49 protein-coding genes and 1 pseudogene (1 of these 50 running past the window's edge) are annotated in these 56303 nt (G+C 69.5%); 25 read left to right on the forward strand and 25 right to left on the reverse strand.

The window, feature by feature from the left end; genetic code table 11:
- Positions 1-28 precede the first annotated feature (28 nt).
- Both SPR02S_RS04730 and SPR02S_RS04735 read right to left on the reverse strand, forming a co-directional pair.
- Positions 29-853 (reverse strand): purine-nucleoside phosphorylase, encoded by an 825-nt coding sequence (locus tag SPR02S_RS04730; protein WP_019055781.1) that lies wholly within the window; start codon positions 851-853, stop codon positions 29-31.
- A gap of 139 nt (positions 854-992) precedes the next feature.
- On the reverse strand, positions 993-1430 hold the full coding sequence (locus tag SPR02S_RS04735) for a gamma-glutamylcyclotransferase family protein (RefSeq protein ID WP_019055782.1): 438 nt from the start codon (positions 1428-1430) through the stop codon (positions 993-995).
- Positions 1431-1638: 208 nt separating this feature from the next.
- On the opposite strand from SPR02S_RS04735, the gene SPR02S_RS04740 reads away from it, so the two are divergent.
- Both SPR02S_RS04740 and SPR02S_RS04745 read left to right on the forward strand, forming a co-directional pair.
- Positions 1639-3087 carry an NAD(P)H-quinone dehydrogenase gene (locus SPR02S_RS04740; RefSeq protein WP_019055783.1) on the forward strand — a complete coding sequence of 483 codons (1449 nt, stop codon included), beginning with the start codon at positions 1639-1641 and terminating at the stop codon, positions 3085-3087.
- A 165-nt stretch (positions 3088-3252) separates the two neighbouring features.
- Complete coding sequence (locus SPR02S_RS04745) at positions 3253-4218, forward strand: DeoR/GlpR family DNA-binding transcription regulator (protein WP_078622815.1); 966 nt, start codon at positions 3253-3255, stop codon at positions 4216-4218.
- A gap of 205 nt (positions 4219-4423) precedes the next feature.
- Here the strand turns inward: SPR02S_RS04745 and SPR02S_RS04750 are convergent, their stop codons facing one another.
- Positions 4424-4999 (reverse strand): TetR/AcrR family transcriptional regulator, encoded by a 576-nt coding sequence (locus SPR02S_RS04750; protein ID WP_019055785.1) that lies wholly within the window; start codon positions 4997-4999, stop codon positions 4424-4426.
- A gap of 101 nt (positions 5000-5100) precedes the next feature.
- Entirely contained in the window at positions 5101-6873 is a 1773-nt protein-coding gene (locus SPR02S_RS04755) for an acetyl/propionyl/methylcrotonyl-CoA carboxylase subunit alpha (RefSeq protein ID WP_019055786.1), read from the reverse strand.
- A gap of 390 nt (positions 6874-7263) precedes the next feature.
- Between SPR02S_RS04755 and SPR02S_RS04760 the strand changes: the two genes are divergently transcribed.
- A complete protein-coding gene (locus tag SPR02S_RS04760) occupies positions 7264-7725 on the forward strand; it encodes a hypothetical protein (protein ID WP_019055787.1) in 462 nt (153 codons plus the stop codon).
- 27 nt (positions 7726-7752) lie between these two features.
- Here the strand turns inward: SPR02S_RS04760 and SPR02S_RS04765 are convergent, their stop codons facing one another.
- The 4 genes from SPR02S_RS04765 to SPR02S_RS04775 form a co-directional block, all read right to left on the reverse strand.
- Positions 7753-8373, reverse strand: coding sequence for a Maf family protein (locus tag SPR02S_RS04765; protein WP_026150219.1), 621 nt, complete (start codon positions 8371-8373; stop codon positions 7753-7755).
- 41 nt (positions 8374-8414) lie between these two features.
- Entirely contained in the window at positions 8415-8546 is a 132-nt protein-coding gene (gene mmpB / locus SPR02S_RS65640) for a morphogenic membrane protein MmpB (RefSeq protein WP_019055789.1), read from the reverse strand.
- 135 nt (positions 8547-8681) lie between these two features.
- A complete protein-coding gene (locus SPR02S_RS59885; RefSeq protein ID WP_078622816.1) occupies positions 8682-8891 on the reverse strand; it encodes an acyl-CoA carboxylase subunit epsilon in 210 nt (69 codons plus the stop codon).
- 13 nt (positions 8892-8904) lie between these two features.
- Entirely contained in the window at positions 8905-10506 is a 1602-nt protein-coding gene (locus tag SPR02S_RS04775; RefSeq protein WP_019055790.1) for an acyl-CoA carboxylase subunit beta, read from the reverse strand.
- A 136-nt stretch (positions 10507-10642) separates the two neighbouring features.
- On the opposite strand from SPR02S_RS04775, the gene SPR02S_RS04780 reads away from it, so the two are divergent.
- Both SPR02S_RS04780 and SPR02S_RS04785 read left to right on the forward strand, forming a co-directional pair.
- Positions 10643-11506 (forward strand): biotin--[acetyl-CoA-carboxylase] ligase, encoded by an 864-nt coding sequence (locus SPR02S_RS04780; RefSeq protein ID WP_019055791.1) that lies wholly within the window; start codon positions 10643-10645, stop codon positions 11504-11506.
- A 118-nt stretch (positions 11507-11624) separates the two neighbouring features.
- Positions 11625-12791 carry an adenylate/guanylate cyclase domain-containing protein gene (locus tag SPR02S_RS04785; protein WP_019055792.1) on the forward strand — a complete coding sequence of 389 codons (1167 nt, stop codon included), beginning with the start codon at positions 11625-11627 and terminating at the stop codon, positions 12789-12791.
- Between the two features lie 31 nt (positions 12792-12822).
- Here the strand turns inward: SPR02S_RS04785 and SPR02S_RS55125 are convergent, their stop codons facing one another.
- Positions 12823-13446: a hypothetical protein gene (locus SPR02S_RS55125; protein ID WP_245607496.1), complete on the reverse strand. Its 624-nt coding sequence runs from the start codon at positions 13444-13446 to the stop codon at positions 12823-12825.
- Positions 13447-13592: 146 nt separating this feature from the next.
- Here SPR02S_RS55125 and SPR02S_RS04795 point away from each other — a divergent pair, with 146 nt between their 5' ends.
- The 3 genes from SPR02S_RS04795 (at position 13593) to hutH (ending at position 17667) form a co-directional block, all read left to right on the forward strand.
- Positions 13593-14399, forward strand: a complete 807-nt coding sequence (locus tag SPR02S_RS04795) for an enoyl-CoA hydratase/isomerase family protein (protein ID WP_019055793.1) — start codon at positions 13593-13595, stop codon at positions 14397-14399.
- Positions 14400-14669: 270 nt separating this feature from the next.
- The gene (locus SPR02S_RS04800; RefSeq protein ID WP_019055794.1) at positions 14670-15815 is read left to right on the forward strand and encodes a GGDEF domain-containing protein; all 1146 of its coding nucleotides are present in this window, start codon (positions 14670-14672) and stop codon (positions 15813-15815) included.
- 313 nt (positions 15816-16128) lie between these two features.
- Complete coding sequence (hutH, locus tag SPR02S_RS04805) at positions 16129-17667, forward strand: histidine ammonia-lyase (RefSeq protein ID WP_019055795.1); 1539 nt, start codon at positions 16129-16131, stop codon at positions 17665-17667.
- Positions 17668-17738: 71 nt separating this feature from the next.
- Here the strand turns inward: hutH and SPR02S_RS04810 are convergent, their stop codons facing one another.
- Both SPR02S_RS04810 and SPR02S_RS04815 read right to left on the reverse strand, forming a co-directional pair.
- Positions 17739-18551 (reverse strand): hypothetical protein, encoded by an 813-nt coding sequence (locus SPR02S_RS04810; RefSeq protein WP_019055796.1) that lies wholly within the window; start codon positions 18549-18551, stop codon positions 17739-17741.
- Positions 18552-18592: 41 nt separating this feature from the next.
- Positions 18593-18886 carry an LAETG motif-containing sortase-dependent surface protein gene (locus SPR02S_RS04815; RefSeq protein WP_019055797.1) on the reverse strand — a complete coding sequence of 98 codons (294 nt, stop codon included), beginning with the start codon at positions 18884-18886 and terminating at the stop codon, positions 18593-18595.
- A 130-nt stretch (positions 18887-19016) separates the two neighbouring features.
- Between SPR02S_RS04815 and SPR02S_RS04820 the strand changes: the two genes are divergently transcribed.
- Both SPR02S_RS04820 and SPR02S_RS04825 read left to right on the forward strand, forming a co-directional pair.
- Positions 19017-19370 carry a hypothetical protein gene (locus tag SPR02S_RS04820; RefSeq protein WP_026150221.1) on the forward strand — a complete coding sequence of 118 codons (354 nt, stop codon included), beginning with the start codon at positions 19017-19019 and terminating at the stop codon, positions 19368-19370.
- A 211-nt stretch (positions 19371-19581) separates the two neighbouring features.
- Complete coding sequence (locus SPR02S_RS04825) at positions 19582-20832, forward strand: L,D-transpeptidase (protein ID WP_019055799.1); 1251 nt, start codon at positions 19582-19584, stop codon at positions 20830-20832.
- 677 nt (positions 20833-21509) lie between these two features.
- Here the strand turns inward: SPR02S_RS04825 and SPR02S_RS59890 are convergent.
- Together SPR02S_RS59890 and SPR02S_RS04830 are read right to left on the reverse strand one after the other, a co-directional pair.
- Positions 21510-21680 carry a DUF397 domain-containing protein gene (locus SPR02S_RS59890; RefSeq protein ID WP_078622817.1) on the reverse strand — a complete coding sequence of 57 codons (171 nt, stop codon included), beginning with the start codon at positions 21678-21680 and terminating at the stop codon, positions 21510-21512.
- On the reverse strand, positions 21652-22518 hold the full coding sequence (locus SPR02S_RS04830) for a helix-turn-helix domain-containing protein (RefSeq protein WP_019055800.1): 867 nt from the start codon (positions 22516-22518) through the stop codon (positions 21652-21654). Before SPR02S_RS04830 ends, SPR02S_RS59890 begins: the two co-directional genes overlap by 29 nt.
- Before the next feature lie 107 nt (positions 22519-22625).
- Between SPR02S_RS04830 and SPR02S_RS04835 the strand changes: the two genes are divergently transcribed.
- Both SPR02S_RS04835 and SPR02S_RS04840 read left to right on the forward strand, forming a co-directional pair.
- On the forward strand, positions 22626-22835 hold the full coding sequence (locus SPR02S_RS04835; RefSeq protein ID WP_019055801.1) for a hypothetical protein: 210 nt from the start codon (positions 22626-22628) through the stop codon (positions 22833-22835).
- Complete coding sequence (locus SPR02S_RS04840) at positions 22832-23209, forward strand: ATP-binding protein (protein ID WP_019055802.1); 378 nt, start codon at positions 22832-22834, stop codon at positions 23207-23209. Before SPR02S_RS04835 ends, SPR02S_RS04840 begins: the two co-directional genes overlap by 4 nt.
- A gap of 17 nt (positions 23210-23226) precedes the next feature.
- Here SPR02S_RS04840 and SPR02S_RS04845 read toward each other — a convergent pair whose 3' ends face one another.
- Positions 23227-23793 carry a DUF6817 domain-containing protein gene (locus SPR02S_RS04845; protein ID WP_019055803.1) on the reverse strand — a complete coding sequence of 189 codons (567 nt, stop codon included), beginning with the start codon at positions 23791-23793 and terminating at the stop codon, positions 23227-23229.
- Positions 23794-23983: 190 nt separating this feature from the next.
- Positions 23984-25459, reverse strand: a complete 1476-nt coding sequence (locus tag SPR02S_RS04850; RefSeq protein WP_019055804.1) for an FAD-dependent monooxygenase — start codon at positions 25457-25459, stop codon at positions 23984-23986.
- 137 nt (positions 25460-25596) lie between these two features.
- Here SPR02S_RS04850 and SPR02S_RS04855 point away from each other — a divergent pair, with 137 nt between their 5' ends.
- On the forward strand, positions 25597-26100 hold the full coding sequence (locus SPR02S_RS04855; protein WP_026150225.1) for a 3'-5' exonuclease: 504 nt from the start codon (positions 25597-25599) through the stop codon (positions 26098-26100).
- Positions 26101-26667: 567 nt separating this feature from the next.
- On the opposite strand, the gene SPR02S_RS59895 is transcribed toward SPR02S_RS04855, so the two are convergent.
- From SPR02S_RS59895 to SPR02S_RS04885, 3 genes and pseudogenes are all read right to left on the reverse strand, one after another.
- Complete coding sequence (locus SPR02S_RS59895) at positions 26668-27087, reverse strand: contact-dependent growth inhibition system immunity protein (RefSeq protein WP_078622818.1); 420 nt, start codon at positions 27085-27087, stop codon at positions 26668-26670.
- A 46-nt stretch (positions 27088-27133) separates the two neighbouring features.
- A pseudogene (locus SPR02S_RS64305) lies at positions 27134-29278 on the reverse strand (polymorphic toxin type 28 domain-containing protein); the annotation flags it as partial.
- Positions 29279-29848: 570 nt separating this feature from the next.
- Entirely contained in the window at positions 29849-30382 is a 534-nt protein-coding gene (locus SPR02S_RS04885) for a hypothetical protein (RefSeq protein ID WP_245607497.1), read from the reverse strand.
- 210 nt (positions 30383-30592) lie between these two features.
- Here SPR02S_RS04885 and SPR02S_RS04890 point away from each other — a divergent pair, with 210 nt between their 5' ends.
- From SPR02S_RS04890 to SPR02S_RS04900, 3 genes are all read left to right on the forward strand, one after another.
- Positions 30593-32065, forward strand: coding sequence for an ABC transporter permease (locus SPR02S_RS04890; protein WP_019055811.1), 1473 nt, complete (start codon positions 30593-30595; stop codon positions 32063-32065).
- A 153-nt stretch (positions 32066-32218) separates the two neighbouring features.
- A complete protein-coding gene (locus tag SPR02S_RS04895; RefSeq protein ID WP_019055812.1) occupies positions 32219-32905 on the forward strand; it encodes an ABC transporter ATP-binding protein in 687 nt (228 codons plus the stop codon).
- Positions 32906-33193: 288 nt separating this feature from the next.
- Positions 33194-36556 (forward strand): S8 family peptidase, encoded by a 3363-nt coding sequence (locus SPR02S_RS04900; protein ID WP_019055813.1) that lies wholly within the window; start codon positions 33194-33196, stop codon positions 36554-36556.
- Between the two features lie 45 nt (positions 36557-36601).
- Here the strand turns inward: SPR02S_RS04900 and SPR02S_RS04905 are convergent, their stop codons facing one another.
- Positions 36602-37543 carry a helix-turn-helix domain-containing protein gene (locus SPR02S_RS04905; protein WP_019055814.1) on the reverse strand — a complete coding sequence of 314 codons (942 nt, stop codon included), beginning with the start codon at positions 37541-37543 and terminating at the stop codon, positions 36602-36604.
- Positions 37544-37715: 172 nt separating this feature from the next.
- Between SPR02S_RS04905 and SPR02S_RS04910 the strand changes: the two genes are divergently transcribed.
- Positions 37716-38756 (forward strand): NAD(P)-dependent alcohol dehydrogenase, encoded by a 1041-nt coding sequence (locus SPR02S_RS04910; RefSeq protein WP_019055815.1) that lies wholly within the window; start codon positions 37716-37718, stop codon positions 38754-38756.
- A 296-nt stretch (positions 38757-39052) separates the two neighbouring features.
- On the opposite strand, the gene SPR02S_RS04915 is transcribed toward SPR02S_RS04910, so the two are convergent.
- From SPR02S_RS04915 to SPR02S_RS04925, 3 genes are read right to left on the reverse strand one after another with little or no spacing between them, the layout of a single operon-like run.
- A complete protein-coding gene (locus SPR02S_RS04915; RefSeq protein ID WP_019055816.1) occupies positions 39053-40093 on the reverse strand; it encodes a FecCD family ABC transporter permease in 1041 nt (346 codons plus the stop codon).
- Positions 40090-41079 (reverse strand): FecCD family ABC transporter permease, encoded by a 990-nt coding sequence (locus SPR02S_RS04920; RefSeq protein ID WP_019055817.1) that lies wholly within the window; start codon positions 41077-41079, stop codon positions 40090-40092. Before SPR02S_RS04920 ends, SPR02S_RS04915 begins: the two co-directional genes overlap by 4 nt.
- Positions 41080-41122: 43 nt before the next feature.
- On the reverse strand, positions 41123-42163 hold the full coding sequence (locus SPR02S_RS04925) for an ABC transporter substrate-binding protein (protein ID WP_052346918.1): 1041 nt from the start codon (positions 42161-42163) through the stop codon (positions 41123-41125).
- Between the two features lie 120 nt (positions 42164-42283).
- Between SPR02S_RS04925 and SPR02S_RS04930 the strand changes: the two genes are divergently transcribed.
- The gene (locus tag SPR02S_RS04930) at positions 42284-42697 is read left to right on the forward strand and encodes a VOC family protein (RefSeq protein ID WP_019055819.1); all 414 of its coding nucleotides are present in this window, start codon (positions 42284-42286) and stop codon (positions 42695-42697) included.
- A 50-nt stretch (positions 42698-42747) separates the two neighbouring features.
- On the opposite strand, the gene SPR02S_RS04935 is transcribed toward SPR02S_RS04930, so the two are convergent.
- Positions 42748-43626: an AraC family transcriptional regulator gene (locus SPR02S_RS04935; protein ID WP_026150226.1), complete on the reverse strand. Its 879-nt coding sequence runs from the start codon at positions 43624-43626 to the stop codon at positions 42748-42750.
- Between the two features lie 183 nt (positions 43627-43809).
- Between SPR02S_RS04935 and SPR02S_RS04940 the strand changes: the two genes are divergently transcribed.
- On the forward strand, positions 43810-44901 hold the full coding sequence (locus SPR02S_RS04940; protein ID WP_019055821.1) for an aldo/keto reductase: 1092 nt from the start codon (positions 43810-43812) through the stop codon (positions 44899-44901).
- Positions 44902-44967: 66 nt separating this feature from the next.
- Here the strand turns inward: SPR02S_RS04940 and SPR02S_RS04945 are convergent, their stop codons facing one another.
- Positions 44968-45705, reverse strand: coding sequence for an SDR family oxidoreductase (locus SPR02S_RS04945; RefSeq protein ID WP_019055822.1), 738 nt, complete (start codon positions 45703-45705; stop codon positions 44968-44970).
- Positions 45706-45829: 124 nt separating this feature from the next.
- Here SPR02S_RS04945 and SPR02S_RS04950 point away from each other — a divergent pair, with 124 nt between their 5' ends.
- The gene (locus tag SPR02S_RS04950; RefSeq protein WP_019055823.1) at positions 45830-46633 is read left to right on the forward strand and encodes a helix-turn-helix transcriptional regulator; all 804 of its coding nucleotides are present in this window, start codon (positions 45830-45832) and stop codon (positions 46631-46633) included.
- A gap of 55 nt (positions 46634-46688) precedes the next feature.
- On the opposite strand, the gene SPR02S_RS04955 is transcribed toward SPR02S_RS04950, so the two are convergent.
- On the reverse strand, positions 46689-49685 hold the full coding sequence (locus tag SPR02S_RS04955; protein WP_063746236.1) for a toll/interleukin-1 receptor domain-containing protein: 2997 nt from the start codon (positions 49683-49685) through the stop codon (positions 46689-46691).
- Positions 49686-50026: 341 nt separating this feature from the next.
- Between SPR02S_RS04955 and SPR02S_RS04960 the strand changes: the two genes are divergently transcribed.
- From SPR02S_RS04960 to msrA, 5 genes are all read left to right on the forward strand, one after another.
- A complete protein-coding gene (locus SPR02S_RS04960) occupies positions 50027-52210 on the forward strand; it encodes a glycogen debranching N-terminal domain-containing protein (protein WP_019055825.1) in 2184 nt (727 codons plus the stop codon).
- Between the two features lie 148 nt (positions 52211-52358).
- Entirely contained in the window at positions 52359-53537 is a 1179-nt protein-coding gene (locus SPR02S_RS04965; protein WP_019055826.1) for a glycosyltransferase family 4 protein, read from the forward strand.
- Positions 53538-53720: 183 nt separating this feature from the next.
- Positions 53721-54287, forward strand: a complete 567-nt coding sequence (locus SPR02S_RS04970) for a dihydrofolate reductase family protein (RefSeq protein ID WP_019055827.1) — start codon at positions 53721-53723, stop codon at positions 54285-54287.
- Between the two features lie 192 nt (positions 54288-54479).
- Positions 54480-55943 (forward strand): amidase, encoded by a 1464-nt coding sequence (locus SPR02S_RS04975; protein WP_019055828.1) that lies wholly within the window; start codon positions 54480-54482, stop codon positions 55941-55943.
- Positions 55944-56110: 167 nt separating this feature from the next.
- On the forward strand, positions 56111-56303 hold the 5' portion of the coding sequence (gene msrA / locus SPR02S_RS04980) for a peptide-methionine (S)-S-oxide reductase MsrA (RefSeq protein ID WP_026150227.1). The gene runs 320 nt beyond the window's last position; 193 of the gene's 513 nt are visible here — the first part of the coding sequence; it begins with the start codon at positions 56111-56113; its stop codon lies beyond the right edge, outside the window.

A 56303-nucleotide genomic window follows, 5' to 3' on the forward strand; every position in this document is an offset into this window, starting at 1 on the left:
CGATGCCGGCCCACGCCTACAAGCGCGCCTACAACCGGTCGAGCACCTGGGCCAACAGCGACCCCATCTGCGAAGCGGAATCCCGGCCCGCCTGAAGAACCTCCTCGTGGTTCAGGGGCTCACCCGTCATACCCGCGGCGAGGTTCGTCACCAGGGAGATACCCAGCACCTCCGCACCCGCCTCGCGCGCGGCGATGGCCTCCAACACCGTCGACATGCCCACCAGGTCCGCCCCGATCACCCGAGCCATGCGGATCTCCGCCGGAGTCTCGTAGTGCGGCCCGGGGAACTGGGCGTAGACACCCTCCTCCAGCGCCGGGTCGATCTCCTTGCACAGGGCGCGCAGCCGGGGGGAGTACAGGTCGGTCAGGTCGACGAAGTTCGCGCCGACGATGGGGGACGTAGCGGTGAGGTTGATGTGGTCGCTGATCAGCACCGGCTGCCCGGGTCGCATACCCTCGCGGAGCCCCCCGCAGCCGTTGGTGAGGACGATGGTCTTGCAGCCGGCGGCGACGGCGGTACGGACGCCGTGCGCGACGGCGGCGACACCGCGGCCCTCGTAGTAGTGGGTACGGCCGAGGAAGACCAGCGCGCGCTTGTCACCGATCTTGTACGAGCGGACCCTGCCCCCGTGTCCCTCGACGGCCGGCGGCGGGAAACCGGGCAGCTCGGTGACGGGGAAGTCGGCCTCGGAAACGCCGAGCGCGTCGACGGCCGGTCCCCAGCCGGAGCCCATCACAAGGGCGACGTCGTGGGTCTCGGCGCCCGTCAGTTCGCGCAGGCGCGTGGCGGCGGCGTCAGCGGCGGCATGGGGGTCGCCCTGGATGTCGTCCGGAAGAAGAGATGCGTTCACGCGGATGAGCGTAGCTGGTCTGGGCCTACGCGCGTAGATGACAGAGCGCACGGGATGGCGATCGTTGTCTTGTCGTTTCCAACGAGACCTGTGACGGGCGTTATGTGTGGGAAACCCTCAGCGGGACTACGGGGACCCCTCAGCAGGGACGCTTCCGCAGCTCCATCACGTAGTCGTGCGGCGCGCCCGCGGACTCGGCGGCGTCGGCGAGTTCACCGAGGTACCGCGCCGACGGGAGTCCCCCTTCATAGCCGTTCAGCACGTACACCCAAGCGGGTTCCTCGCCCTCCAGGGTGTGCACCCGGACCCGCATCCGGCGGTAGACGTCGAGGCCGACGCCCTCCCACCGGTCCATGGAGTCCTCGTCGGGCGGCGCGATCTCGTACAGCGCGACGAAGACCTGGGAGCGCGGGGCCTCCACGATCGTCGCGAGCGCGCCCTCCCAGCCCATGTGCTCGCCGCCGAAGGTCAGCCGCCACCCGTTCAGCCAGCCCGTGGCGCGCAACGGCGAGTGCGGGGCGCGGCGGGTCATCAGCCGCGCGTCGAGATTGCCGGCGTACGCGGCGTAGAGCGACATGCTTCGAGAGTACGGCAGCGGAACCACCCGCCACTCCCGTAACCGGCGGTACCCGAGCCCCCGGGACTTCCGTGACCACCGGTGCCCGAGCCCACCGGACTTCCGTACTCACCGGTACCCGAGCCGACTGCCGAAATGGCCCTCCGCGGCCCCGGCGACCGCACCTCCCGCCGCCCCCGGGCGGAAGCACCTTGAAGCGTGCGGGACAATGGGGTACGTGACTCGGATCGTGATCATCGGTGGCGGACCCGGCGGCTATGAAGCGGCGCTGGTGGCAGCGCAGCTCGGCGCGGAGGTGACCGTCGTCGACTGCGACGGTCTGGGCGGGGCGTCGGTGCTGACCGACTGCGTCCCGTCGAAGACCCTTATCGCGACGGCCGAGGTGATGACCACCTTCGACTCGTCGTACGAGGAACTCGGCATCATCGTCGCCGACGACACCCCACCTCTGGAGCAGGCCGCCAGGGTCGTGGGCGTGGACCTCGGCAAGGTCAACCGGCGTGTGAAGCGCCTCGCGCTCGCCCAGTCGCACGACATCACCGCGTCCGTGACCCGGGCCGGCGCCCGTGTCATGCGCGGCCGGGGCCGGCTCGACGGCATGCAGGCCATCGACGGTTCCCGCAAGGTGATCGTGAAGGCCGCCGACGGCACCGAGGAGACGCTCGTCGCCGACGCCGTCCTCATCGCGACCGGCGGCCACCCCCGCGAGCTGGACGACGCCCGCCCGGACGGCGAGCGCATCCTGAACTGGACCCAGGTCTACGACCTCACCGAACTCCCCGAAGAGCTGATCGTGGTCGGCTCCGGTGTCACGGGCGCCGAGTTCGCCGGTGCCTACCAGGCCCTCGGCTCCAAGGTCACCCTCGTGTCGTCGCGCGACCGCGTCCTGCCCGGTGAGGACCCGGACGCCGCCGCCGTACTCGAAGACGTCTTCCGGCGCCGCGGCATGAACGTCATGGCCCGCTCCCGCGCCCAGTCCGCCAAGCGCGTCGGCGACAAGGTGGAGGTCACCCTCGCCGACGGCCGTGTCATCACCGGCTCGCACTGCCTCATGGCGGTCGGCGCCATCCCGAACTCCGCGGGCATGGGCCTGGAGGACGCGGGCGTCAGGCTGCGCGACTCGGGCCACATCTGGACCGACAAGGTCTCGCGTACGACCGCTCCGGGCGTGTACGCCGCCGGTGACGTGACCGGGATCTTCGCGCTCGCCTCGGTGGCCGCGATGCAGGGACGTATCGCCATGTACCACTTCCTGGGCGACGCGGTGGCCCCGCTCAACCTGAAGACGGTGTCGTCGAACGTCTTCACCGACCCGGAGATCGCCACGGTCGGCTACTCCCAGGCCGACGTCGACGGCGGCAAGATCGACGCCCGCGTGGTCAAGCTGCCCCTCCTCCGGAACCCGCGCGCGAAGATGCAGGGCATCCGCGACGGCTTCGTCAAGATCTTCTGCCGCCCGGGCACCGGCATCATCGTCGGCGGTGTGGTCGTGGCGCCGCGCGCCTCGGAACTGATCCACCCCATCTCGATCGCCGTCGACAACAACCTGACGGTCGAACAGATCGCGAACGCCTTCACCGTCTACCCGTCTCTTTCGGGCTCGATCGCCGAGGTGGCCCGGCAGCTCCACACGCGGAAGGCGACGGGCGAAGTCTGACCCCGAAGTGGACTCCCCGCTGGTCACGGGGAGTTGTCGACCATTCGGGCGGCATAGGCGGCGAGACTAGGCTCTATACCACTTCCGGTCCTGCTGTACGAACAACTTCCGTTATTCGGCGCAAACACCTGAAAGCAGACGGTCGTTGGGGTTACTGTCAGTTTCGTGTTCGCTGCAGAACGTCGCCAATTGATCCTCGAAATGGTGCGAGCGAATGGGGCCGTATCGCTCCGTGAGCTCGCCCGCGTCGTCCAGACCTCCGAAGTGACCGTACGGCGGGACGTGCGCGCACTGGAGGCAGAAGGACTCCTCGACCGCCGGCATGGCGGTGCGGTATTGCCGGGCGGGTTCACGCGAGAATCCGGCTTTCCGCAGAAATCGCATCTCGCGACCGCCGAGAAGACGGCCATCGCCGATCTCGCCGCGAGCTTCGTCGAAGAGGGCGAAGCGATCGTGGTGGGGGCGGGTACCACCACCCAGGAGCTGGCCCGCCGGCTCGCCCGGGTGCCCGGACTGACCGTGGTCACCAACTCCCTTCTGGTGGCCCAGGCGTTGGCCCATGCCAACCGCGTGGAGGTCGTGATGACCGGGGGCACCCTGCGTGGCTCCAACTACGCGTTGGTGGGCAGCGGGGCCGAACAGTCCCTCCAGGGGCTGCGCGTCTCCCGGGCCTTCCTCTCCGGGAGCGGGCTGACCGCCGAGCGCGGCCTGTCCACGTCCAACATGCTCTCGGCGTCCGTCGACCGGGCCCTCGTCCAGGCGGCCGCCGAGGTCGTCGTCCTGGCCGACCACACCAAGCTCGGCACGGACACCATGTTCCAGACCGTGCCGACGGACGTCATCACCCGCCTCGTCACCGACGAGCCCCCGGGCCACGACGACCGCGCGGCAACGGAGTTGCAGGCGCTGGCCGACCAGGGGGTGCAGATCGCCGTGGCCGGCGGTTCGGGAAGCCAGGGGGGTGAACAGCCCTCGACGCGGGAACAACGCCGCCGGGACGTACCCCTCCCGGCGCCGCGACGGGGTCAAGTGCCGGGCGGCGCACCGGGCTTGAGGGCAGCGGGTGTCCTCGGCGGGGAGTCCCCTGAGCGGGAGCGTGCGGCGAGGGTGGCGGATCTGCGGAGGCGTTGACCGGTTCGATTTTGGCTTGCAGGCCGGTGGGGGCTGGTCGCGCAGTTCCCCGCGCCCCTTAAAAGCAGGTCGGCTGAACGGGGCCATCTTTTAGGGGCGCGGAGAGCTGCGCCCCTAAAAAACGCGGGTCGGCCCATGTCTTTTAGGGGCGCAGGGAACTGCGCGACCAGCCACGACGGCGCCGCACCCGAAAACCGAACCAGCGCTACGGCTTCAGTCCCCGCAACGTCAACGTCAGCAAGCGGTCCGCCAGTTCAGGATCCCCAGGGTTGCCCTCAGCCGCGAGGGCGATCGCGTGGGTCAGCTGGAGAAGGTCGCCGATCTCGACATCCCCACGCACATCGCCCGCCTCCTGCGCCCGGAACAGCAACGCACCCCCCGCTTCCCGGATAGGGCCACTGCACCTGGCCAGCGCCGACGTGTCGTCGTACGTCACCGCCATCAAGGCCCGCGCCAGCCCCCGGTACTCACTCGCGTGCGTCACCATCTCCCGCAGCCAGCTCACCAGAGCCGCACACGGCTGCGGCGCGTCCCGCAACTCCCGGGAACGCGCGAGGAGTTCACCCACCGCGTCCTCGAACACCGCGCTCATCAGGGCCTGTCGATTCGGGAAGTGGCGATACAGCGTGCCGATACCGACACCCGCACGCCGCGCCACGTCCTCCAGGGACGCGTCCGTACCGTGCGCGGCGAAGCACACCCGGGCCTCGGTCAGCAGCCGCTCATAGTTGCGGCGGGCGTCGGCACGCAGCCCCGCCGGCGGCCTCGCTGTCTCGGCCATGGGTCCCACCTGCCCTCCTAGGCACTGTCCCGTCACATTACAGAGGTGCCCGGCGGACAGGCTGTTCCTGTCGGCCGGGCACCTCTGGACGTACTGCCGGATCAGTCCTTGATCTCGCAGATCGCCGCGCCGGACGTGATCGACGCACCGACCTCCGCGCCAAGTCCCTTGATCGTGCCGGACTTGTGCGCGTTCAGGGGCTGTTCCATCTTCATGGCTTCGAGTACGACGATGAGGTCGCCCTCCTTGACCTCCTGGCCCTCCTCGACCGCGACCTTGACGATCGTGCCCTGCATCGGCGAGGCGAGGGTGTCGCCGGAGGCGACCGGGCCGGACTTCTTGGCCGCGCGGCGCTTCGGCTTGGCGCCCGCCGCGAGGCCGGTGCGGGCCAGGGACATGCCGAGCGAGACCGGGAGGGAGACCTCCAGGCGCTTGCCGCCGACCTCGACGACGATCGTCTCGCGGTCCGCGTCCTCGTCCGCCTCGGCGTCCGTGGGGGCCGCGAAGGGCTTGATCTCGTTGACGAACTCGGTCTCGATCCAACGGGTGTGGATCGTGAACGGCTCGGCGGAGCCGGTGAGTTCGGGGGCGAACGCCGGGTCCTTCACCACCGCGCGGTGGAACGGGATGGCGGTGGCCATGCCCTCGACCTGGAACTCGTCCAGCGCACGGGCGGCACGCTGGAGCGCCTGCTCGCGGGTCGCGCCGGTGACGATCAGCTTGGCGAGCAGCGAGTCCCACGCCGGGCCGATGACCGAGCCCGACTCGACACCGGCGTCCAGACGGACACCCGGACCGGACGGCGCCGCGAACGTGTTGACGGTGCCGGGCGCGGGCAGGAAGCCGCGGCCCGGGTCCTCGCCGTTGATGCGGAACTCGAAGGAGTGGCCGCGCAGTTCGGGGTCGCCGTAGCCGAGTTCCTCGCCGTCGGCGATGCGGAACATCTCGCGGACGAGGTCGATGCCGGCGACCTCCTCGGTGACCGGGTGCTCCACCTGGAGGCGGGTGTTGACCTCCAGGAAGGAGATCGTGCCGTCCTGGCCGACGAGGAACTCGACGGTCCCGGCGCCGACATAGCCGGCCTCCTTGAGGATGGCCTTCGAGGAGGAGTACAGCTCGGCGACCTGGGCCTCGGAGAGGAACGGCGCGGGCGCCTCCTCGACCAGCTTCTGGTGGCGGCGCTGGAGCGAGCAGTCACGCGTCGACACGACGACCACGTTGCCGTGGGAGTCGGCCAGGCACTGGGTCTCCACGTGCCGCGGCTTGTCCAGGTAGCGCTCGACGAAGCACTCGCCGCGGCCGAAGGCGGCGACCGCCTCGCGCACCGCGGAGTCGTACAGCTCGGGAACCTCTTCGAGCGTGCGGGCCACCTTCAGGCCGCGACCGCCGCCACCGAAGGCGGCCTTGATCGCGATGGGCAGCCCGTGCTGCTCGGCGAACGCGACGACCTCGTCCGACCCCGACACCGGGTCCGGCGTACCGGCCACCAGCGGGGCACCGGCGCGCTGGGCGATGTGCCGGGCGGCGACCTTGTCACCGAGGTCCCGGATCGCCTGCGGCGGCGGGCCGATCCAGATCAGGTCCGCGTCGAGCACGGCCTGGGCGAACTCGGCGTTCTCCGACAGGAATCCGTAGCCGGGGTGGATGGCGTCGGCACCGGACTCGCGGGCCGCGCCCAGGACCTTGCCGAAGTCCAGGTAGCTGCTCGCCGGTGTGTCACCGCCCAGGGCGAACGCCTCATCCGCGGCGCGGACATGCAGAGCGTCCCGGTCCGGGTCGGCGTATACGGCCACGCTCGCGATCCCGGCGTCCCGGCAGGCCCGGGCTACGCGGACAGCGATTTCGCCACGATTGGCGATGAGCACCTTGCGCACGATTGAGGCTCCCTCCTTGAAACAAGCCGAGTTTAGGGACTGCCGACACGTCGCATCGACCCGTCCCCAGTGGTGAGCTTGCCCACACGGAGCGTGATGCGGGGCCCGCTCGACCCGCGAAATCCCTTGTCGCACCTCGGTACGCAGGACTCCTCGTGGAAACCCTAGCTCTCCGGTGTGGGCAAGGTCTCTGTGAGAGCGTGCCGCGCGCCACGCCGTTTCTTTGTGGAGTCCCTACGAATGGCCCAATGATTCTTTGCCCCCATCACAACCCTTGTCCCGCGGTTTACCCGTTAGTAGCGTTCGGGTTGTCTCGAACGTACTTGGGGTAACAAGGCTCCTGATCGAGCGGTAGTCGAAAGTGGGTGGGGGCCGGTGGTACGCAGACCGGTGGCATGGATCTTGGCGCTCGTCCTCTTCGTGGAGGCGCTCGGAGTGGCCGCGCTGAACTGGTTCCTCGGGATCGTCGTCGACCGCCAGGACATGTCCCTGGCCGGCCTCGACCCGGACGCGATGTCCATCTCCTCGAAGGCCGGCGGAATCGTCTTCGGCCTCTACTTCGCCCTGTGCGGAGTGGTCGCCCTGCTCGTCGCCCTGCGCGACCGCGCCCCGGCGGGCCTCGGCCGCATCCTGCTCATCAGCGTGGCCGTCGTGCACGGCCTGCTGGGTGCGTTCGCATGGGGCCTGGTGGGCCCGGGAGCGTTCGTGTTCATGGTGGTGGTGCTCGCACTCATCGTCCTGCTCCTGATGACGTACGACCGTCAGGAGGGGCCGTCCGAGGAGAGCCCCGAGCCACCGCCCGGCAAGGACCCGGCGCCGGCCCTCCCGCCGGCCGCCCCCAGTCCCTCCTGAGCAGGTGTCTCAGGTGTCTCGGCTGCCTCAGCTCTCCGAGGGCGTCCACAACTCCGTGATACCGACGCCCAGTTCGGCCAGCAGGCGGCGAACGAGCGGCAGGCTGATGCCGATCACGTTGCCGTGGTCGCCGTCGATGCCGTCGATGAACGGCGCCGAACGGCCGTCGAGCGTGAACGCCCCGGCGACGTAAAGGGGTTCGCCCGAGGCGACGTACGCGGCGACCTCGGCGTCGGTCGGTTCGCCGAAGCGGACGACGGTGGACGCGGTCGCCGAGACGTACCGGCCGCTCGTCGTGTCGTAGACGCAGTGGCCGGTCTGGAGCGTGCCCGCTCGCCCGCGCATCGACTTCCAGCGGGCGGTGGCCTCCTCGGCGTCGGCGGGCTTGCCGAGGGCCTCGCCGTCCAGGTCGAGCACGGAGTCGCAGCCGATCACCAACGCGCCCTTGACCTCGGGCTTCGCGGCCACGACGGAGGCCTTGGCCTCGGCGAGGGCGCGGGCGAGTTCGGCCGGGGTGGGGGCGCTGACGGCGTCCTCGTCGACCCCGCTCACGATCACCTCGGGGTCCAGCCCGGCCTGGCGCAGGAGGCCCAGCCGGGCGGGGGACTGGGAGGCGAGCACGAGTCGGCGGCGCGGCTGATCTGTCATGCGTTCAGCGTATCGGCGGGTGCGGGTGCGCTGCGCTCGGCTCAGACGGACAACCCGAGCACGATCATCGCCAGCACCATCGCCAGTGCCATGAGGATTCCTAGCCGCCGCAACATGACCTCCGTCTCCCGGAGGTCTTTGGGAGGCTTGTCATCGGGGTCGGACCACAGCATGGCACTAGCGTGCGGCTTGGGCGGGGTGGGCGCCTGAGTACGGGTACTTAGATTCTTGCCCGGAATTGTTCCTCCGTGCGCCCACGCGGCGGAGCCGCAAATCGACACAGCCCCGCGCCCCTTAAATACCTCTCCCTAGCCTGGCCAGTAAGTGCGGGTCCATGCAGTGGGCCCCGGGTTGGGGAGCCTCGCGCCCGCAATTCGTGACGGGTCGGACCACGCGTCGCGCTGCCTCGGGGTGCCCGGTGATGTGGTTGCCGCCGCTGCTGCTCGTGCCCTTACCACCGCCAATGCGGCGGCCAGCTCCTCCGGGGTCGGGTTGCCCCGTACTACTTTGATGTTCATGGTGGGCGCTCCTCTACAGGGGGATGTTGCCGTGCTTCTTCGGGGGCAAGGACTCGCGCTTGGTGCGGAGTTGGCGCAGTCCCCGGACGACGTGGCGGCGGGTGTCCGAGGGGAGGATCACCGCGTCGATGTAGCCGCGTTCGGCCGCGATGTAGGGGTTGAGGAGGGCGTCCTCGTACTCCTGGATCAGGCGGGCCCTCGTCGCCTCTACGTCGCCTGCCGCCTCGGCCTCGGCGATCGTGCGGCGGTGCAGGATGTTGACCGCGCCCTGGGCGCCCATGACGGCGATCTGGGCGGTCGGCCAGGCGAGGTTGAGGTCGGCGCCGAGGTGCTTGGAGCCCATGACGTCGTAGGCGCCGCCGAAGGCCTTGCGGGTGATCACCGTGATGAGCGGGACCGTTGCCTCCGCGTACGCGTAGATCAGCTTCGCGCCCCTGCGGATGATGCCGTAGTGCTCCTGGTCCACGCCCGGGAGGAAGCCGGGGACGTCCACGAAGGTGATGACCGGGACGTTGAACGCGTCGCAGGTGCGGACGAAGCGCGCCGCCTTCTCGGAGGCGTCGATGTCCAGGCAACCCGCGAACTGCATCGGCTGGTTGGCCACGATGCCCACCGGGCGGCCCTCGACCCGGCCGAAACCGGTGAGGATGTTCGGGGCGAAGAGGGGCTGTGTCTCGAAGAACTCCGCGTCGTCCAGGACGTGTTCGATCACCGTGTGCATGTCGTACGGCTGGTTCGCGCTGTCCGGGACCAGGGTGTCCAGCTCGCGGTCCTCGTCCGTGACGGTGAGGTCCGCCTCCTCGGGGAACGCGGGGGGTTCGCTGAGGTTGTTCGACGGCAAGTACGACAGCAACTGCTTTACGTACTCGATCGCGTCCTTCTCGTCGCCCGCCATGTGGTGGGCCACGCCCGACACCGAGTTGTGGGTCCTGGCCCCGCCCAACTCCTCGAAGCCGACGTCCTCGCCGGTGACCGTCTTGATGACGTCCGGGCCGGTGATGAACATGTGCGAGGTCTGGTCGACCATCACCGTGAAGTCGGTGATCGCGGGGGAGTACACCGCTCCGCCCGCGCACGGGCCCACGACCAGGGAGATCTGCGGGATCACACCGCTCGCGTGCGTGTTGCGGCGGAAGATCTCGCCGTACGCGCCGAGGGAGGCCACGCCCTCCTGGATGCGGGCGCCGCCGGAGTCGTTGATGCCGATGACCGGGCAGCCCGTCTTCAGCGCGAAGTCCATCACCTTGACGATCTTCTGGCCGTAGACCTCGCCCAGGGCACCGCCGAAGACCGTGAAGTCCTGGGAGAACACGGCGATGGGGCGGCCGTCGACCGTGCCGTAGCCGGAGACGACTCCGTCGCCGTAGGGGCGGTTCTTCTCCAGGCCGAAGTCCGTGGAGCGGTGCCGGGTCAACTCGTCGAACTCCACGAAGGAGTCCTCGTCGAGGAGCAGGTCGATCCGCTCACGGGCCGTCAACTTGCCCTTGGCGTGCTGCTTTTCGACCGCACGTGCCGAGCCGGCGTGCGTCGCTTCCTGGATACGGCGCTGAAGATCCGCGATCTTCCCGGCGGTCGTGTGAATGTCGATCTCTTGAGGCGCTTCCGGCTCGGACATCGGGATTGCGGCTCCCTGCCTGCTCAAAAGGGGGACGGGTTACTCATCCGTAGAGTAGTGGCGGGCCTACCGATCGGCAGTGCGGCGTACAACACACCTTGGGTGGCTTGCACGACACACACCTAGGGTGGCTTGCATGACGCCGCGAGATGCCTCAGACGACAGCAGCCGTTGGTCCGATCTGGAACGGCCGCCCCTCAACGCGGGTGCGCTGCGCCGCGGACTCGTGCGCGCGGGCGGGCTGTGGACCGGCGTGGAGGTCGTGCAGTCCACCGGTTCCACCAACTCCGACCTCGTCGCCCTGGCCGCCGCGGGCAAGGCCGCCGAGGGCACCGTACTGGTCGCCGAGGAGCAGACCTCGGGGCGCGGGCGGCTCGACCGGCAGTGGTCGGCACCGGCCCGCTCGGGTCTCTTCTTCTCCGTGCTGCTGGAGCCGGGCGACGTTCCCGTGGCCCGCTGGGGCTGGCTCCCGCTGCTCACCGGGGTCGCCGTCGCGACGGGCCTGTCCCGGTCGGCCGGCGTGGACACGGCACTCAAGTGGCCCAACGACCTGCTGGTGACTGTCGGCGAGGAAGAACGCAAGGCCGGCGGCATCCTCGCCGAGCGCGCGGGCGATGACGCGGTGATCGTCGGCGTCGGCATCAACGTCAGCCTGCGCGAGGACGAGCTGCCCGTGCCCCAGGCGGGCTCCCTGGCCCTGGCCGGGGCGGTCGCCACCGACCGCGATCCGCTCCTGCGGGCGGTGCTGCGGTCCCTGGAGCACTGGTACGACAAGTGGCGCTCGGCGGGCGGGGACCCGGTGGCGAGCGGCCTCCAGGAGACCTACGCGGCCGGCTGCGCCACGCTCGGCCGGACCGTGCGGGCCGAACTGCCCGGGGACCGGTCGATCACCGGGGAGGCCGTCGCGATCGACGGCGACGGGCGGCTCGTCCTCGCGACGGAGGACGGCGTGCAGGAGCCCGTGGGGGCGGGCGACATCGTCCACCTGCGCCCCGCGTGACCCCGACCGCTCTTGTGGCGACTCTTCCCGTGTGACTCACGGAGTGAGCTGGCCCACACCTGCCGTAGCATTGGGCCCGGTCGATACCTGACCGTGGCAGATCGGAAGGGCAGCAGGCGTGACCGTCGACGACACGGGCTCCGGCGCGGACGCGGACGGCCGGGTGGACCCTCCCCCAGTCTCGGCTCCGCTCGACCGGGGGGACCCACAAGGCGCTGCCGAGTCCGGCGAGGACCCGCTCGCGCTGCGCCTCGAAGGGCTCATCCTCGGCGCCGAGCGCCGCTACACCCCCTTCCAGGCGGCCCGCACCGCCGGCGTCTCCATGGAGCTGGCCACGCGTTTCTGGCGGGCCATGGGCTTCGCCGACGTCGGCCAGGCCAAGGCGTTCACGGAGGCGGACGTCCTCGCGCTGCGCCGCCTGGCCGGTCTCGTCGAGGCGGGGCTGCTCAGCGAGGCGATGGCGGTGCAGGTGGCCCGTTCCACCGGGCAGACCACCGCGCGGCTGGCCGGCTGGCAGATGGACTCGTTCCTGGAGGGCCTGACCGAGCCCCCGGAGCCGGGCATGTCCCGCACCGAGGTGACGTACCCGATCATCGAACTGCTCCTGCCCGAGCTGGAGGAGTTCCTCGTCTACGTCTGGCGGCGCCAGCTCGCCGCGTCGGCGGGCCGGGTCGTCCAGGCCGGTGACGACGAGGAGATGGTCGACCGGCGGCTCGCGGTGGGCTTCGCGGACCTGGTCGGCTTCACCCGCCTCACCCGCCGCATGGAGGAGGAGGAACTCGGCGAACTCGTCGAGGCCTTCGAGACCACCGCCGCCGACCTCGTGGCCGCGCGCGGCGGCCGCCTCATCAAGACCCTGGGTGACGAGGTCCTCTACTCCGCGGACGACGCCGGAGTCGCCGCGGAGATCGCCCTGCTCCTGATCGAGACCATGGCGAACGACGAGACCATGCCCGAACTCCGCGTCGGTATGGCCTTCGGCACGGTGACGACCCGTATGGGCGACGTCTTCGGTACGACGGTCAACCTCGCCTCCCGGCTCACGTCGATAGCTCCTCGCGACGCGGTCCTCGTCGACAGCGCCTTCGCCGAGGAACTCATCCGCAGCGGCGAGGCCCCCGCCTCCGAGGCGGAGGCGGCGGAAGCCGCGGCGAAGGCCGAGAAGGAGGGCGAGGAGCCCCCGACCTACCGCTTCGCCCTCCAGCCGATGTGGCAACGCCCCGTACGCGGCCTGGGAGTTGTCGAACCCTGGCTGCTCACCCGCCGGCACTCGGCACCGGCGTAACTGGCGTATAGGCCCAACTCGCTTACGTGGCTCAGTGGTTGGCGAGTCCGTCCACGCAGAGGCCGATGATCGGCACGCACAGGCTCGGTCGACTCGCTGCGGGGGCCGGGGAGTTGGGGGCCCGGCTCGGGGCGGGTGTGGGTGTGTGGGCGGGTGCGGGTGCCGTGGTCGATGACTGGTGGGGCGCCGGTTCCTGAGGTGCGGGTGGCATGGTGGCCGCCGTGGTCGTGTCGGGGATCGTCGTCGGGTTCGCGGGCCTCGGTGTCGCGGTCGCGTACGGGGTCGGTACGACCCCGGAGGTCGTCGTAGTCGTAGGGGTCGGAGTCACGCCGCCCATCACCGAGGTCGCGGACGGGATCGCGGTCGGGTCGGCGCTGATGGTCGCGGCGGCGTTGGCGGGCCGGTCGGTGCCGTCGCCGGCGCCGGTGGCCGGGTCCGGGCGGGGTTCCGCCTCCGCCGTGCCCAGCCCGCCGACTCCCGACTCGGGCGCCAGCCGTACGAGGCTCAGCACTCCGGCGGCCACGGCGAGCCCTCCGACGGCGAGCAGGACCTTGCGGGGCCGGGGGCGGCGGTGCCGGCCGCGCGGAGTCTTCGGGAGCGGCGCTGCCATCTCCTCGGTGTCCGCTGCCCGGTCCGCCTTCGTGGTCGTCGTCACGATCCCTCCCCTGTGGTGTGGCGGACGCACGTTATGCGCTTCTACGGGCGGTGCGGCGGGAGTTGGGCGGGATGTCACCCGAACGGGGAGGCCGCGTGCGATGATCGGGGCGAGGTCTGTTAACCCACGTTAACCAGGAGGCGGTCATGAGCGAGGAGCGGTCCGAGACGCGGTTCGGGGAGTTCGTGCTGGTGCGACGGCACGGGTACGTCGCGGAACTGGTCCTGGACCGGCCCAAGGCCATGAACGCCGTCTCCACGGCGATGGCGGGCTCGATCGCCGCGGCCTGCGCGGCGCTGGCGGCGGACCGGGACGTGCGGGTGTGCGTGGTGACCTCGTCGCACGAGCGGGCGTTCTGCGTGGGCGCGGACCTGAAGGAGCGCAACTCGTTGAGCGATGCGGAACTCGTGCGGCAGCGCCCGCTCGCACGCGGCGCGTACACCGGCGTCCTGGAGCTCCCCATGCCGACGATCGCCGCGGTCCACGGCTTCGCCCTCGGCGGCGGCTTCGAACTCGCCCTGTCCTGCGACCTGATCGTGGCGGACGGTACGGCCGTGGTGGGGCTGCCGGAGGTGTCGGTGGGCGTGATTCCGGGGGGCGGCGGTACGCAGTTGCTGCCGCGGCGGGTGGGGGCGGCCCGAGCGGCCGAACTGATCTTCACCGCGCGGCGGTTGGCGGCGGCGGAGGCGGCGGAACTGGGCCTGGTGGACGTCCTGGTGGAGCCGGGGCAGGACCGCGAGGAGGCCTTGGCTCTGGGCGTGCGCATCGCCGCGAATTCGCCCGTCGGGCTGCGGGCGGCGAAGCGGGCGTTGCGGCTGGGGCACGGGTTGGATCTGCGGGCCGGGCTTGAGGTCGAGGATGCGGCGTGGCGGTCGGTGGCGTTCTCGGGGGACCGGGCGGAGGGGGTGGCGGCGTTCAACGAGAAGCGGACGCCGGAGTGGCCGGGGGAGTAGGGGGGCTTGGGTTGTCTGGCGGGTGCGGGTGCGTTGTGGCTGGTCGCGCAGTTCCCCGCGCCCCTAGGGGGTCGGTGCTGGCCGGTGTTGGTCAGTGGGCCGGCGGTGGTCGCGCCCGCGCGGCGGAGCCGCAAATGTCGCAGCCCCGCGCCCCTAGGGGGTTGGCGTCGGCCGTGTTGGTGAGTAGGCCCCGCTGCCGTTCATCCGCTCACGACACCTGTTCGCCGCATCAATGTCCCGCTATGCCTGAAACCTCCCTAGCCTGGAGTGATGGGTGAGGACAGGCGGCTGGCGGCCGTGGTGGAGCTGGCGCAGGGGATGGCCGCGGCGCACACCCCGCGCGAGTCCTGGCGGGCGGCGGCATCCGGCGCGTGCCGGGCGCTGGACGGGAGTTTCGCCGCGCTGTCGGTGTGGGAGCGGGAGCTGGGCCGGCTGCGGGTCCTGGTGAACGTGGGCGAGCGGGCCCAGGGCGAGGAGGAGTTCCCGGACGGCGAGACCTACCCGGTGCACCAGTTCCCGGAGATCACCGAGTTCCTGCACGAACGGTGGGCGGGCGGCGGCGAGCCCAACGCCTGGGTCGAGACCGCCGAGGGCCCGGCCGCGGGCAGCCCCGGTTACTGCCACCAGCGCGTCGCGGCGCTACGGCGTCGTAGGCGCGGATGTTGTGTGGTCGCCCCGATCGTGCTGCACGGGCGGGCGTGGGGGGAGCTGTATGTGGCGCGGCCGGTCGGTGCGGCCGTGTTCGACCGGGGTGATGCTGATTTCGCGACCGTGCTGGCCTCCGTCGTCGCCGCCGGGATCGCACAGACCGAGCGGCTGGAGGAGGCGCGGCGGCTCGCCTTCACGGACGCGCTCACCGGGCTCGCCAACCGCCGTGCCGTCGACGTACGGCTCGACGAGGCGATCGAGCGGCATCGGCGGGACGGGGTCGTGGTCAGCCTGGTGGTGTGTGACCTCAATGGGCTGAAGCGCGTCAACGACACCCGGGGGCATGCCGTGGGGGACCGGCTGCTCGAACGCTTCGGCTCGGTGCTGTCGTTGTGCGGGGCGATGCTGCCGGGTGCGCTCGCGGCGCGGCTCGGCGGGGACGAGTTCTGTCTGCTCGCGGTCGGGCCGCCCGCCGACGAGGTGGTCGACGCGGCGATCGAACTGTGCCGCCGGGCCGCCGAGTTGGAGCTGGGGGAAGGTGTCGCGTGCGGGGTCGCGTCGACCGAGGATCCGATCGGGGCGGTGCGTTCCGGTCGGCGGTTGTTCCGGCTGGCGGACGCGGCTCAGTACCGGGCGAAGGCGCTCCGCGCGGACAGGCCGGTCGTTGCCGGGCGGGATGGGCCGGATGATCCTGTGGTGCGGCTTGCTGACTCTCCTACGCCGGAGATGCCGGCGGAGCGGCGGCGGTTCCGGGGGCGGCGGGCGTGACGTGGGGTGCGGCTTTGTGGGTGGGTGCGGGTGCGTTGTGGTTCGCCTGGGGTGCGTTGTGGGGCGGCGCCGCGCCGGGGGGTGTCCGTCCTCGGATTGGCGCGGGGGCCGTCGTTCACCGGCTTGCCCGTGTTGACGCGCCAACCGCTGCGGGCGGACACCCCCCGACACGTCACCTTGCCGTCGTACGCGGCCGACGGTCCGATTGGCTCAGCTCGCCGACTGCGGCGCCCGGTGACCTGTCTGTAAGGGGCTAACCCGGTCTCCGATAGTGACATCGTCGCATTCAATGCGTACGCTCCTGAATATGGATATGCACACTGTGGTGGTGGGGACGTCCGGGGTCACCGCGTCCGACGTTCTCGCCGTGGCGCGTGGGGGCGCCCGGATCGAGCTTTCGGGCGAGGCCGTCGCGGCGCTTGCCGCGGCGCGGGAGATCGTGGACGCGCTGGCCGCGAAGCCGGAGCCCGTGTACGGGGTGAGCACCGGGTTCGGGGCGTTGGCGTCGCGGCACATCAGCCCGGAACTGCGGGCCCAGTTGCAGCGCAACATCGTCCGCTCGCATGCCGCCGGGATGGGGCCGCGGGTGGAGCGGGAGGTCGTGCGCGCGCTGATGTTCCTGCGGCTCAAGACCGTCTGCTCGGGGCACACCGGGGTGCGGCCCGAGGTCGCGCAGACCATGGCCGACGTGCTCAACGCCGGGATCACGCCCGTCGTCCACGAGTACGGCTCCCTCGGCTGCTCCGGCGACCTCGCGCCGCTCTCCCACTGCGCGTTGACGCTCATGGGCGAGGGTGACGCCGAGGGTCCGGACGGGGTCGTGAAGCCTGCTGGTGAGCTGCTCGCCGACGCCGGGATCGCGCCTGTCGAACTGCGTGAGAAGGAGGGCCTCGCCCTTCTCAACGGCACCGACGGCATGCTCGGCATGCTGGTCATGGCCCTCGCCGACCTGGACATGCTCTACAAGTCCGCCGACGTCACGGCCGCGTTGTCGCTGGAGGCGCTGCTCGGTACCGACAAGGTGCTCGCGCCCGAGCTGCACGCCATCCGGCCGCACCCCGGGCAGGGGGCCAGTGCCGCCAACATGCTTGCCGTGCTTGCCGGTTCGGAGCTGACCGGGCACCACCAGGACGACGCGCCGCGCGTCCAGGACGCCTACTCGGTGCGGTGTGCGCCGCAGGTCGCCGGTGCCGGGCGGGACACCATCGCGCACGCACGGCTCGTCGCCGAGCGGGAGTTGGCGTCGGCCGTCGACAACCCCGTTGTGCTGCCTGATGGGAGGGTCGAGTCGAACGGCAACTTCCATGGCGCGCCGGTGGCTTACGTCCTCGACTTCCTCGCCATCGCCGCCGCCGACCTCGGTTCGATCGCCGAGCGCCGTACCGACCGGCTGCTCGACAAGAACCGTTCGCACGGGCTGCCGCCGTTCCTCGCGGACGATGCCGGTGTCGACTCCGGGCTGATGATCGCGCAGTACACGCAGGCCGCGCTGGTGAGTGAGATGAAGCGGCTGGCGGTGCCCGCCTCCGCCGACTCCATCCCCTCCTCCGCGATGCAGGAGGACCACGTCTCCATGGGCTGGTCGGCCGCGCGCAAGCTGCGCACCGCCGTGGACAACCTCACCCGGATCATCGCCGTCGAGCTGTACGCCGCGACGCGCGCCGTGGAGTTGAGGGAGGGGCTGGCCCCGGCGCCGGCCTCGCGCGCGGTCATCGATGCCGTACGGGCGGCGGGAGTTGAGGGTCCGGGGCCGGACCGGTTCCTGTCTCCCGACCTCGCCGCGGCGGACGCGTTCGTGCGGGGCGGGCATGTGGTCGAGGCCGTGGAGAAGGTCACCGGGCCGCTGCGGTAAAGGAGTTGGCCGATGGGCCTTCGCCGTACGGCTGCTGGGGCCCCGTCCCGTCAACGGCGGGGCCCCGTCGGTCACTTGAGCTTGGCCGCCTGTGCGTCGATCACGGTGGACGGCACGGTGTAGGCCTTGTTCGCGATCAGGGCGCCGATGTTGACCGTGTAGTACGTGACGAGGGTGCTGCCGTGGCGCACCACCTCGGTGTGCACGGTGCCCTTCTGGCCGCCGGTGTCCTCCATGACGCTGCTCGCGCCGAACGCCACCGATTCGTCACCGCTGTTGGAGGCCTTCTCGGCGACGACCCCGGTGTATTTCGTGCTGTCCTTGCCCACGGTGAGGGCGAAGCCGCCGGAGCAGCTCTTCACCGCGTCGGAGACGGACTTGAAGGCTTTCTCCGCGCCGTCGCCGTCGTACGAGGACAGTCCGATCAGGGTGACCGGGTGGTCCAGCGAGGCGTTGAACGCGTCCTCCATCTCCTTGTCGGTCATGTCCTCCACCGACTTGGAGGGGGAGGCGGATGCCTTCTTCGCCACGGTGGCCGTCTCGTTCGTGGCCGAGGCGGCGTCACCCGGCGCCTGCGCGGACATGGCCCAAGCCAGCGGCTCGCACTGCTGCTTGTCGACGGTGACAGCGGTCTTGGTGGCCGGGACCGACTTGTCGACCGGCGCGATCTCGTAGCCGACGAGATCACTCTTCGCGAGGATCAGCTTCTTCAACTCCGCGGCGGTGAGCGCCTTCGCGGTGTTCTTCTCGGAACCCTGCGCGGCGTTCTCGGTGTTGCTCTCGGCCTTGTCCGAACCGCCGTCGGAGCAACCGGTGATGAGGGCCAGCGACAGTGCGCTCACCGCGACGGTGGCGCACAGGCGTATGCCCGAAGATCTCTTCATGAGCGGACTATGAAGCTTGAGTCAAAGAACCGTCAAGCCGGTTAAAAGCCCAGCCGTTCGCGTCGTACCGAATACGCCACGAAACCGGCGCCGAGGCCGAGGAACAGCGTGCCTCCGACGATGTACGGCGTGGTGTTCGGGCTGCCGGTGTCGGCGAGTTGGGTGTTCTCGGAGGAGGCGGTGACGGCCGTCGAGGTGACCCGGGCCTGCTGGGTGACCTGCGAGGTGGGCGTCGCCGAAGTCTCCACTCTGGCCTGGTCGGTCACCGTCGCGTTGGCGGAGGGGACGAACCAGAGGGCGCCCAGCAGGGTGCCCGCGGCGGTGGCGGTCAGCATCGTTCGGCGAGCGGTTGACACGGAATATCGATCCCCTTGTGGCGCTGGCGAATTGGCCGTGTGGAGCGATGCTAATGAACTGTGCGGGTCGCGGGAAAGTCACGGGAGCTGTGGGCCGTACGCTCCCGGCATGAGCACCCCAGAGACATCACGTTTTGTACGCCTTCGTGTCGAACTCGTTCTTGAAGTCGAGAACGAGGACGCCGTGACCAAGGCCGCGCTGGCCAAGATCGCCGACGATCCCGAGCTGCCCGGCGACGAGCGCGGGCACGCCGAGACCGCTGTGACGGAAGACACCGCCGAGGCCCTCGCCTATCTCGTGGACCCGTTCGACCTGGTGGGCGAGATGCCCGGGGTCGAACTGGCCCAGGCCTCGTGGAGCAGTGAGGAGATCGACTACGACCCGGATTCGCCGGATTGGGACCTCGACGAGGATGATGTCGACGGCGATGAGGAAGCAGACGGGACGGCAGTGGTCGGCTGAGCCGTGCGCGGGAGTAGGTGACCCCGGGCGGCAACCGCTGCCTGGGGTTTCGCCGTCTCAGGGGTGTCAGGGGCCACGGTGGACGTGGTGTGCCCCACACCTGGCGGGGAAGCGGAACGGGATGCGGCAGTCGTAGCGTTGGTTTCTTAAGAAACTGTTTACGGGGCGCCCGGGGTTTTCAGGTTTTTCGGCAACGATGGAGAAACGTGTGATGACGGACAGTAAGCGGCGCAAGGGTCTTGTGGCCGCGTCCGCACTGCTCGGCGGTGTGCTCGTGCTCACGGCGTGTTCCGGCAGCGACGACAAGTCGTCCGGGAGCGATTCGAGCCAGAGTTCGCAGTCCCAGGCCGACGAGGCGGCCGCCAAGAAGTCCTCCGAGGCGCAGATCAAGATCACGCCGGCGGACGGTTCGGACAACGCCTCCATCAACAACTCGGCCGCCGTCACCGTCAGCAAGGGCACGCTCACGGCCGTATCGATGACGACCGCGGACGGCACGGCCGTCGCGGGCACCATCTCCGCCGACAAGCTCAGCTGGAAGCCGAGCGCCCAGCTGGAGCGCTCGACCACGTACAAGCTCGCGGCCACGGCGAAGGACTCCGCGGGCTTGGCGGCGCATGAGAACGCTTCCTTCACGACGGTCTCCCCGGCCAACAGCTTCATAGGGAACTTCACGCCCGAGGACGGCTCGACGGTCGGCGTCGGCATGCCGGTGTCGATCAACTTCAACAAGGCGATCACGAACAAGGCCGCCGTCCAGAAGGGCATCACGGTCACCTCCACCAGCGGCCAGGAAGTCGTCTGCCACTGGTTCAACACCCAGCGCATGGACTGCCGCCCCGAGGACTACTGGAAGGAGAACTCCACCGTCACGCTGAAGCTCGCGCTCGACGGCGTGGAGGGCGCCTCCGGGGTCTACGGCGTGCAGCAGAAGACGGTCACCTTCCACATCGGCCGCAACCAGGTCTCGTACGTCGACGCGAAGTCCAAGCAGATGAAGGTCGAGCAGGACGGCAAGGTCGTCAAGACCATCCCGATCTCGGCCGGTTCGCCCGAACACACCACGTACAACGGCCAGATGGTCATGTCCGAGAAGTTCACGCAGACCCGTATGAACGGTGCGACGGTCGGTTTCACGGATGACGACGGCAAGGGCGAGTACGACATCAAGGACGTCCCGCACGCCATCCGCCTCACCAGCTCCGGCACGTTCATCCACGGCAACTACTGGGGCTCGCCCTCGGTGTTCGGCAGCGTCAACACCAGCCACGGCTGCGTGGGCCTGCAGGACGTGAAGGGCGCGGGCGACAAGAACATGCCGGCGGCGTGGTTCTACAACAACTCGATCGTGGGTGACGTGGTCGTCATCTCCAACACCGGCGACAAGACGGTGTCTCCGGACAACGGCCTCAACGGCTGGAACATGGACTGGGCGCAGTGGAAGGCGGGGTCGGCGGTCTGATCTGACTCGCCCTGATCTGGCCTGACCTGTCGACTCCGGTCAGCTCCGGTCAACTCCGGTTCGCTTGAAGGCGGTTGCCCCTTGCTGGGGGTGACCGCCTTTTCGTTGCCTGGCTCAAGTGGTTCATGGCATATGCGATTTGACGGTAATATCCGTCATATGACGCACCCTCGGGTGCGCCTCCCTTGTTCCGGGTCCCGTCCCCTCGGGGCCCGGCCCGAAGCGAGGCGGTTCCGGGTACGAAAAAAGGCCGCCTCCCTGAGAAAAGGGAGGCGCACCCATGGGACGCCAAGCCAAGGCTGACTCTTGTGTGTCGGTTCACCCGGTGGTTGCCGGAATCGTGGGCCAAGCACGTGAGGAGGTCGTGGCTCTGGTGGATCACCAGGTAGCCGGAGGCCCCCAGCAGTAATAGGGGCCTCCGAAGGCTCCTGAGTGAGCCTGAGCCCCTGTCACGGATACCCGCCGTGCGGGGGCTCGTTCCTCTTCATCGACGACGATACCGGCTACGGCGCCCGCAGCAACCCCGACTCGTCAACAGGAGTCTTGAGCGCGGTGATGAAGGCGGCTGCCCGGGTGGGTGGCCGCCTTCGGGCTGTGGCCCTTTGCCGATGTCGGCGGGAGGGGGGCTTCTTCGCGAAAGTGTGACACTTTGGCGCGGAGTGTCACACTTCTGCGGCTTACCCTCCGGGGAGGGGGCGTCCGACTGTCAGCAGGCTTTCAGAGCGGCGACGAAGGGGGCCCAGGCCGGGGAGGTTGGCGGCGACCTCTACGCAGTTGCCGCCACTTTCGTTGCTGTAGCTGCTCTTGAACCAGAGGGGGTCACTCAAGTCGCCCCGGCTGCTTGCCATTTCGGTAGTCCTCCGCTGCTTGCTCGATGAGCCTCAGGGACGCCTCGGGTGGGAGCGCGGCCGCTCTGAGCCGACCGTACGCCTTCGAGTACTGGCCCACGAGCGCCGGATCATCGATCAGCTGGCCGCTGTACATCCCCTCCGTGTACATGATCGGTGGGGCGTCAGCAAAGGCCAGGAACCTGGTGGCGCCCATCATGAACGGGTGGGCCCCTGAGTTCCGCAGAAGGATCTGCGGAATGACTCGCCGATGCTTGCGCGCCACCTCTGCGACATGGGCCAGCTGCTCGGCCATGTCGCCGGGCGGGAGGATCGGATTCGTGAGGCTATCCTCGTGAAGGACCAGCCAGCTCTCGGGTGTTTGCTGTTCCTCGTAGAGCCAGGCTCGCTCGCGCCGGTCCTCGATCATGTGCGCAACTTCCTCCTCGGAGGTCATCGGGTGTGCAGCCAGGACAAGTGTCCTGATGTACAGCGGTAGTTGGAGCGGACCTGGGATCAATGACGGGTCCCACTCCTCGATCTCCAGCGCTTCCCCCTCCACTGCCAGGACGTCGGCGAAGTACTCGGCGTGGGCCCCCTTCCGCGCCTTCCGCGCATCCTCACAGTTCCGCTCGAAGAACCCGTCCGTCCCCAACATCCGGTCCGCGTGCTGAGCCAGATCAAGCGGGATCCTCCGCTCGCCGTGCTCGATGTCGCTGAGGTAGGTCTTGCCGTAGTAGCTGCCCTTCAGGAAGGCATCCAACGACAACCCCGCCTCCTCCCGCTTCCACCTCAACTCCTTGCCGTAGAAGGCAGGAACGCTCATCGACCCGTCAATGCCCTTGCCCCGTGCCACCACTTGCTCCCCTCCGCACCTCCGGTCGCGAACGCGAAACCTCTTCTACGGTAGCCAGCGGGACGTCAGCCTGTGAGGGATTCGTTACAGAGCGCACGGAGGCCCCGTTCATGTCCGACCCCTACGACCCAACCCTCTGCGTCGAGGAACTCCGCGAGGCCCTCGACCTGCACGGCATCAAACTCCCCTCCCTCGGCATGGACTTGGTGACCCGGGCCGGCGCCTACACCCCGCGCGTCGGCCTCATCACGCTCGGAAACTGCAACGTCCCCACCGCCCGCGAACTCGCCGCCGCCCTCCGCAAGGCGGCAGAACGGTGACCCTCGAACTCCGCCTGCTCGCCACGCCAAAGGCCGTACCGGAACTGCGTCATCACCTCCAGCGGTACGACCACGACGTCCGCCTCTGCGCGACCGAGCTGGTGACGAACGTGATCGAGCACGTGGGGGAGGGGACCCCGGTGACTGTGCGCGTCCTCGACACGGGTGACGGCCACACGCGCATCGAGGTCACCGACCCGGACCCACGCGCGTTGCCGCTGCTGCTCCGGGCCACTGTCACGGATGAACACGGGCGGGGGATGGCGCTACTTGATGCGTTGGCTCGGCGGTGGGGCGTGGAGCAGGGGGCGGATCGCAAGACGGTGTGGTGTGAACTGGAAGGCCTCAACAGCCTTGCTGGAAGGGGATGTTGAACCGAGCTGAGCTGAACTCAGCCCAGTTGCCGGGCCACGGCCTCGCGGGCGGCGGGGGAGAGCAGGGTGCCCGCGCGGGTCAGGAGGGCGTGCAGGCCCGGGCCGTAGCGCTCTGCCAGTTCCGTGTTGTGTGCCAGTACGTCCAGTTCGTTGGCGGCCGTGATGTCGAAGAACGCCCGCAACTGTTCGGCCGGCGGATTGGTCTCCCGGCCGGTGAAGCGGTCCCGGAACGCGAACTCGGTGGTGCCGTCGACGCGAGGGTAGACGGCCGCGCGGTCGCAGCCGGCGTAGAGGTACACCAACGCCTCCGCCCGTTCACCGATCAACGTGACGAGCGTGGCCCGGTCGGAGAGGGGCAGCAGCGCCGGTGCGAAGCCGTCCGTACCGTACGTCGCGTGGCACAGCCCCGCGGTCCGGACGGCCGCATCCGCTCCCCAGTCCGCCAACAGGCTCTGAACACGCCCCAGATGGGCCAGCAGCGTGCCACCGGGGTGGGGCATCCCATCGGCTCCCCGGTCGCGTAGAAACGCCTCGATCGCCGCGCGTCCCTCGCCCGTCAGGTGCTGCTGCTCGGCCGATGCCATGGTTGAAGGTCCTCTCGCCGCCGGTGCTGTAACAGTGAGCTTCCTCAGCGGCGCCGATCAAGGGTGAGGACGGACTTGAGAGGCGCAGCACCTCGCCGTATCCCGCCGACGTGCCCAGACCTTCCACGGCCGGCAGACCTGGTGCTCACGTCCGGTAGGCCTGGTGCTCCGCCTCTCCAGCCCGCGCCGCTCATCGCACTGCGGTGACCGGCTCCGTCTGCCGGGCAACGGTTGCCGTGCTGGTGGCGGCCACTGCGGCTCGTGCGTCCCCGGCCGCGCCCGCCCAGGCGAGGTAGCCGTCCGGTCGCACCAAGGCGGCGTCGACCCCCGCCCATTCGGGCGGCAGTTCACCACGAGCGACGCTGCGGGTGATCAGCCACGGATGGGTGACCTCGCCGACCGAACCGTTGAACTCCAGCAGCACATAACGGCCCGAGTTGAGCGAGTCGAAGAGAGTACCGCCGAGGTTCGGCACGCGTCGGCCGGTCAGGGGGTGCGCGTCCGGATCGGCCGGCGGGTAGTGGACGCCGAGTCCGGAGATGCGCTCCGCGAGTGTGAAGCTGAACTCGGGCATGGTCTCGATCATCGAACTGATCACGTCGCGCAGCCGCAGGCCGTCCGGAGAGTAGTTGGACATCAGAGCGGTCTGCGCCTGGGTGATTTCCAGGACCGCCTCGCCGACTTGGTGCCGCTCGTCGTGATAGCCGGCGAGCAGGCCGTCGGGAGCCCAGCCGTTGAGCACCGCGGCCAGCTTCCAGCCGAGGTTCATCGCGTCCTGCACACCGAGGTTGAGCCCGACGCCGCCGGTCGGCATGTGCTGGTGGGCCGCGTCTCCGGCGAGCAGTACCCGTCCCTGGGCGTAGGACGACGCGATGCGGCTGGCATTGCCGTAGCGCGAAAGCCAGGTCGGCGAGTGCATGCCGAAGTCGCTGCCGGTCACGGAGATGATGTTGGCCCGGAATTCCTCGAACGTGAGCTCGCCCAGCCAGTCGGTGGTGACGCTTCGGGGCGTGCCGCCGACGAACCGGAACACGCCGCCGGGCATCCTGACCAGCATCACGGCTCCCTTGCCGCTGAACGTCGCGTACGGGACGGTGTCGGGCGGGTTGTCCAGGCTGACGTCGCCGAGCCAGTCGATCACGGTGGACGTCGTCCCCACGTAGTCGATCCCGGCCGCCGCGCGCACGGTACTGTTCGCCCCGTCGCACCCCACCAGGTAGTCGGCGCGCACCTCGTAGGAGCCGTCCGGCCCCTCGATCGTGACCGCGATCTCCCGCTCCCGCTCGTCGAATCCGGTCACTCGGTGCCGACGGCGCAGTTCGACGCCGAGACGGGAGGCGTTGTCCCCCAGCAGCTTCTCGGTCCGGGTCTGGGGCACGGAAAGGACGAACGGGAAGTCCGTGCCCAGCGGGCCGTAGTCCAGCCGGCTCGGCAGGGCGGCGAAGTGCCCGCTCGGCATCGTGATGCCTTCGGAGAGGAACGGTTCGAGCAGGCCGCGCGAGGCGAGCACCTCGACCGTCCTCGGGTGGACGATCAAGCCCTTGGAGTGCGGTGAGGGCTCGGCGAGCGGATCGACCACGAGCACCGAGACGCCGGCGAGCCGCAGCTCTCCGGCGAGGAACAGCCCGACCGGTCCTGCTCCGGCGATGACGACTTGGGTATCCATGACTCCTCCTTCTTGTTCACTGACCAAGAGGATCGTAGGTCAGTGACCAAGGGGCTGTCCAGTGCGTGATCGTGACGCCGGCTACCGCTGCCGTACCGGAAAATGTGGTGGGGATCCGAGCCAGAGGGAGAGCTGCTGTGCCTACGTGCGTCGTGTTCGACCTTGAATTCACGTCATGGCGGGGAGCGCTTGAGCGGGACTGGGGGGCGCCGGGGCGGCTTCGGGAGATCGTGCAGATCGGCGCGCTGCGGCTGCGTGAGGACTGCTCCGTCGTCGAGGAGTACGAGGCGCTGGTCCGGCCGGTGGTCAACCCTCAACTGTCCGACTACTTCACCGAACTCACCGGCATCGACCAGGAGACGCTGGACCGGGAAGGACCCCCCGCAGCGGAAGCACTCGGTGACTTCCTCGGGTTCTGCCGGGGGCAGTCCGTCCTCTCGTACGGCAATGACATGGTCGTCCTCGGCGAGAACGTCGGCCGTCTATGGCGGGATCTGGATCTCCCCAAGCCTGCGGCGGGCGAGGAACACTCGGCACTCTTCGACTGCTATTCGTTCGCTTCGGCCCTTGAGTACTTGTGCGAGGGCGGGGCGGGGTTGCCCGCTTTTCTGCCGCATTCCGTGAGCGGTGTACCGGAGTAGCCGGAACGCGGGGCCGTCAGGAGTTGTGCATCGCCTTCCGAAGTCCAGCCGACGCGGACGATGGCACGGAACGGATCCGGCACATCCTCACGGGTGGGGGACATTGAGCTGACCCAGGTCAATTCACGCGTTGCCGTCTCGCAGACGCCGCGCGATGTCGATGTCCCTCTGAAGTGCGCTGAACCGCGGTGGTTCCCGGCTTTCGTCGAGCACGACGACATGCAGCCGGTCCCCAACTCGGGGCGGGCCGGCGCTCGCGTTTCCCCAAGAAGGGTGCTTCACCTGGTCGATGAATCCGACCTCACCCCCACTTTCGACCATGAGACCCACCGGGCCTACCGCCACGATGGTTGCATCGAGTTCCTCGTGGCGACGGAACATCGTTCAGGCCTCCATGAGGTGGGTTTCTGTTCAGGCCAATGAACGCCGCCGCATCCGCCCCCGGGCTCAGACGGAATATGGGTAGATGTCGATGTGAGGGGCCGAGAGTCCGATACGGTCGTCGATCGAAGGCCTGTCAGGCCTGCCCTGCTCTTCGATCTCGACATATACGGCGTCGCCGAGCAGTTATCGAATGTCAGGGAGCGGCATCGCGAGAAACGCCTCGACTTCGGTTTTCACATATCGGGAAAGGTCCTTCAATCCTGCCACGGCCTCTTTGAGGTCGCGGGCAAGCGCAGGGAATTCACCCCAGGTAGCTGCGTTCCTGGTGACCACCGCGTACAGAAGATCGTCGTCGTACCAGCCGCCGGTGGTCTGGGTCGCTGCGGTATCCCGCAGGATTTCGACTGCCAGCGGAAGGAGCCAGGGCAGACCGACGTTTTGCCCGATAAGTCGAGCCAACTCGTGTGTTTGCAGCTCGCCGACAGGTCGGCGTCGCAACTCGTGGACATTCTTAACCATGGAGGTCGTGTCTTCGGGTGGGGCCGGCCAACGCTGACCTTCGAGTTGTTCGAGTGAGCGGCTGCGGTCGACAGGCGTGGACATTGTCTGGGTTCCTATCCGTTGGCATGGCTAAGTGTACTTGCCGTCCCTATCGGTGGCCGATGGAGTGCATAAATCCATTTAGGCGGTCGAGTTCCGATACGGTCTCTTTTCGCTTCCTCTCCAATACTTCAATCCCTCGATCTGTAATTGTATCCGGTGGGCTCTGAAGCTCCCTCTCCAAGATTCTTCGAATATTATCAAGGCCGTTCCTGGCCTGCTTTAGGTCGGTGATGTGATCGAATGGTGTGCCGTCCGGCTTCCTGGCGACTACTTCTCCGTTCGCTTCACGCCGAGCGGCATTGTAATGATTGTGATTCGGCTGAGAATTGATTGACCCTACGGGATCTTTCTTGATGTTCTCAAGCCGTTCGATCGCTTTCTGTGCGTCTTCACGCAAGCCCAATTCCCGGCAGGGCGTGAGTCCGAGCGGGTCAGCCCATGTGTGCGGATTGGTGACGTAGCTGCCAGGGTTCGGCGAGGGGAGCAAGCCGAGGGGGTCGGAGGTGAGGTATCGCGCCGTCTCGGGGTCGTAGTGCCGGAAGTAGTTGTAGTGCAGCCCCGTCTCGGGGTCGTAGTACTGGCCCGGGAAGCGGAGCGGTGTGTAGGTAGTGCTGTCTGCTGCCCAGGCCGTTGTGCCCCAGAGAGTGCTGCGGGTGTGCCAGACGATGTCGCCCTGTTCGTCGATGAGTTCCGTCGGGGTGCCGACCAGGTCGGTGACGATGGCGAAGAAGCGGGAGTCGATCTCCTGTTGCGGGGCGTCCGCAGTCGTGATGCGTTCTGTCTGGGTTATGGGGCTCAGACCTCGGTGGTCCCAGGTGAGGATCACCGGGTTGGGGAGGTTCATGGACGTGGTGGTCTGTTCGCACAGGGTGGTGCCGTCCCAGGTGAACGTCACCTTCTCTACGACCGTTTCGCCGTCGGCAGCCAGGCGGGACTTCGACGTGCGGCGGCCGAGAGAGTCGTACGTGTAGCGCCAGCGCGTGCCGTCCGGTGTCGTCGCCGACGTCAGGCGGTCCTCCGCGTCCCACTCGTAGCGCCATGTGTCCGGCTTGCGGGAGAGGCGGGATTTCTGGCGGAGGGTGATGCGGCCGAGGGCGTCGTGTTCGTAACGGACGTTGCCCGCGCGGGTGATGCGGGTGCCTGTGTAGGAGCGGGCGCTTGTTGCCTCCTGGCCCGGGTGTCCTGTCGGCTAGTGTGCTTGTGTTTGGTTGCCCGCCTCGTCGTACGTGTATGTCTCGGTCCAGTTCGCCGCGTGGACCGCCGTCACGCGGCCCGCCGCGTCCAGGTCGAAGCGGCGGGTGCCGGAGAGTTGGTCGTCGATCGCGGTCAGGTTGCCGTCGGCTCGGTAGGTGTAGGCGCGGTGTTGGAGGGAGCGGCCTGTTGGGCTCGTTGCCGACTGGGTCGCCAGGCGGCCGACCGTGTCGAAGGTGTGCTCCAGCGTGAGTGTTTCGCCCACCTGGCGGGCCAGTTCGCGGCCCACCTCGTCGTATGTGAAGTCGATGGAACGGCCCGAGGCCGTCATGCCGGTGCGGCGGCCGGTCGCGTCGTACGTCCAGGTCGTGGTCCCGCCCGTCGGGGTCGTGCGGCCGGTGCGGCGACCGAACTCGTCGTACGTGTACGTCAGTTCGCGGCCGTCGACCGACTCCGAGCGGACTCGGCCGTGGCGGTCGCGCAGGATCGTCAGGGTGGTGTCGGGGCCGGTTGCCTGGGCGAGGCCGTCTGTCATGTCGTAGGCGTACGTGGTGACTTGGCCGGCCGCGTTCTTGCGGGTCACCTGGCCCAGGACGTTGCGCTCGAACTCGATCGTCTCGCCGAGGGTGTTCGTGCGGGTGGTCAGGTGGCCCGTGGCGTCGAGGGTGTAGGTGAGGGTGCGGTCGTCGAAGTCCGTCTCCGTTATCAGGCGGCCGGCCGCGTCGTAGTCGTAACTCCAGGTCAGGCCTTGTGGGTTGGTGACCCGGGTGAGGTTCAGTTCGGTGTCGTGGGTGAATTCGTGGCGCACTCCGTCCGGGCCCGTGCGGGACGTCAGCAGGTCGAAGTGGGTGTACTCGAAGTGGGAGACGCCGCCCAACGGGTCCGTGTGGCTTGTGCAGTTGCCCTCGCCGTCGTACGTCCAGGACTCGGTCGTGCCGTCCGGCGCCGTACGGTGGGACAGGTGGCCCTCGGTCGTCCACACCAGGTGGGTCGTCGCACCCGCTCAACCCCGCCGCGCTCGCCAGGTTGGCCGGGTTGAGGCCCGGGCCCAGTGGGCTGAACGTGTGCGAGGTCATCACGTCCCGCGCCGCGTCCTTGTACGCCTGTCCGCTGTTGTCCAGCGCCTTGTCCATCGACTCGGCGCTGTAGTCCACGCCGCCCGTGTACTCGTTGTTGCGCACCAGGTCGCCCCAGCTCTGCTGCGCGACCTCGTCCTCCGACGCGTACGGGTTGCCCATCCCCGCGTTCACCGCGATCTTCATCGTGCCCTGGATGTACTGGTCCGTCTCGTACAGCGTGCCTGCCGAAAGACCCACGCCCGTCGCGAAGTTGTTGCCCTCGTTCACCAGCGCGCGCACGCCCCACTCCCAGCGTTCGCAGAACGACGTGAATCCCGACAGCAACTCCTCGTTGCCCAACTCCAGCCCGGAGAGGGCGAGTTCCGAGAATCCGCAGCCCGCTCCGGCCAGGCTGTCGATGCCCAGGTCCTTCAACTCGCCCAGCACCAGGGTGATCCCCTGCGCGATCTCGTCGAGCCCGGCCGCCCTGATGTCCTCGCCCGCGTCCCCGCTCATCCCCGTATCCCCTCCGCGTCTGCGTCCGCGTCCACCGCCGCCGACTCCGGCACGATCCCCAACACCGGTGGAAACAGCGCCCCTTCGCCCTCGGTGCCCACATCCAGCGCCACTCCGCACGGCGCACCCACAGCGCTCACAGCCGGCACCGTCGCGTCCAACAAGCGTGCTCCCAGCAGCCGTTGATACGGCCACTCCCGCCCGCCTTCACCCCTCGCGATCGCGAACCTCGCCAACGCCGACTCGTTCGAAAACGCGTAGACCCATCGGATTCCGCCGAAATCGCCGAGCAGGGGTGCGTCGTCCTCGTCCGTCGGGACCAGCACCGCCGTACGCCGGAACTCGCCCAGCAGCGCCGCGAATTGGCGCTGCCCCTGCGCGACAACGTCGCTGTTCAGGGGCTCGGGTTCGGTGATGGGTGCAGGAGGTGGTCCTGCCTCGCTCAGCTCCGCGTAGTCCGACAGTCGGGACCGTCGTATGTCCCCGGTCTCCCCGCCGTTCTCCATGTCTTTTCCCCCGCGATCAGACATGGGTGAAATCATCACACCAGCACATCGCGTACGGCAACGCGGATACCCGCCGCGGGGCCCGGTCGGCGACGCAAGTGCCGTAAAACAGCGCATAGCGCAAGCCCATTGACAGCCCCGCGCGGGCTCATTCTTTGGTCACGGACAGCCTTCTCATCGTTCTCTTATGTCGGCCTTATGGCATCATCACGCGCTGTACCTAGCTTGCGGGCCATGTTCTTCACCTACCTGAGGCGCGAGTTGCGCCGCCGCAGAAAAGCGGCCCTCGTCGTCGCCTCCGGCCTCGCACTGGGCATTGCGCTGGTCATCGTGGTCAACTCCGTGTCCTCCGGCATGGGGAAGGCCCAGGACAAGGTCCTCCAGTCGCTGTACGGACTCGGCACGGACATGACCGTCACCAAGGCGGCCACCGCGACCGCCGGCGCCTCGCAGCAGCCGCGGTTCCAGTTCGACGCCAACAACAACGACTCCAGCACGACGCAGAGCAGTGACCGCGTCATGGTCCAGGGCTTCACCACCCTGGCCTCCACCACCGTCACCAAGGTGGCGGGGCAGAAGGGTGTTTCCGACGCCGTCGGCGGGCTCAGCCTCAACGTCGTCAAGGTCGATGGCCAGTTCACCCGCGGCCAGTTCCAGCAGAACCAGGGGAGCGGCACCGAGGGCGGCGGCGGTAATCGCGGCGGCGGCACCGGCGCGCCGCAGGGCGAAGTCACCGGTGGCGGCGCCAACTTCAACATCAACTCGTACTCGGTCTACGGCACGGACGTCACCAAGCCCGCGCTCGGCCCGCTGACCTCCTCGAAGATCACCAGCGGCCGTACCTTCACCACCGCCGAGGCCAACTCCAAGGTCGTCGTCGCCGACTCGGCGTACGCCAAGACGAAGAAGCTCAAGGTCGGCTCCACCGTCACCATCAAGAGCGTCAAGTACAAGGTCATCGGTATCGCCACCGCGACCAGCGGTGACGCGGCGGCCAACCTGTACATCCCGCTGACGCAGGCGCAGACCCTGAGCGGTGACAAGAACAAGGTCACCACGATCTACGTCAAGGCGTCCGACTCCAAGCAGATCTCGGCCGTCAAGAAGACCATTCAGGGCAATGTCTCGGGTACGACGGTCACCACCTCCGCCGACCTGGCCGACACCGTCTCCGGGTCCCTGTCCACCGCCTCCTCCCTCGCGACCAGCGTCGGCAAGTGGCTGTCGATCGCGGTCCTGATCGCCGCGTTCCTGGTCGCCGGGCTGCTCACCTCCTCGGCGGTCTCGCGCCGGGTGCGGGAGTTCGGCACGCTGAAGGCGCTCGGCTGGAAGTCCGGCCGGGTGACCCGGCAGGTGGTCGGCGAGGCCGTCGTCAACGGTCTGGTCGGCGGCGTCCTCGGCATCGCGCTCGGCCTGGCGGGCGCGTACGTCGTGACCGCGATCAGCCCGACCCTGTCGGCCTCCCTCGGCAGCACCGCCGCCGGTGGCCGCGCGGGCGGCGGACCCGGCGGTGGCGGCGGCGGCTTCGGCGGTGGCCGACAGGCCGCGGCCAAGACCCTCGACGTCGCCCTCACCGCCCCCGTCAACGCCACCACCATCGCCCTCGCGGTAGGCCTCGCGGTGGCGGGCGGCCTGATCGCCGGCGCCTTCGGCGGCTGGCGAGCGTCCCGACTCCGCCCGGCGGACGCTCTACGCCGGGTCGAGTAGTCGGTACCTGGTCGATGCCGGTCACTGCAGCGCGCCCCAAAGGGGCGCGGGGAACTGCGCGACCAGCCACGACGGCGCTGCAGACGAAAACGGCGCAACGGGGCCTGTCCCACGACGGGCCCCAACCCCCTTTACTTCTCCAGGAGTTGGACCATGTACGAACTAAGAGGCGTCACCAAGCTCTACTCACGCGGCAAGGAAACCGTCCACGCCCTAGACGGCATCGACCTCACCATCGGCGACGGCGACCGCCTGGTCATCCAAGGCCCGACCGGCGGCGGCAAGTCCACCCTGCTCCAAATGATCGGCGCCCTCGACCGCCCCACCGCAGGCGAAATCGTCCTGGACGGCGTCGACTTGGCGAAACTGTCGGAGGCCAGGCTCACCAAGGTCCGCAGCGAGAACATCGGCTTCGTGTTCCAGTCCTTCAACCTGATCCCGACGCTCACCGCCCAGGAGAACGTCGAGACCGCCCTCGTACCGCTCGGCATGAAGGCGAAGATCCGCCGCGAACGGGCCGCCGAGGCACTGGTCTCGGTCGGCCTGGGCGAGCGGGCCAACCACCTCCCCGGCGAGATGTCCGGAGGACAGCAGCAGCGCGTCGCCATCGCCCGCGCCCTCGTCAAGCAGCCCAAGGTGCTGCTCGCCGACGAACCGACCGGCAACCTCGACGAGTCGATGCGCGACGAGATCATGGACGTACTGGAGCGCATGTGGAAGGAGCACGGGCTGACCTTCATCATGGTCACCCACGACTCCGCCATCGCGAAGAAGGCCCCGCGTCTCGCCACCATCCGCAAGGGCAAGATCACGGTGAAGGAGAACGCCGCGTCGAAGTAACTCGGCTACTGCGCAAGGGAGTTCGGTGCTCGGATGAGTGGCTCGGCGGAGCCCTACCGGAGTTCTCGCGAGCTGAACCCGTCGACTGCGTAACGGAGTTCGGGCGACGGCGTAACAGTTCGCGGACGCGCTTTCTTACCCTCCTCTCGTCTCTTGAGCGGGTGATCACCCCTCGGCATACTGCGTATTCCGGGGGGTGTCACGCATGTGCGTGCGGGCTTTCCCCCGGCCGGGTGAACGGGGAATTCGCCCGGTACCTCAGCTCCAGGGGGAGCCTTGCGCAGACACGTGAAGAGAGCGTGCGCGGCCACCGTCGCCGCGTCCGCCGCCGTAGCCCTTGCCGCCGGAATGACCACCCCGGCGTCGGCGAAGCCCGATCAGCGTGCGGCCGGTGCCACACAGACCGGTGCTACACAGACCGGTGCCACACCACTCGGTGCCGCACAGGCCCGGCTCAAGGGCAGCCACCACATCACCCTGATCACCGGCGACCGCGTCACCCTCGACGCGAAGGGCCGGGTCGCCGGTCTGGAGCCGGCAAAGGGCCGTGAACACATACCCGTTCAGGTCCGGAAGGTCGACGGGCACACGCTCGTGATACCCGTCGACGCGGCCCAGCTGGTCGCGTCCGGCAAGCTCGACCAGCGGCTCTTCGACGTCACCGAGCTCGACAAGTCCGCGGAGCGCGCCTCCCAGAAGGCCGGTCTGAAGGTCATCGTCGGCTACCAGGGCGCCGCCACCGCGACCAAGGCCGACGTCCGGGACGCGGGCAGGCTGCGGCAGTCCCTGAAGACGCTGAACGCCGACGCCGTGCAGACCCCGCAGCAGGACACGCCCGAGCTGTGGAAGGCCGTCACCAACGGCGACAAGGCGGCCTCCGGCATCGCGCACATCTGGCTCGACGGCGTCCGCAAGGCCAGCCTCGACAAGTCCGTGCCGCAGATCGGCGCCCCGAAGGCGTGGGCGGCCGGCTACACGGGCAAGGGCGTCAAGATCGCCGTACTGGACACGGGAGTCGACGCCGACCACCCGGACCTGAAGACCCAGGTCATCGAGTCCAAGAACTTCTCCACGGCCACCGACGCGAACGACCACTTCGGGCACGGCACGCATGTCGCCTCGATCGCGGCGGGCACCGGCGCCAAGTCGAACGGCAAGTACAAGGGCGTCGCGCCCGATGCGAAGATCCTCAACGGCAAGGTCCTCGACGACTACGGCTCCGGTGACGACTCCGGCATCCTCGCCGGCATGGAGTGGGCGGCCCAACAGGGCGCCGACATCGTCAACTTGAGCCTCGGCGGCCAGGACACCCCGGGGATCGACCCGTTGGAGGCGGAGGTCAACAAGCTCTCCGCCGAGAAGGGGATCCTGTTCGCGATCGCCGCGGGCAACGAGGGCCCGGAGTCGATCGGTTCGCCCGGCAGCGCGGACGCGGCCATCACGGTCGGCGCGGTCGACGACAACGACAAGCTCGCCGGCTTCTCCTCCACCGGCCCGCGCGTCGGCGACGGCGCGATCAAGCCGGACGTCACCGCGCCGGGCGTCGACATCACCGCCGCCGCGGCCCCGGGCAGCGTCATCGACAACGAGGTCGGCGAGAACCCGCCCGGCTACCTGACCATTTCGGGTACGTCGATGGCGACCCCGCACGTCGCCGGTGCCGCCGCCATCCTCAAGCAGGAGCACCCGAGTTGGGGCTACGCCGAGCTGAAGGGCGCGCTCACCGGGTCCGCGAAGGGCGGCAACTACACCGCGTTCCAGCAGGGTTCGGGCCGGATCGCCGTCGACAAGGCCATCAAGCAGAGCGTCATCGCCGACCCGGTGTCGGAGAGCTTCGGCGTCCAGCAGTGGCCGCACACCGACGACACCCCGGTCACCAAGCAGGTCACCTACCGCAACCTCGGCACCGCGGCCGTCACCCTCAAGCTCACCGTGGCCGCCACCAACCCCAAGGGCCAGGCGGCTCCTTCGGGCTTCTTCAAGCTCGCCAAGACCTCGGTGACCGTACCGGCCGGCGGCACGGCCTCGGTCGGCCTGACCGTCAACACCAAGCTCGGCGGCACGCTCGACGGCGCCTACTCCGCGTACGTGACGGCGACGGGCGGCGGGCAGAGCGTCCGTACGGCCGCGGCCGTGGTGCGCGAAATCCAGTCGTACGACCTCACGTTGAAGTTCATCAACCGTGACGGCAGCGCCGCCAAGTACTACTCCGCCACGCTGCTGGGCCTGTCCGGTCTCGGCAGCGGCCGCTACGCCAGCCCCTACGACGCCTCGGGCACCGTCAAGGTCCGTGTCCCCAAGGGTGGTTACGTCCTCGACACCGGGATCTTCGTGGACCCGGAGGACTTCACCAAGGGCGCCGACTGGATCGCCCAGCCCAAGCTGGACATCACCAAGAACACCTCGCTCACGATCGACGCCCGCACCACCAAGCCGGTCGACGTCACGGTGCCGGACGCCGCCGCCAAGTCGGTCTTCGCGGGACCGGCCTACACGCTCGAGACGTCCGACGGCGAGGCCTCCTTCAGTTGGTTCCTGGAGTCGTACGCCAACTTCCGCAGCGCGCACCTCGGTCCGCAGATCACCGACGGTTCGCTCTCCGAGCAGTGGGACGCGCACTTCACCAAGGGCGCCGACGAGCAGTACGACACCACGACCGGCGGCAAGGTCAAGCAGCTCGCCACCGGCTACACCAAGCACTACAAGGCGAGTGAACTCGCCACGGTGAAGGGCCGCATGGGCGCCGCGGCGAGCGGCAAGAAGGGTCTGCTCTACGCCTTCGGCTATCTGCCCGCCGGCGCCGGCGCCTCCGCCTCCACCCTCCCGCAGCCGCTGCCCGGCACCCGCACGCTGCACGTCTCCACCGTCAACGGCGTCAAGTGGGAGCTGGACTTCGAGCAGGACAGCGCCGCGCTCGACCCGGACGGCTTCCCGATCGCCGAGTCCTACTACGTCTCGAACAGCCCGGAGACCTTCAAGGGCGGCCAGACGTACACCAGGACCTTCAACACGGCGGTCTTCGGCCCGCACCTCGACGCCGGCTACGGCGTGTACCGCAACGGCAACGAGATCTCCGGGTTCGTGCCGCTGTTCGCCGACTCCGCGCAGCACGCGGGCTCGTCGCTGTTCACCTCGGTCAACACGACCCTGTACCGCAACGGCACGAAGGTGGGCTCCAACCAGGACCCGCTGCTCGGCGAGGGCGTGTTCAAGGTCCCGGCCGCCAACGCCTCGTACAAGCTGACCACTTCGGTGATCCGCAGCGTCAAGGTCGCCGCCGCCTCCACCCGGATCGACGCGAGCTGGACGTTCTCCTCGAAGAAGCCGTCCGGTACCGGCACGGCCAAACTCCCGGTCTCCACGGCCCGGTTCAACGCGGTCACCGGCCTGGACAGCCGCGTCGCGGCCGGCAAGAAGGCGACGATCCCGGTCACCGTCGAGGGCGCGGCAGCCGGCCGCAACCTCAAGTCCCTGGGCGTGTGGGTGTCGTACGACTACGGCCAGACCTGGAAGAAGGTCAACGTCGTCAACGGCAAGATCACCGTCACCAACCCGGCCAAGGGCAAGGCCATTTCCTTCCACGCGAAGATCGCCGACAAGAAGGGCAACAAGTCGACGATCTCGATCTACAACGCGTACTACGGCAAGTGAGCCGCGGAATGTGTTGAGTTGAATGGCGTACGGCCCGCTGGAAGTTCACCTTCCGGCGGGCCGTCCGTGTTTCTCCGCCCCCGCGCCCGCCCGCGTCGCGTCCGTACCCCAACTCGCCAGCAGACGCAGGGCGTCGGCGGACGGGGAGCCGGGCTCCGCGTGGTACGTGATCAGGGACTGCTCGGAGCCGTCGCTCAGGCGGAAGCCCTCGAAGTTGAGGGTGAGGTCGCCGACCAGCGGGTGGTGGAGGCGCTTGACGCCGTAGGTCTTCTCCTTGACGTCGTGCGTGGCCCACATGCGCCTGAACTCCTCGCTCTTGACGGAGAGTTCGCCGACCAGGGCGGACAGCCGCGGGTCGTCCGGATGGCAGCCCGCGTCCATCCGGAGCATGCTGACGATGTCCGTGGCCTTCTGCTCCCAGTCCACGTACAGCTCCCGGTACTCGGGCCGCAGGAACACCAGCCGCGCCCAGTTCCGCTCCTGCGGCGGCAGCTGTGACCAGTCGCCGAAGACGGCCGCGGCCATCCGGTTCCACACCAGGATGTCCGAGCGGCGGCCCGAGATGTACGCCGGGACCGTGTCGATCGAGTCGAGCAGCTGCCGTAGCGCAGTGCGCACGTGCTGGGTGGGGGGCGACGGCTTCTTCTTGTGCTGCTTCGGCTTCGCGAGGTGGGTGAGGTGCGAGGACTCGGCGTCCGACAGGCGCAGGGCACGGGCGATCGCGTCGAGGACCTCCGCCGACACGTTCCGCCCGTTGCCCTGTTCCAGGCGGGTGTAGTACGCCACCGAGACCCCGGCCAGCTGCGCCAGCTCCTCGCGCCGCAGCCCGGGCACCCTGCGGTGCCGCCCGAAGTCCGGCAGCCCCACGTCCTCCGGCTTCAGCCGGGCCCGCCGGGTGCGCAGAAACTCGCTCAGCTCGGCACGCCGGTCCAGGGGCGGTCCGGCGTCGACCGCGGGCTCGGTGGCGGGTTCGGGCTGTTCGTCCATACGCTCCAGTATTCCCGGTCGTACGACCGGGAGCCTGACCTCGCTGGTGGTAGGCACAGCGGACGTACGCAGAGGCGTGACCTGGGTAGCCACAGAACTTTCGGGCAGGCTTGGTCCCGTGCCCGGCCGGAAGGCAGCCGGGCGCACATCCCCCCGCTAGGAGACTCTCGGCATGACCACAGTCGCCGCATACGCAGCCCCCGCCGCCAAGGCTCCCCTGGAGCGCACCACCATCGAGCGCCGGGCCGTACGTGAGTTCGACGTCCTGATCGACATCAAGTTCGCCGGTATCTGCCACTCGGACATCCACCAGGCCCAGGAGGGCTGGGGCAAGGCCATCTTCCCGATGGTCCCGGGCCACGAGATCGCCGGCATCGTCTCCGAGGTAGGACCCGGCGTCACCAAGTTCCAGGTCGGCGACCGCGTGGGCGTCGGCTGCCTGGTCGACTCCTGCCGCGAGTGCGACAACTGCAAGGCGGGTCTGGAGCAGTACTGCACCGGCGGCAGCGTCGGCACGTACAACGCCATCGGCAAGGACGGCGAGCCCACCTACGGCGGCTACTCCGAGAAGGTCGTCGTCGACGAGAACTTCGTCCTCGGCATCCCCGAGGGCATCGCCCTGGACGAGGCCGCGCCGCTGCTCTGCGCCGGCATCACCCTGTACTCGCCGCTGAAGCACTGGAACGCCGGTCCCGGCAAGAAGGTCGCGATCGTCGGCATGGGCGGCCTCGGTCACATGGGCGTCAAGATCGCGCACGCGCTCGGCGCGGAGGTCACCGTCCTCTCGCAGTCCCTTCGCAAGCAGGAGGACGGCCTGAAGCTGGGCGCCGACCACTACTACGCGACCAGCGACCCGAAGACCTTCGAGGAGCTGCGGGGCACCCTCGACCTCATCGTCTCCACGGTGTCGGCCCCGCTCGACCTCGGCTCGTACCTCTCGCTGCTGAAGACAGACGGCGCGCTGGTGAATGTGGGCGCCCCCGAGGAGCCCGTCTCCCTCAACCTGTTCTCCGTGATCTCCGGCCGCAAGACCCTGGCCGGTTCCGGGATCGGCGGCATCCAGGAGACCCAGGAGATGCTGGACTTCTGCGCGGAGCACGGTTTCGGTGCCGAGATCGAGTTGATCTCCGCGGAGCAGATCAACGAGGCGTACGAGCGGGTGCTGGCGAGCGATGTCCGGTACCGGTTCGTGATCGACACGGCCACGATCTGACGGCGTCGCTTCAAGCCGGGTCCCGGAGCCGCACTGCTCCGGGGCCCGGTGCGTTGTCGAGTGCGGGTGCGTGGGGGCTGGTCGCGCCCACGCGACGGAGCCGCACATCGATACAGCCCCGCGCCCCTTTGGGGCGCGCTGTCGAGTGCGGGTGCGTCGTGGTTGCTCGCGCCCACGCGGCGGAGCCGCAAGTCGATACAGCCCCGCGCCCCTAAAAGCGCCTGTGCTGGTCCGACCTTTAGGGGCGCGGGGAACTGCGCGACCAGCCCCCACCGGCCCGCAGCCGCCGACGAACCTCAGCCCCTCACCCTGTTCCGCCCCAACAGCCACAACAGGTACGGCCCCCCGACCAACGAGGTGAGCGCCCCCACCGGCACCTCCAGCGGGGGCAACACCGTGCGGGCAGCAAGGTCAGCCGCCACCAGAATCACCGCACCCGTCAACGCCGAGCACACCAACGGCAGTTGAGGCGTACGGGTGAGTCGCCGGGCCAACTGCGGCGCGGTCAGCGCGACGAACCCGATCGGCCCGGCCGCCCCGGTCGCGGTGGCGGCCAGCACCACCCCGAGCACGGTCAGCGCAAGCCGCGTCCGGTCCACCCGCACCCCCAGCGAGGCCGCGGTGTCGGCATCGAGCCCGAGGGGTCGGACGGCCCGGCTCGCCCACACCAACGCGGGCAGCGACAGCAGCAGTACGACGGCCAGCGGCCCCGCCTGCTCCCAGCCCCGCCCGTTCAGCGACCCGGTCAGCCACAGCTTGACCTGCTCGGCGGCCTGCAACTCGCTGTCCGCGAGATACAGCTGCACCACGGCCGACAACGCGACCCCGATGCCGACTCCCGTCAGCACGAACCGACTTGGCTGCATCCCGTGCCGCCACGCCAGCACATACACGAGCGCCGCGGCCGCGAGTCCGCCCACGACGGAGACGACGGGCATGGCACCGGGCGAGTTCACCATCCCGGCCGACAGCGCGAGCACGGTCGCGGCGGCGGCACCGTGGCCGACACCGATCACGTCCGGACTGGCCAGCGGATTCCGGGTGACGGTCTGCACGAGCGCCCCGGCGAGCCCGAGGGCGACCCCGACCAGCGCCCCGAGCACGATCCGGGGAACCCGCAACTCGTTGACGACCAGGTCGTACTGCCCGGAACCGGTACGCAGCGTGTGCCACACCTCGGCGGGCGAGATGTAGGTCTGCCCGAAACAGGCGGCGGCGGTCATCGCAACACCCAGCGCCAGCACGAGAGTCACGGCCACCACGGCCGAACGGCGGTGCAGGAGCAGGGAGACGGCGGGGTGGGGGCGCAGGACGCTGACACCGGTGGCGCTGCTCATACGGCGGTTCCCCGGCGCCGTACCAGCACCACCAGCACCGGCACCCCCACCAACGCGGTCATCACCCCGGCCGGCACCTCGGCGGGCGCCCGTACGACCCGGCCCGCCACATCCGCACCGACCAGCAGCGCGGCGCCGAGCAGCGCGGACAGCGGGAGCAGGGCGCGGTGGCCGCCGGAGGTGAGGCGCCGGGCCAGGTGCGGGACGGCGAGCCCGACGAACGCGATCGGCCCGGCGGCGGCCACCGCGGACGCCACCAGCAGGGTCGCCCCGAGCGCCGCACACACCCGCACGACCCCCACCCGATGCCCCAACGCCCGCGCCGTCTCGTCCCCGAGGGCCAACGCGTCCAGCCCGCGCGCACAGGCGAGCACCAGCAGGGCCCCCGCCACCAGGAACGGCAGCATCTCTACGACCGTGTCGGCGTCCCGGCCGCTCAGCGAGCCGACCTGCCAGAACCGGAACTGGTCGAGGGTCGCGGAGCTGGAGGTCAGGACGACCGTCGTACCACCGGCGGTCATCGCCGACAACGCGGTACCGGCGAGGGCGAGTTTGACCGGTGAGGCCCCGCCCCGGCCGCGCGCGGCGATGCCGTAGACGAGGCAGGCGGCGAGGACGGCACCGGCGAAGGCGTACCAGACGTAGCCGCCGAAACCGCTTGCGAGGCCGGTCGCGATGGCGAGGACGACGCCGGCCGCCGCGCCCTGGCTCAGGCCGAGGATGCCGGGATCGGCGAGCGGGTTGCGGGTGACGGCCTGGAGCGCGGCGCCCGCGACGCCGAGTGCGGCACCGGCTGTCAGCCCGATCTCGGTGCGGGGCAGCCGCAGCGACCGTACGACCAACGCGTCCGGTGAACTCCCGCTGTGCAGAAGGGCGTCGAGGACGGCGGACGGAGGCACCGGGCGGGTGCCGACGGCGAGGCTGAGCAGCACGGCGGCGGCCACCGCGAGGGTGGCCGCCGACCAGGCGAGACGTTTGACGCTCACTGGGTACTCTCTGCTGTCCCTCTGCTCGCTTCTCTACTCGTCTCTACTTGCTGATGTCCTCGGCGAGTTGGAGGACGACGAGGCGGGCGGCGGTCGGGCCCGCGTTGAGGTACCAGGGGTCGTCGTCGACCTTCACGGCGTGTCCGGTCTTGACCGCGCTCATCGACTTCCAGAGCGGGCCGGCGAGCACTCCCCCAGAGGGGGTACCCCCAGCGGCATCCGTCTTGTCCGCGTCGCCCTGCACGGAGTAGAAGATCCAGTCGCCGTCGGCCTTGTCGATGCTCTCGGCGCCGATGTCCTCCGAAATCGCCTTGAACTGCTGGGACTTGGGCCGGTCGAGGCCCATGTCGACGGCGATGGAACCGGTGAAGGAGGAGACGCCGAACATCCGGGTGCGGCCGGGGGTGAACCGCAGCATCGACACGGAGGTCTTCGAGAGGGCCTCGCCCTTCTCGTGGGCGTCCTCGACGATGCCGTCGAGCAGCTTCTGCGCCTGCTGGCCCTTGCCGATCGCGTCGCCGACGAGGAGGAGGTCGCGCTTCCAGTTGATGCCGTTGCCGGCCGTGACGACGGTCGGGGCGATCTTCGACAGCTTGGGGTAGAGGTCGCCGAGCGAGTCGTTGGCGAGGATGAGGTCGGGCTTGGCGGCGGCGAGCGTCTCCAGGTTGGGGGCCTGGCGGGTGCCCGCGTCGGTCATCGCGGCGAGCTTCGACTTGTCCGCCGGGAAGGCGTCCGCGAGGTAGTCGGGGACGAGTCCGGCGTTGTCGGCGCGGGTGGTGGCGGTCGGGACGGTACCGAGGGAGAGCAGGTCGTCGAGCTGGCCGGTGCTCAGCACGGCGATCTTCGTGGGCTTCGACTTGATCGTCGTCTTGCCCTCGAAGTGCGTGACGGTGCGGGGGAAGGTGCCGTCGGTGTCGTTGTCCGAGCCCATGCCGGTCGCGAGGGTGCTCGGCGCGGCGTCGGGGCCCTCGGAGGCACCGATCACCTTGTTCTGCTGGCCGTCGCCCGTCTTCTCGGCATCGTTGTCGGTGGAGGACGACGAGCACCCGGCCAGCAAACCCGCGACGACGGACACGGCGGCCAACGCCGTGACAGCCTTCCTCTTGAACGCACGCACTATCACTGTCTCTCCGATCAAATCCGGCCAGGTAAGGCTTACCTTAGCTTGCCGTCGGAGTAGCTTGGGCATGAGGAGGCCCACACGATGACCGTGCAGCTGAACCACACCATCGTCGCCGCGCGCGACAAGCACACGTCGGCCCGATTCCTCGCCGACCTGCTGGGCCTCCAAGTGAGCCCGCAGTACGGCCCGTTCATCCCGGTCGCGATCCCCAATGGCGTGACCCTGGACTTCATGGACCATCCCGGTTCCGGCTCCGGTTCCGGCTCAGGTGGGATCGCTCCGCAGCACTACGCGTTCCTGGTCTCGGAGGACGATTTCGACGCGATCTTCGGCCGGATCCGGGCGGCGGGCCTCACCTACTGGGCGGACCCTGCGCACCGCCGGGCGGGGGAGGTCAACAGGAACGACGGCGGCCGAGGGGTGTACTTCGACGACCCGAACGGCCACAGCCTGGAGATCCTGACGAGGCCGTACGGCAGCGGGCTCACCGGGTGAGGAACGACTCGCCGGCTCCATAGGACCGTACGAGGACACCAATGCCCCCGTCACCCCCTTCCGGCCCCGCCCCGCAGTCGTACGGCGTCCTGCCCCGGTGGGCTGCCGAACGCGCGGCGGTATTCGCGGCTGAACTGGGACGCGCTGTCGTAACCGACCGCGAAGCCCACCTCGGCGACGTCCGCCGCGCTGCTCAACAGCAGCAACCGGGCCTCCTGCAAGCGGATCCGCTTCTGGAACTGGATCGGGGTCAGTGCCGTCACCGCGCGGAAGTGCCGGTGGAAGGGGGAGGCGCTCATCCCGGCCAGCCGGGCCAGGTCCTCGATGCGCAGGGTCTCCGTGTGGTGGTCGCGGATCCAGCGAATGGCCCTGCTGATATGGGTGAGTTGACTGTCGGCCAGCCCGATCTGCCGTACGAGCGCGCCTTGTTCACCGGTGATCAGCCGCCACAGGATCTCCTTCTCGATGAGCGGCGCGAGCACCGGTGCGTCGCCGGGACGGTCGAGCAGTCGTAGCAAACGCACTGTCGCGTCGAGGAGTTCGAAGGGCGCGTCGCATACGGCGAGACCGTGCGGGGTGGTCCGGCGGGGGAGCGGGTCGGCCCCGGCGTCCAGGAGCAGCGAGGCGATCTTCGCGGGTTCGAGGGCGAATCCGCAGGCGAGGAACGGCTCCTCGGGACTGGCCCGTGTGTAGTGGCCGGCGACCGGCAGGTCGACCGAGACGACGAGGTACTGGCCGGCGCCGTAGTCGTGGACACGGTCGCCCAGCGTCAGGCGCTTCGAGCCCTGCGCGACGACGGCCAGCACGGGACGGGCGACCCCGGAGTTCGGATCCTCGGGCCGGTCCGCCTTGGCCACCTTCAGGCCGTCGATGGTCATGGGACGGCCCGCGTGCCGGTCGATCAGGGCACGCAGTTCGTCCAGGAGAATCTCCGGATCATTCAGGTACACGCTCGATCCAAGCACCCGGAATGACGGGTGACAACCGCCCGCCGGACAGCCAATCAGGCAGGATCGTGCAAGAGCCGGGTGGGATCGCCCTAACGATCCCCCTGCTCACAGTGGTCTGCTCGAAGAGTCGGCTTCCCACCCACTCTCCACGGGAGCATTTCCATGGCATCGAACGCACTCGACTCGTACGTCGGCCTCGGCCGCAGTGGTCTCAAGGTGAGCCCCTTCTGCCTCGGGGCGATGAACTTCGGCGAGGACGGCGGCTTCGGCACCGGTGTCGAGGAGTCGGAGAAGATCCTCCAGACCTACCTCGACCGCGGCGGCAACTTCATCGACACCGCGAACTTCTACACGAACGGCCACTCGGAGGCCATCCTCGGCGACTTCCTCACCGCCCACCCCGGCCTGCGCGACCGTCTGGTCCTGGCCACCAAGTTCTACGGCAACCTCTACCTCGGCGACCCCAACGGCGGCGGCGCGAGCCGCAAGGCGATCATCGGCCAGCTGGAGGACTCGCTGCGCCGCCTCCGTACCGACTACATCGACCTGTACTGGCTGCACAGCCACGACCGTTCCACGCCGGTCGAGGAGACCCTGCGCACGCTGGACGACCTGGTGACGGCGGGCAAGATCCGTTACGTCGGTTTCTCGGACACTCCGGCCTGGTTCACCGCGAAGGCTCACACCATGGCGCTGCTGCGCGGCTGGACGCCCGTCACCGCACTCCAGATGGAGTACTCGCTCCTGGAACGCACCATCGAGGGCGAGTTGATCCCGCTGGCCCAGGACGCCGGGATGGCCGTACTGCCGTGGGGCCCGCTCAAGAGCGGTTACCTGTCCGGGAAGTACACCCGAGACCAGTCAACTCCCGTCGACACCAAGCGCGCAGCCCTTCTCGGTGCCCCAACTCCCGCCCAGTTCAAGGTGATCGACGCCCTCGCCGAGGTGGCCGAGGAGGTGGGCGCGACCTCCGCCGCCGTAGCCCTGTCCTGGGTGCAGTCCCGCCCCGGGATCACCTCCACCCTCATCGGCCCCCGCACCCTGGCCCACCTCGAAGCCAACCTCACCGCCCTGGACGTCGACCTCACCCCGGCCCAGACCGCGACCCTCGACGAGGTGTCCACGCCGACCCTCAACTTCCCCCACGACCTCAACCATCAGGTCGGCGACATGCTCAAGTACGCGGGGGCGACGGTGGACGGGGTGCCGAGCGCGGTGTATCCGCCGTTGGCGCAGAGCGCTGTGCGGTACTGAGCGCTGTGCGGTGCTGAGGTGAGGGCCGTGCGGTACTGAGGGTCGCGCGGTACTGAGCGCGGGGAGTCAGGCCTGGGCGGTGGGTCGTACGACGATCTCGTTCACGTCGACCGCGGCCGGCTGCTCGATCGCGAAGGCGACGGCCCGGGCGATCGCGTCGGGCGGGATCGCCAGCCGGTCCCGCATGTCCGTGATCTGCTCCCTGACCCGGCTGTTCGTCGAGGCCTCCGCGAAGCCGGTGGCGATCACGCCGGGGGAGACGGTGGTCACCCGCACCGAGTCGCCGGCCTCCTGGCGCAGCCCCTCGCAGATGGCCCGGACCGCGAACTTGGTGCCGGCGTACACGGCCATGTTCGGCGCGACACGGAGCCCGGCGGTGGACGCGGTGGTGACGAAGTGGCCGGAGCCCTGCGCGCGGAAGACCGGCAGCGCGGCGGCGATCCCGTGCAGCAGCCCCTTCACGTTGACGTCGACCATCTCGTCCCACTCGTCGACCCGCAGATCGTCGAGGGGTGAGATCGGGCCGACGCCCGCGTTGCCGAACAGCACGTCGAGCCGCCCGAACCGCTCACGGGCCAGCGCGACCAGGGCGTGCAGATCCTCGCGCCGGGTCACGTCGGTGCGGATCGGTACGGCGACACCGCCCGCCTTCTCGATCCGTGCCGCCACCTCCGCCAGCGGCTCCGTCCGGCGCCCGCCCAGCACCACCCGGGCACCCCGCTCGGCCAGCAGCAGCGCGGTCGCCTCACCGATACCGCTGCCGGCACCGGTGATCGCCACGACCTTGCCGTCGATTCCGGACATGGTGTTTCTCCTGTCATCCGTACGTTCACTCGCTACGTTCACTTGCTCGCTCGACTTCAGTGTGGAGCGCGTTTAGCCTGGTATCCAGAAGCTGCTTATTCTGGAACCAGGGGTGCCACACGCGATGTCGACCCAGCCGGACCAACGCCAGGACCAACGCCAGGAACTGGCCGCGTTCCTGCGCAGCCGCAGAGCGCGCGTCACACCGGACGAGGTGGGCCTCCCGCGGACCGGTCGCCGTCGCACACCGGGTCTGCGGCGTGAGGAACTCGCCCTGCTCGCCGGCATCAGCGCGACCTGGTACACGTACCTGGAACAGGGCCGGGAGATCCGCGCCTCCGAACAGGTCCTGGAATCCCTCGCCTCGGCCCTCCGGCTGAACCGGCACGAGCGCGGCCACCTGCTCCGGCTCGCCGGCCACCACGCACCGCCGGAGGACTGTGCGCCCTCCGCACCCCTCACCCCCGAGGTGGCCTCGGTCCCGCTCCTCCTGCACCCGCACCCGGCGTACGTCATCGACGGCAACTACGACGTCCTCAGCCACAACCAGCCCGCCGTCGACCTGTTCCCGAACCTCACCGCACCGACGGACCGCCCGCCGAACTTCCTGCGCTGGGTGTTCCTCGAACCCCTGGCCCGTCACGTCCTGGCCGACTGGGAACCCGAGGCGAGAGGCCTGCTGGCCCGTCTGCGCACCCTGTCCGGCCGGCACCCCGCCGACCCGCGCTACACCCGGCTGATCGAGGAACTCCACGAACACAGCGAGGAAGCCCGCACCTGGTGGCCCGACTACGAGGTGCAGGCCCGCCACAGCGGTCACAAACGCCTGCGCCCACCGGGCCGCACCACCCCGGTCACCTACACCTACACGGCCTTCCACCTGGCCGAGCAGCCGGAGCAGACGCTGGTGATCTACTTTGAACAGTGATCGTGGTTGATGGACGCCGGCACCTGAACGGCCGTCGAGGTCGGCCAGGACGCCGTCAGGGGATGTCCCGCAGTTCCTCCTCTATCTGCTCGATGAGGGGATGGTCCGCGGGGTGGATCCGTCCGTAGATCTTGCGTGCCGTCACCAGATCGTCCTGCCAGCGCTGGGGCAGTCCACCGGATTCCTTGAGGATCAGCGCCCTGCGGTAGCGGGCCTCGGCCACGTAGGGATGCTGGGCCCCGTACTTGCCGGTGTAGATGCCGATCGCGTTCGTGACCTCCGTCATCGCGGCCTCGCTGTTGCCCAGTTCGTGCAGCAGGTGCGAGTAGCGGACCAGGGCGCAGGCCCGGTCGGGGTGGTCCCGGTCGCCGTTCATATGCGGTGCGGAGAGCACCTCGTCGAAGATGTGCTTCGCCTCCGCGAGCAGCCGCTCCGCCTCGCGTTCCCCCGGGAACGACCGCTCGCGTGCGGTGGCGGAGCGCCGGTCGCGGTGGCCCCGGAACCGCGCCGCCTGCTGGCGGAGCGTCTCGCCCAGATGGACGGACGAGGAGAGGACGACCGGGTGTCCGGCCGCGTACCCGGCGCGTTCCAGGATGTCCAGGGCGGTGCGCAGATGCTGTTCTGCTCCCTCCAGGTCGTGGGAGTCGAGCAGGGCCAGGCCCAGTGACTGGTTGACGAACGCCATCGGGTTGCGGCGCGCGGGCTCGCTTCCGCCCGGGGTCCGCTCCAGGAAGTGCAGCGCTTCGCGGTGCAGGCTCACCGATTCGGTGAGCCGCCCCTGCCGCCAGCGGACCAGACCGAGATCGCACAGGCCGTCGGCCACCTTCACCGGGTTGGGTTCGTGCAGTCTGCGCAGGCGCAGCAGTGTCTGCTCCGCTGCCTCGGACGCCCCTTCGAAGTCGCCGAGTTCCCGCAGGACGCGCCCGAGCTGCATCCGGCTCTCCAGCGTGCGCGGGTCGCGGTCGCCGTCGATGCCGGCGCGGATCGCGAGCGCCTCCTCGGCGAATGTGCGGGCTTCGAGCAGTTCGGCGCTCAGCAGCTTGAGTTGGCTGAGCGAGACCAGGGTGTTGGCGACGAGCGAGTTGCGGCGGCCGCCCAGCCCCTCGCGCTGTGCCAGGGCTTCCGTCAGCAGCCGTTCCGCCTCCGCGCGGTCGCTCTGCACGCGGAAGTACTCGCCCATGCTCTGCAACAGCGTCGAGGTGTTCTCGTCGACGACACCGAGCTCCCGGCAGTGGTCCAGCACGGCCCGGGCGTGCGGGAGCAGCTCGACACACTGCGGCCAGGTCCCCTCCCGGTCCGGGTCCTCCGGGAACCAGCCGTTGACCAGGCACACCGCGGCCCGCGCGTGGTCGGTCTGCTCCGCGACGGACATCTCCTTGCGGATCACCGCCTGCACCTGCGCGTGCATCACGAGCTTCGCCTCGCCGGTCAGCAGCGAGGAGTTCCTGGCGGTCTCCCGGATACGGTGGCCGCGCGCCGGGTGCGCCACCTCGACGCGCAGCCGCTCCGGCAGCAGATCGGTGCGACCGCCGGCGGCCTCGAAGAAGTAGCCGGGGATGCCCTGCGGTGCCAGGAAGGCGCACAGCCGTAGCAGGAGGCCCACGACCTCGTCCTTCTCCTCGGCCTGCTTGAAGGAGAGGATCCAGGCGGGGGCGCCGCTGCGGCTCGCTTCCGGGCGGGTGGACGGAGCCAGCCGCGAGCGGATCTCCAGTGCCCGCAGATACCCCTCGATATCGGGATCGTCACGCAGCGACGCGGCCGCCGACTCCAGCGCGAGCGGCAGCCGGCCCAACTGGTCGACGATGCGCGCCAGTTCGACCTTGTCGTCGATGCCGCTCGCGTCGCTGAGGAAGGCCACGGCCTCCTCCGTGGTGAACGCCTCCAGGGCGATGCGGTGGCGCGGTGCGCTCCGCTGCCACACGGGGTTGACCGAGGTGATCAGGATCTGACCGCCGTCCCCGGCGTCCGGCAGCAGCTGGCGGATGGCGGAGTCGTCCTCGGCCCCGTCGTAGATCAGCAGCGCTCTGGTCCGGGGCAACTCGTGGGACAGCAACTGCTGGAGCGTCTGCTCGGGGTCACGGTCGTCGCCGTGCGCCGTGCCGCCCGCGGGCTGGTCACGGGCGGTGTGCAGGCGGTGCGCGAGATCGAGGAGGCTCGCGCGGGCGGTGGGGGCGTGCGCGGCCTCCACCCGCCAGATGACGTCGAAGAGGTCCTCGTACCGGCGGGCGTACTCGAGCGCCAGCCGGGTCTTGCCGATGCCGCTGAGCCCGTGGATCGCGCACGTCCGTACGTCGCCCGTGACATTGACCGTGCCCAGGACCTCGCGCAGCAGGGCCAGTTCCCTGCGCCGGGCCGTGAAGTGCGAGGCACCGCGCCGGTCGAAGTTGCTGATCAGCGGGCCCAGCGCCGGATAGCGCGGCTCGACCTCGCCGACGACGTGCGGGGCCGTGTACGTCGGGAGCGGCACCGCGCCGGCCTGGTGCAGACGGGCGTCGACGGTGGCGGCCGCGTCGTCGGCGGAGCGCCCGGCCAGCGTCAGCACCTCGCAGCCGGCCCAACGCGTCAACGGCGGGTTGTGATGCGCGGTCACCAGAACGAGGGCTGATCGGCTGCGGCTGCGGGCGATGCGACTCAGCCCCGGACCCTGTCCCGGACGGTGATTCATGTCGTCCAACATCCGGGAAACAATGATCAGTTCATGGTCCGGGGCCACCTCGGGAGGCGGCGGCACCTGGTGCTCCGCGGTCGCCCACGGCCGGGTGGAGGTCAGATACCCGCTGCGGCGTAACCGCCAGGCCAGCCAGTGCGCCCACGGTTCGTCACCGTGCGGATGACTGATCAGCACCTGCGGCGGGAGCCCCTCGGCCTGTTTCTGGAAGGCGCGCCCGGAGTAGGCGCTGAGGCCGGTTCCCAGGGTCAGCAGACAGATCACCAGGAACTGCAGCCAGCCGTCGACGAACTTGACCCCGGCGAGGGCGCCCGCGGCGATCGCCGCGCCCGCGACCGCGAGCACCTGATTCAGACGTCGTGCGCCCCGACTGTTACGGCGCATGGGATCCCCCCGCCCAACACCGTTCCCCGTTTGGAAGAACAAGTATGAGGCGAAAAGCGGCTCTTGACGCCGTCGTTGCGCAAACCTCCTGTGAAACGCCGTCGTTGCGTAAACCTCCCGTGAAAAGCCTCCGTTGCGCAAACCTCCTGCGAACGGCCGACGCCGCGCCGCATGATGGCTGTCGCGTCGGCGAGCCGTTATCGTGACTCACCATCAAGTGGCTGGTCAGGTGTTTTTCCGGACGAACTCCCCCACCGTTTCGGGAGGGTGCGACGCAAGCTCGACGGGCCGAGCCGGCACCGGCGCAGCCGGCCGCGCAGCGTTTTGGAAAGGTGCCATCAGTGATCGACTCCGCTCCCCTTCTGCCGGGCCGTCAGCCGTTTCTGGACGACTCGGTGATCTGCCTGGCCGCGCCGTCGTTCGCGCTGTCACCCCGGGACGGACAGCTGCGGGGAACCGGGGTCGACGGCTTCTACGACCAGGACCAACGGCTCCTCCACACGCTCCGGTTGCTCGTCGACGACCAGGAACCGGAGCACGTCGCGTATCGCACCGAGGGCTCCCGGGAGGCGTTCTTCCAGGCGGTGTGCCGGTCCTCCGAGGACCCGACCTCCGCGCCCTGGCTGCTGGTCACGCGGGAACGCGCGGTCCGGCGCCCGGACGTCGCGGTGACGGAGCCGGAGTCGGAAGCGGGTTCGGGTGACGTCGTTCTGGTGCAGAACGTCGGCCCCGCGGCGGCGCGGTTCACCCTCTCCGTGGTGGCCGCCACCGACCTCGCCGACGTGGCCACGATCAAGGCGGGGGTCCCGGCCGCCGACATCCCCGGCGAACTGGGGGAAGGCCTCGCTCCGGAAGTGCGCTGGCACAGCCCGCGAGACAACAGCGAGGTCGTGCTTCGGGCCGAGCCCGCCCCGCTGAACGACGGCGCGCTCGAACCGAAGATCACGCTGGACGACCACCGGCCCGGACTGGCCGAATTCCACTGGGAGTTGCTGCTCAAGTCGGGTGAAGAGTGGTCCGTACGACTGGTGGTGCAGGGCAAGGCCACGACGGTGGCCGACTATCCGGTACCGCCGCGGCAGCCCGCTCCCTGGGGGCCGGTCGAGGTGACCGGGCACGAGCGCATGGCCGCTCTGCTCACGAAGGGGCTGGCCGACCTGGAGGCGCTGCGGCTGGCCGAGCCGACCGCTTCCGCCGACGAGCGCGAGAACCAGTTCGTGGCCGCCGGATGCCCGTGGTTCCTCGGCCTGTTCGGCCGGGACAGCATCTGGGCGGCCCGCATGATGCTGCCGTTCGGCACCGAGCTGGCCCGCGGCACCCTCCGGACCCTGGCCCGCCGACAGGGAAGGCACCACGACGCGTTCACCGACGAGGCCCCCGGGCGGATCCTGCACGAGCTGCGACCGACGGAGACCCGGCACGGGGACGGCCTGGTGCTCCCCGCCCGCTACTACGCGTCCGTCGACGCGACCCCGCTCTTCGTCGTCCTCCTGCACGAGGCCTGGAAATGGGGTCTCGCCGAGAAAGAGGTGCGGCTGCTGCTGCCGCAGGCCCGGGCAGCGATGGAGTGGGTCGCGGCCACCCTGGGCCCCGACGACCTGATCAGCTACGGCAAGGGCCGGGCCGACGGTCTCCTGCACCAGGGCTGGAAGGACTCGCCCGACGCGATCCGCGATGCCGAGGGGTGCCGCGTGGACCCGCCCATCGCCCTGTGCGAGGTGCAGGGGTACGCCTACCAGGCCGCCGTGGGCTACGCCGAACTCCTCACCGCGCTCCAGGACGACAAGAAGCAGGCACAGGTGTGGCTGGACCGGGCGAGCCGCATCCGTGCCGCCTTCCAGCGGTCCTTCTGGGTCGAGGAACCGGACGGCCGGCGCTATCCGGCCATCGCCGTCGACGGCGCCGGACGTCCCGTCACCGGCCGGACCTCCAACATGGGGCACCTGCTGAACTCCGGCATCCTCCAGAGCGAGGAGGAGCACCGGGCGGTGGCCGAGGCGCTCATGTCGGACGGACTGCGGACACCCTGGGGGATCCGCACCCGTTCCGCGCACCTGGCCGGATTCAATCCGTTCGGTTATCACGGTGGATCGGTCTGGGCGCACGACTCCGCGATCGCCGTGCACGGGCTCGCCGCCACGGGGTTCGTCGACGAGGCCGCCACCCTGCTCGACGGGATGCTCGACGCGGCCCGGCACTTCGACCACCGGTTGCCCGAGCTCTACGCGGTCTACGCGAACTCGCGGTTCGACCGGCCGGCCCCGTATCCGCCGTCCTGCCGCCCGCAGGCCTGGGCGGCAGCCGCGGCGGCACTGCTCTGCTCCGCGATGCTCCGGGTGGACGCCGACGTCCCCGACCGCCGGCTGACGCTACGGCCGATCGCGCCCTCACGCATGGGCCTGGAATCCCCCTACGCTGTCCGGGGGTTGAGGCTCGGCGAGCGATCCGTCGACGTGACCGTCGACCTCCACGGCGGCGCGCAGGTCTCGGGCATCGACACCGAGGAGTGGCGCATCGACGCCTGAGGTTCTGGCACGACCTGTGGTTCTCGCACAACCGGAGGGTCTCGCACGACTTGAGGTTCTCGCACGACCTGAGGCAGAGCGGTCCCCGAGGAGAGGGAGACACGTGGTACGTGGCGGGCCAACGGACAGCCGGCGTTCCATAGCCCTCGTGCACTGGGCCTTTCCGCCCACGGTCGGCGGCGTCGAATCCCATCTCGCCGACTACGCCGCCTCGTTGGCGCAGCGGGGACACCGGGTGACCCTGCTGACCGGCGAACTCCGGCCGCAGCCGGTCGACCAGGTCGAGATCCTCAGCCATCGCCTCTTACGGCTGACCGAATACCGCGGCGGCGCCCCGGACGGGACCCGGGGCGCGCGGAGATGGGTGACGCCCGCCGAGGAGCGCCAGGCCGCCGAGCTGTACGCGTGGCTCGCCCGCGTGGTGGACACCCGCGGCATCCAGCTCGTGCACGGCCACAACCTGCACCACTTCTCCCCGGTACCGGCCCTGGCGCTGAACCGGCTCAGGGAACGCACCAGCACGCCGCTGCTGCACACGTACCACAGCATCTGGCCCGAGGACCCTTGGACGGCCCAGTTCTGCGCCTCCTGGGACGGCCACTTCGTGGTCTCGGAATACCTGGCCTTCGCCTGCCGGACGCACCTCGGCATCCGCGCCCGCCGCAGCTACCTGGGCATCGCCACCGGCCGGTTCCGCGATCTGCCGCCGGCCCGGGAGGACGGTCCCCGCACCGTGCTCCTGCCGGCCCGCCTCTTCCCTGACAAGGGCGCGGAGCTGGCGGTCCGCATGGTGGGCGCGCTCAGACAGAGCGGGCTGCCCGTCCGCCTGGTGCTGACCAGCCCGCACGAGGTCGTGGACTGGCACGAGGAACAGCAGGGCTTCCTCGTACGGCTCAACAAGCTGATCGACGAGCTGAGACTGCGCTCCCACGTGGACCTGGTGCCGACCCCCAAGGAGAAGATGCCGGGCCTCTACGCCCGCTCCCACGTCGTCGTCTACCCCTCGGACTACCCGGAGCCGCTGGGACTCGCCCCCCTGGAAGCGATGTCCGCCGGCCGCCCCGTCGTCGTCACGGCCACCGGCGGCCTGCCGGAGACCGTCGTCCACGGCCGGACCGGATACGTGGTGACACCGGGAGACCTCGATCAACTCAGCGACCGGGTAAGGAGTTTGCTCCTCGACCCCGTCCTCTCCCGCCGACTCGGCCAGGAAGGGCGCAGACACGTCGAGCGCCAGTTCAACCTCCAGACCTACGTCGACAAGATGTCCGCGCAGTACACGGCGCTCGTGAAGGACCGTGTCGAAGGGCTGTCACAGAGCGGCTGACGCGTGCCCGCCTCGATCGGGACGTCATGGCGGCTTGTCCGAGTCGGCCGGGTACACCACGCTGAGCCCAGAGCACGGGGGCGGCCGGCGAGCCCGGATCGCGCACCGATCAGTCCCGCACCGATGAGTTTCCCGCGCCGCGCCGGTCCACCCACCGGAGACCCACGGACGGAAGGCTGAGCCATGCGGAAACTCATCTACGGCATGAACCTGACCCTGGACGGCTACATCGCCACGGCCGGCGACGACATCGGCTGGAGCGGACCGCCGAGCGAGGAGCTGTTCCAGTGGTGGCTCGGCCAGGAGCAGGCGAGTGACCTGACGCTGTACGGGCGCAAGCTGTGGCAGACGATGAGCTCCTACTGGCCGACCGGCGACCAGCAGCCGGGCGCCACCCCGGCGGAGATCGAGTTCGCGCGGAACTGGCGGGACACACCGAAGGTGGTGTTCTCCTCGACGATCGACAAGGTCGACTGGAACACCCGCCTGGTCACCGGCGACGCGATCGCCGAGATCACCCGGCTCAAGGCCGAGGACGGCGGCCCGATGAACATCGGCGGCGCGACGCTCGGCGGGGCGGCCATGCGCGCCGGGCTGATCGACGAGTACGCGATCGCCACCCATCCGGTCCTGGTGGGCAGCGGCACGCCGTTCTTCGCCGCGCTGGACAGCTGGGTGCACCTGAACCTGGTGGAGACCCGGACGCTTCCCGGCGGCGTGGTCCTGACCAGGTACGAGACGAGGCGCTGAGCAGGTACGAGATGTGGCGCTGAGCAGGTACGAGACGAGGCGCTGAGCAGGTACGAGATGTGGCGCTGAGCGGGTACGAGATGAGGAGCTGAGCAACAGCACCCACGCGCCGGCCACCGGACCCGGCACGTCAACTCCGTTGCGCGAAGCGACATTTCGTGGCTCCTCCCCATGGTCGTTACGGTCGGATCCATGGAGCAGAATCCGTGGAATTTCCCGACGGCCGAAGAACTCGCCACCGCCCTGCGCGCCGGCGAAACGACCTCGGCGGAACTGACCGACGAGGCGATCACCCGTATCGAGCGGCACGACAAGGCGATCAACGCGATCTGCGTGCCGGACTTCGACCGCGCCCGGGCCGCCGCACACGCCGCCGACCGGGCCCGCGCCCGCGGCGAGGACCGGCCGCTGCTCGGCATCCCGGTGACGGTCAAGGAGTCGTACGACATCGCCGGGCTGCCCACGACCTGGGGCATGCCGACGCACCGGACGTACGTGCCCGCCGAGGACGCGGTGCAGGTGTCACGGCTCAGGGCCGCGGGCGCGGTGCTGCTCGGCAAGACCAATGTGCCGCTGAGCCTGCAGGACGTGCAGAGCTTCAACGAGATCTACGGCACCACCAACAACCCCTGGGATCACGGCCGTACATCGGGCGGATCCTCCGGCGGATCGGCGGCGGCCCTCGCGCTCGGGTTCGGCGCGCTGTCCATCGGATCCGACATCGGGGGTTCGCTGCGCACGCCCGCGCATTTCTGCGGTGTCTACGCGCACAAGCCGACGCTCGGTCTTGCGGCGAGCCGTGGCATGGTCCCGCCGACCGCGCAGGCCCTCCCGGTCGAATCCGACCTCGCCGTCGTCGGTCCGATGGCGCGCACCGCCCGTGACCTCACGCTCCTGCTCGACGTCATGGCCGGACCGGACCCGCTGACCCACGGTGTGGCGTACGACGTGACGCTGCCGCCCGCGCGCCACGAGCGGCTCGGCGACTTCCGGGTCCTGGTCCTCGACGAGCATCCGCTCATCGCGACCGGGGCCGCGGTGCGGGCGGGCGTGCACCGGGTGGCCGACGCGCTCGCCGACGCCGGCGCCCGCGTCGAACGGCACACTCCACTGCTGCCCGACCTGACCGAAGCCGCGCTGATCTACGCGCAGTTGCACTTCTCGGGCGCCGTCGCGGGTTTTCCCGACGAGGCGTACGAGTACTTCCGCACCCGCGCCGCCGGACTGAGCGCGGACGACCACAGTCTCGACGCGGCGCGGCTGCGCGGCATGGTGTTCAGTCACCGGGACTGGATCCGGGCGAACCATCGCCGCGAGCTGCACCGGCACGGCTGGCGGCAGCTCTTCGGCGCGTTCGACGCCGTGGTGTGTCCCGTCACGCCGACTCCCGCGTTCCCGCACGACCACGACCCCGACCTGATGGCACGCCGACTCGACATCGACGGCGTGGAGTATCCCTACCTCGACCAGCTCGTGTGGGCCGGCCTGGCCACCATGCCCGGGCTGCCGGCCACGGCTGTACCGGCGGGGCGGTCGCCGGAGGGGCTGCCGGTGGGGGTGCAGATCGTCGGGCCGATGTTCGAGGACCGGACTCCGCTGCGGCTGGCGGAACTGCTGGAGGAGCGGATCGGCGGCTTCCGGGCGCCGGGGGCGTAGGGGCGGAGGGGGAGGAGGGGGAGGTGAGCAGGTCGCCGGGCGCGGAATCGCGCGGGGCCCTCGTGCGTTGAGCACACTGGGTAGGGGACGCCGGCGGCGTACGAGCCGAGTGACCGGGCCGACCCAGCTGCCCGAGTGATCGAGCTGACGGAAATTGGAGGGTCGCGATGGCTGCGCAGACGCAGAGGGCCGTGCTTGCGGGCGGATGCTTCTGGGGGATGGAGGAGCTGGTCCGCCGACTCCCGGGCGTGACCGCGACCCGGGTCGGCTACACCGGGGGAGACGTGCCGAACGCGACGTACCGTAACCACGGCACGCACGCGGAGGCCATCGAGATCCTCTACGACCCGGAGCGGACCG

The sequence above is a fragment of the Streptomyces prunicolor NBRC 13075 genome (assembly GCF_000367365.1).
Taxonomy (GTDB): Bacteria; Actinomycetota; Actinomycetes; order Streptomycetales; family Streptomycetaceae; genus Streptomyces; species Streptomyces prunicolor.

What these genes read in the sequence shown, in the direction of transcription:
- SPR02S_RS59890 (WP_078622817.1), bottom strand. Translation starts at nt 21,680, where the DNA reads ATGGCAAGCAGCCGGGGCGACTTGAGTGACCCCCTCTGGTTCAAGAGC.
- SPR02S_RS04780 (WP_019055791.1), top strand. Translation starts at nt 10,643, where the DNA reads ATGACGCCGCGAGATGCCTCAGACGACAGCAGCCGTTGGTCCGATCTG.
- SPR02S_RS04815 (WP_019055797.1), bottom strand. Translation starts at nt 18,886, where the DNA reads ATGCTGACCGCCACCGCCGCGGGCACCCTGCTGGGCGCCCTCTGGTTC.
- SPR02S_RS04905 (WP_019055814.1), bottom strand. Translation starts at nt 37,543, where the DNA reads ATGGACGAACAGCCCGAACCCGCCACCGAGCCCGCGGTCGACGCCGGA.
- SPR02S_RS04825 (WP_019055799.1), top strand. Translation starts at nt 19,582, where the DNA reads ATGACGGACAGTAAGCGGCGCAAGGGTCTTGTGGCCGCGTCCGCACTG.
- SPR02S_RS04740 (WP_019055783.1), top strand. Translation starts at nt 1,639, where the DNA reads ATGGGGTACGTGACTCGGATCGTGATCATCGGTGGCGGACCCGGCGGC.
- SPR02S_RS04895 (WP_019055812.1), top strand. Translation starts at nt 32,219, where the DNA reads ATGTACGAACTAAGAGGCGTCACCAAGCTCTACTCACGCGGCAAGGAA.
- SPR02S_RS04970 (WP_019055827.1), top strand. Translation starts at nt 53,721, where the DNA reads ATGCGGAAACTCATCTACGGCATGAACCTGACCCTGGACGGCTACATC.
- SPR02S_RS04775 (WP_019055790.1), bottom strand. Translation starts at nt 10,506, where the DNA reads ATGTCCGAGCCGGAAGCGCCTCAAGAGATCGACATTCACACGACCGCC.
- SPR02S_RS04885 (WP_245607497.1), bottom strand. Translation starts at nt 30,382, where the DNA reads ATGTCTGATCGCGGGGGAAAAGACATGGAGAACGGCGGGGAGACCGGG.
- SPR02S_RS04750 (WP_019055785.1), bottom strand. Translation starts at nt 4,999, where the DNA reads ATGGCCGAGACAGCGAGGCCGCCGGCGGGGCTGCGTGCCGACGCCCGC.
- SPR02S_RS04820 (WP_026150221.1), top strand. Translation starts at nt 19,017, where the DNA reads ATGAGCACCCCAGAGACATCACGTTTTGTACGCCTTCGTGTCGAACTC.
- SPR02S_RS04910 (WP_019055815.1), top strand. Translation starts at nt 37,716, where the DNA reads ATGACCACAGTCGCCGCATACGCAGCCCCCGCCGCCAAGGCTCCCCTG.
- SPR02S_RS04795 (WP_019055793.1), top strand. Translation starts at nt 13,593, where the DNA reads ATGAGCGAGGAGCGGTCCGAGACGCGGTTCGGGGAGTTCGTGCTGGTG.
- SPR02S_RS04950 (WP_019055823.1), top strand. Translation starts at nt 45,830, where the DNA reads ATGTCGACCCAGCCGGACCAACGCCAGGACCAACGCCAGGAACTGGCC.
- SPR02S_RS04940 (WP_019055821.1), top strand. Translation starts at nt 43,810, where the DNA reads ATGGCATCGAACGCACTCGACTCGTACGTCGGCCTCGGCCGCAGTGGT.
- SPR02S_RS04945 (WP_019055822.1), bottom strand. Translation starts at nt 45,705, where the DNA reads ATGTCCGGAATCGACGGCAAGGTCGTGGCGATCACCGGTGCCGGCAGC.
- SPR02S_RS04765 (WP_026150219.1), bottom strand. Translation starts at nt 8,373, where the DNA reads ATGACAGATCAGCCGCGCCGCCGACTCGTGCTCGCCTCCCAGTCCCCC.
- SPR02S_RS59885 (WP_078622816.1), bottom strand. Translation starts at nt 8,891, where the DNA reads ATGAACATCAAAGTAGTACGGGGCAACCCGACCCCGGAGGAGCTGGCC.
- SPR02S_RS04835 (WP_019055801.1), top strand. Translation starts at nt 22,626, where the DNA reads ATGTCCGACCCCTACGACCCAACCCTCTGCGTCGAGGAACTCCGCGAG.
- SPR02S_RS04800 (WP_019055794.1), top strand. Translation starts at nt 14,670, where the DNA reads ATGGGTGAGGACAGGCGGCTGGCGGCCGTGGTGGAGCTGGCGCAGGGG.
- SPR02S_RS04850 (WP_019055804.1), bottom strand. Translation starts at nt 25,459, where the DNA reads ATGGATACCCAAGTCGTCATCGCCGGAGCAGGACCGGTCGGGCTGTTC.
- mmpB (WP_019055789.1), bottom strand. Translation starts at nt 8,546, where the DNA reads ATGCTGTGGTCCGACCCCGATGACAAGCCTCCCAAAGACCTCCGGGAG.
- SPR02S_RS04810 (WP_019055796.1), bottom strand. Translation starts at nt 18,551, where the DNA reads ATGAAGAGATCTTCGGGCATACGCCTGTGCGCCACCGTCGCGGTGAGC.
- SPR02S_RS04955 (WP_063746236.1), bottom strand. Translation starts at nt 49,685, where the DNA reads ATGCGCCGTAACAGTCGGGGCGCACGACGTCTGAATCAGGTGCTCGCG.
- SPR02S_RS04930 (WP_019055819.1), top strand. Translation starts at nt 42,284, where the DNA reads ATGACCGTGCAGCTGAACCACACCATCGTCGCCGCGCGCGACAAGCAC.
- SPR02S_RS59895 (WP_078622818.1), bottom strand. Translation starts at nt 27,087, where the DNA reads ATGTCCACGCCTGTCGACCGCAGCCGCTCACTCGAACAACTCGAAGGT.
- SPR02S_RS04735 (WP_019055782.1), bottom strand. Translation starts at nt 1,430, where the DNA reads ATGTCGCTCTACGCCGCGTACGCCGGCAATCTCGACGCGCGGCTGATG.
- SPR02S_RS04890 (WP_019055811.1), top strand. Translation starts at nt 30,593, where the DNA reads ATGTTCTTCACCTACCTGAGGCGCGAGTTGCGCCGCCGCAGAAAAGCG.
- SPR02S_RS04915 (WP_019055816.1), bottom strand. Translation starts at nt 40,093, where the DNA reads ATGAGCAGCGCCACCGGTGTCAGCGTCCTGCGCCCCCACCCCGCCGTC.
- SPR02S_RS04845 (WP_019055803.1), bottom strand. Translation starts at nt 23,793, where the DNA reads ATGGCATCGGCCGAGCAGCAGCACCTGACGGGCGAGGGACGCGCGGCG.
- SPR02S_RS04975 (WP_019055828.1), top strand. Translation starts at nt 54,480, where the DNA reads ATGGAGCAGAATCCGTGGAATTTCCCGACGGCCGAAGAACTCGCCACC.
- hutH (WP_019055795.1), top strand. Translation starts at nt 16,129, where the DNA reads ATGCACACTGTGGTGGTGGGGACGTCCGGGGTCACCGCGTCCGACGTT.